Consider the following 57,671-nt stretch of genomic DNA (forward strand, 5'->3'; position numbering starts at 1 on the left):
GCGCGCCGCTCACCGCGGTCATCATCCTGTCCGAAACTACCGCCAGCCGCGGCCTGATGCTGCCGATGTTCGCGACCGCCTTCATCGCCGATGCCGCCAGCCAGTGGGTATGCCGCGAAAAGCTGTACCACGGTCTGTCGAAGACCTTCGCAATGACGGCGACGCCGCGATCCCGCTGAACGCCACGACGTTCGTACCCGTGCTGCGTCACCCCAGCCAGCCACCGGTAAAGCCCGCGCGCTGCAGACCGCGGCGGATATGCGGGTTGCGCCGCATCGTCGACCACACCAGCCCGGTCCGCCAGTTCTCCATCATCACGACGATCGCACCCTGGTCGATGCCGAGGTAATCGCCGTCGACCCAGCCCATGTTCGGATCGATGCTGCCATGCTTCAACGGTCCCGGCGCGGCGGTCAGCGTCGGGTTGAAGGAATCGAGAAAGCCGTATTTGCCGTAGATCTGCGTGCCGTACCGACCATGCATCGTCGCGATCGCGCGGCGTGCCAGTTCCGGCTCGAACGCGATCGACGCTGCCGCCGCGGTCGGTGCGAGCGTGCCATCGTCGCGATCGTCCGGCCCCCGCGCGGAATAGCTGAAGAATTCGCGTTTGCGCCCGCCAAGGTCGACCGTGAAGTCGCCCGGACCGTCGCACGCGGTCAACCCCCAGACATCGGAACCATACCCCGTCCACCCGCCCGGATTGGCGATCGCATACGCGCGTTGCGCGCGCACCGCCCGGCGGCTGTTCTCGAAATAATCGATACCCTTCTTGGCCATATATCGGTCGCGGATGCCGCGAAAATCGATCCAGCAATGGCTGTATTGATGCACGAACAGCGGCGCGAAATGAACGTGCGGCTCACCCCAGCGATCGGTCCACTGCGCATCGAAGCGATCCGTCCACGCGTCCCATGTCTCCGGCGGCAACGCATGCGTCGGCGATCCCAGCGCCAGCACGTACAGCAGCAGCGCTTCGTTATAGATGTTCCAGTCATGCGCGATGAACCCGCTTTCGGGATGCCAGCCCATCGACATGAACGGCGTGCGTGGCACGATCCAGTTCCAGTCGATCGCCGCATAAAGCTGGTTGGCGAGTGCCCGGATCCTGACTTCCCCGGGGTGTTCGGAATCGAACCAGCTCTGCGCGAACAGCACGCCGCCGATCAGCAGCGCGGTGTCGATCGTCGACAGCTCCGCGCGCGCGAACCGGTGCCCCCTGGTCGTGCCGAGGAAATGGTAGAACAGCCCCCTATAGCCGCTGTCATCGCTCTTGCTGTCGCCCTGCGGCGCGGTTGCGAAGAACTCCAGCGTGGCGAGCGTGCGCGTCCGTGCCTCGTCGCGCGTGATCCATCCGTTGACCACGCCGATCGGATAGGCGGTGAGCGCGAACCCGACCGCGGCGATCGATGCGAACGACGGCGTCGGCCAGCGATCCGGCGCCAATCCGGTCGCCGGGTCCGTCGTTTCCCAAAAGAACCGGAAACTGCGCTGGTGAAGGTCGCCGAGCAGCGCGGTCGGCATCGCCGTGCCGGTCGCCGTACCGGTTGTGCTGGCATCGCCCCCGAGCCGGGTGGCGGACGGCATGGCACAGCCGGCCATAAGTCCTGCCAGACCCAACGACGTGTGGCCCAGCATCTGCCTGCGATCGATCATGACGTCCTTCGGTTACAGATAAGCAAGGGTAGAGGCGGGACGCAGCGACGCCGCGTCCCGAAGGCATGGTCTAGAACGAGAAGCCCGCCGACAGCTTGATGGTACGCGGCGCGTTGCCGCCCGTGCTGTACGTCGATCGCTGGCCGTAATTCGGATCGATCGGGCTGTTGTTGAAGTCGGTGTAGTTGCGGTCGTTCATCACGTTCAGGATATCGAGCCGCATGCGGATCTTGGTCTGATCGGTGATGAAGCCGAGCGGGACATATTTGGTGAACGCGAAGTCCAGCTGGCGGCGACCCCAGAGATCGCCCAGGCTATCCGCTTGCCGCCCGACCAGCGTCCGCGAGAACGGATCCGAATTGTCGATGAACGCCTTCAGATAGCTTGGCGACTCGATCTGGAACTTGGACGAGATCGTCACGCCGATCGGCGTATCGACGCTGCCCGCGATTACGAACCGGTGACGCGGCACGCCCGACGACCGCAACGTCGGATAATCCGAGATCTGCGCATAATCGAGCGCATAGGTTTCGCCGAACTGCCGGTTCTCGTCCGCCTGCGTGTAGGTGTAGGTTGCGTCGATGCTCCACGGCGAGGCCGCCGAATAGGTCTTGGTCAGCTTGAAATAGACCGCATCCGAATTGGTCTTCAGGCCATTGGTGCCGAGGATGATCGAGCCATAGCCGTTCGGCGAATAGGTGAACGGGGATTGCGGGACGTCCGACACGCTCGCGGGATCGTTGAAGAAGAAGCTGCCGTCCGGGCGGCGATTGCCCAGCAGGAACGCGAACCCGTCGTTGCTTGCGATATGCGTGAAACCGACCTCCAGTTCGACCGGCGAGAAGCGACCGCGAAGGCCGAGGCTGAACTGGTCCGCATAGGGCAGCTTCAGATCGTTGTTCATCATGACGATGGCACGCCCGCCGCCCGCGGCCGAGCTCGTGAGTTGCTGGCGTCCGGCGTCGGTCAGATAGACTGGGTTCCAGGCGATGCAGGTCTGGCTCGGCACGCAGGGGTTGAGCGAGTCGTTGCCGATGAAGTTGAACGTGCGCACCTGGTACGCGCCCTGGCTGACCTCCTGCTGGAGGAAGTCGAACTGGTTGCGATCGTACGACGGCCATAGCCCCCGAACAGCGAGAAGCGGCCTGCCTCGTCGAAGCGATAGGTGAAACCCAGCCGCGGCTGCCACGCACCCTTGAACGCCTTCCGGTTGTTCCCGGTCGAGATATAGTCGGTGATGTCGTAGTCGGCGCCTCTGAGATTGGTATAGTTGGCGGGCGACACCGCGGCGACGATCTCCGGCGCCGTGGCATAGTCCAGATACGCCGGCGTCCGCTCGTAATCCCAGCGCAGGCCGAGGTTGAGCGTCAGGTGGCTGGTGACGTCCCAATCGTCCTGCGCGTAGAACCCGATCTGGAAATTGTTCGACCGGACGCTTGGACTGCCCGACGCACCCGGCGCACCGAACTCGAGTTTATAGGGCAACGCATCGTTGAACGCGACGCCTGGGATCGCGTTGACGTCATAGGTGTATTGCGGGTTGGTGAGGTTCTGCTCGAGCGTGTTGAGCTTGACCCATTTGGCCTTGGCACCGACCTTGAACGTGTGCCCTTGCAGGCCGGTGAAGGTGAAATCGTCCTGGACGGTCCAGCCCCTCTGACCCTTGGTCTGGAAATTGCCGCCCGCGCCCGCGCGGAGCAGGTCGGTGCGCTGCGTGCCCGTGCCGATCCGCTGCGTCGCCTGGAAGAACTGCGTGATCCCGTCGGTCGAGGGCCTTGGCGAGAAGACCACGTCCTCATAGGACACACGCGCGTCGTTGATCCACTTCTCGCCGGTATGCTGCCAACGGAGCAGGCCGCGCTTGTCGACAACCTTGTTCAGCGTCGATGTGCTCGCGGCGTTGATGCCGGTCGCGTTCTGCAGCCCGGATTCGTTGCGATACTTGCCCGACAGTTCGATCAGGTCGTTGTCGGTCGGCACGATATCGATCTTGCCGAAATACAGGTCTTCCTTGAACCGCTGCGCGAACGTGCCGAAATTAGCCTGATATTGCTGTGGGATCGACGAGATCGGATAGCCGTTCTCCGGCCGTACGTCGTACGGGCTGGAGATGCGCTTGCCTTCGTAGGTGGCGAAGAAGTGTGCCTTGTCCTTGATGATCGGGCCGCCCAGCGCCGCACCGAACTGCTTGTTGCTGGTATCGACCTTGGAGATCACGGTCGGGAAGATTTCGCTCGGCCGACGATCGCGCAGGTTCTGGTTGGTGAAATCGTAGAAGCCCTCGCCGTGGAACTGGTTGGTCCCCGACTTGGTCACCGCGGTGATCGCGACGGAGCTGACCTGGTCGAACTCCGCCTTGTAGTTCGACGACAGCACCTGATACTCACCGATGCCGAGCTGCGGGAACGGGTTGCCGGGCGACGAATCCTGGCCGGTGATGCCGTTCTTGAGAACGTAATCCTTCTGGCTCACGCCATCGATGAAGACGTTGACGGTGCGGCTGTCCTGGCCACCGCCCTGGATCCGCGAAGCGCCGCTGGCATCCTCGATGAACCGCACACCCGGCGCCAGATCGGCGAAGGCGAGGAAGTTGCGGTTGTTCTGCGGCAGTTGCTCGATCAGCCGCGACGAGATGACGCTGCCGACCTGGCCGCCGGCGAGCGAGCGGATGCGATTGCCGGTGACGACGATCTCGTCACCGGTTTCGGCGGTGCCTCCAGCGGGCGCTTCGGCGGTACCGGCGGGCGCCGCCGGTGCGGCAGCGGCGGAGAGATCGAGGTCGAGCCCGGCGACCTGACCAACGCGCAGCGTGAACGCGTCCGAATTGCGCGTCCCGCTGCGTTGCTTGATCTCGAGGCGATAGGTGCCCGCGCGCAACGAGGCGAAATTATAGGCTCCACCGGTCTCAGCAGGCACGGGGCGACGCAACCCGGTCGCGATCTCGACCGCGGTTACTTCGACGACCGGATTGTCGGCGGGCGCGGTGATCGTGCCGCGCAAGGACGCCTGGCCGACCTGCGCCGTCGCCGGTGTCGGCGCCAGCAGGAGCCCGCTCGACAGTGCCGTCAGCGAGACGAGCGCGGCGCGCAACATCATCGTGTTCATGGTAGTTCCCCTGTTCCCGATTGTTCGGGTTTTTCGTAATTGGCTGAAAGAGTCTGATCGTGGCGACCGCGGAGCGCCGGGCCGGTGGATTCGCGCACCATGACGATCGGTACGCGCTGTTCGACGCCGCCATCGTCGTCGCCGGCGATCGCCTTCACCAGCCGCGCCACCGCGCTGGCACCGAAGCTGGCGATATCGATGCTCGCCGACGTCAGCGATGGCGTGATCAACCGGGTCAGCGGGATATCGTCGAAGCCGCAGATCGCGATCCGGTCCGGCACGACGATGCCGGCGCGCTTGAGCGTCATCATTGCACCGATTGCCATCATGTCGTTGGCGGCGAAGATCGCGTCGACGTCTGCGTCCTCTTCGATCAGCATCGCGGCGGCGGCGGCGCCCGAAGGCTCCTTGAAGTCGCCGGCCATCACACGCAGCGGCAACCCGGCGCGCGCGCACGCCTCCTGCGCGCCGCGCAGGCGCTCGTCGGCATCGATGTTGCCCGCAGGCCCGGAGATATGGACCAGCCGCCGCCGGCCGGTGGCGATCAGATGCTCGACCAGCGCCGCCGCGCCCGCGCCATTGTCGATCCGTAATTCGGTGCGCCCCGAATGCCCCGGCGCGCAATTGACCAGCACCGCAGGCATGCCACGCGGCAGGTGCGCCAGCAGGTCGTCCGCCGACACCTGCGGCGCCATCACCACCAGCCCGTCGACCCGACCGCGCATCGCGTGCAGCGCCGCGACGCCGCGCTGCGCATCGCCGTGCATCACCATCATCATGCAATAGAGCCCGCGCTCGGACGCCTCGCGGTCCATGCCGCGCAACAGCTCGGAGAAGAATTCACCGTGCAGGTCGGGCACCACGACGCCGATCATCCCCGACTTCGCCGAACTCAGATGGCGCGCCGCGGCGTGGGGGACATAGCCGAGCTTCGCGGCGACGCTCTCGATGAGCTCGCGCACTTCGGGCCTCACGTTGCTGTGTCCGTTCAGCGCGCGCGACACCGTCGCCACCGACACCGCGGCCTCGCGGGCGATATCACGGACTGTGGCGTGCGGCATGAAGCGTCGATATCCCCTCTGGCATCGGTCCGCAGGTTGCGACCGACATCTGCTCTTGATGTAACCGGTTACATGATCCAGAAGCAGGGATCAAGAACCTTGCGACGATCGTCTTTCCGGTGTCTGCCGGAGCGATCGCGACAGGCACGGACAGGGGTGAGCGGATGATGGCGGCAGTGAATTCTCGAGCGATTTCAACGGCGATGACTCGGCGGGCAATGATGATGGGCGCCGCCGCGATGACGGCGTGGGCGGCCAGCCCTGCGCGCGCGCTCCTTCGGCAGGCAGGTGGTGAAGCGACCGCGCTGCCCGCCTCGGTCGAGGCATTGATCGGCCAGATGACCGTCGCCGAAAAGGCCGGCCAGCTGACGCTGATGGCTGCGGCCTGGGCTGGTGGTGCGGCGACCTCGCTCAACCCGGCGGGCGGGTCCGCAAGCTTCGACGGACAACTCGCGGACGTTCGGGCGGGGCGGCTCGGCGGAGTGTTCAACGGCAACGGCGCGGTCATGGCGCAGCGGATGCAGACGACCGCGATGCGCCAGTCCCGGCTGAAGATCCCGCTGCTGTTCGCCGCCGACGTCATCCACGGCCTGCGCACCGTATTCCCGGTACCGCTCGCCGAAGCCGCAAGCTTCGATCCGGAACTTGCGCGGCGGACTGCGCGGGCGGCGGCCGCCGAGGCGGCCGCATCCGGCATCGACTGGACCTTCGCACCGATGGTCGACATCGCCCATGACGCGCGCTGGGGCCGGGGGGTCGAGGGCGCAGGCGAGGATGTCCTGCTCGGCAAATTGATGGCAGCCGCCCGCGTGCGCGGCTTCCAGGGCGAGCGCGGGCTCGCGGCCCCCGATGCGGTCGCCTCCTGCGCCAAGCATTTCGCCGCCTATGGCGCGGCCGAGGCGGGGCTCGACTATAACGCGGTCGATATCTCCGAGCGCACGTTGCGCGAGACGTATTTCCCGCCCTTCCAGTCGGCCTTCGCGGCGGGCTCGCCAACCGTGATGGCATCGTTCAACGAGATCAACGGCGTCCCCGCCACCGCCAATCCCTGGCTGCTCACCGACGTGCTGCGCCGCGAATGGGGCTTCGGTGGGCTGGTCGTGTCCGATTACACCGGCGACGAGGAACTGATCGCACACGGGTTTGCAGCCGATGCCCGAGAGGCAACCAAGCTCGCCTTCATGGCCGGCGTCGACATGAGCATGCAGAGCGGGTTCTACCTGAAGCATCTGCCCGATCTCGTCGCGTCCGGTGACGTTCCGGTGGCCCGGCTCGACGAGGCCGTTCGCCGCGTCCTCGCGCTGAAGGTGCAGCTGGGACTGTTCGACGACCCGTTCCGCCGGATCGACCCCCGTCGCGAAAAGACCCGAATTCGTACCCGCGCGAGCCTTGCGCTCGCGCGCGAGGCCGGCGCGAAATCGATCGTCCTTCTCAAGAACGACGGCGGCGTCCTGCCGCTGCCGCGCGCCGGCAAGCGGATCGCGCTGATTGGTCCGTTCGCGGCCGGACAGCATGACCTGATCGGTCCCTGGAACGTCTACGGCACCGACGCCGAGGCGGTCGATCTCGCAACCGGCATTCGCGCAACGGTCGCCGATCCGTCGCTGGTGAGCGTTGCGCTAGGCTCGGGCGTGGACGATCCACTGACCGGCGGCATTCCCGCGGCCGTCGCTGCCGCGCAAGCCGCCGACGTCGTTCTGCTCGCGATCGGCGAAAGCCAGCGCATGTCGGGTGAGGCACAGTCGCGCGTCGACATCGTCATCCCGCCCGCGCAGATGGCGCTGGTCGATGCGCTCGCGGCAACTGGCAAGCCGATCGTCGTCCTGCTCCGCACAGGCCGCGCCTTGGCGCTCGGCGGCGCCATGCTCGACGTCCCCGCGATCATGGTCACCTGGTTCCTCGGCTCGCAGGACGGGTTGGCGATCGCCGACGTGGTGTTCGGCAAGACCGGTCCGTCCGCGCGCCTGCCGGTGTCGTTCCCGCATGCGACCGGGCAGGAGCCCTATCATTATGACCACAAGAGCACCGGCCGCGCCAACCCGCCGGGGCCGTTGATGGAGTACAAGGCGCATTACCGCGAGTTCGCCAACGACGCGCTGTTCGCGTTCGGCCATGGTCTCACCTATGGCGCGATAAACTATGCAGCGCTCGACCTCGGCACCGGAAGCTTGGCGAGCGACGGCGTGCTCACCGTCCGCGCGACGATCGCCAACACCGGCACGCGAGCGGCGGAGGAAGTGGTCCAGCTCTACATCCGCGATCTCGCCGCCAGCATCACCCGGCCGGTGCGCGAACTGAAGGCGTTCCGGAAAATCGCGCTTAAACCCGGCGAGCGGCAAATCGTGTCCTTTACGCTCCGCCGCAGCGACCTCACCTTCATCGGCCGCGACCTCAAGCCGACCGTCGAGCCGGGCCGGTTCCAGCTCTGGGTCGCCCCTTCGGCGCAGGCCGAAGGCGTCTCGGGCGAATTCACGCTCGTCTGAGCATCGCCAGCGTATCGCGGCGAAGCGGGATGGCGATCACCGCTGCCAGCATCGCCGCGATCAGCACCACCGGTCCGGCGAGCATCAGCCAACGGATCGCGCGCAGGCTCTCCGGGCGTTGCGTCGCGCCGGCGACGAAACCGTTCGCCTGGTAGATCGCGCCGATTGCGAACCCGGCGCCGGCCAGCGCGATCTTCTGCACCAGCGCGAACGTCCCGAACGCCAGCGCTTCGACGCGCTTGCCGGTCCGCGCCTCGTCCCAGTCTATCGCGTCGGGCAGCAGCGTCCACGCGGCGAGGGCTACTCCCGTGAAGGCCGCCTGCATCGCGAGCAGGAACGCGGCGGTCTCACCGCTGCCGGGGGTCGCGACCAGCGCAAAGCCGGCGGGCAGGAGCAGCGCCAACGCACCCGCGCCGATCCAGGCGGTGCGCGCGCCATGACGACGGCCTAGCGCCGTCCAGACCGGTACGGCGACAAGGCTCGCTAGGGCCATGCCGGCCAGCGACCGTGGTCCACCGGGGGTGTTCAGCAGTACGTAGCGAAAGAAATACAGCACCGATTGCGTGGTCAGCGCGGTCGCCGCGCCACCCAGCGCCACCGCCAGATTGAGAGCGACGAACGCCCGGTTGCGGGCGAGCGTCGCCAGCCCCGCACGGATGGCGGGTCGATCGACAGGCAACGCAGAGGGGCTCGGTTCGGGAACCCGCCATGCCATGATCACGAGCAACGGCACGCCGACGATGGCAAGCAGCCCGCTCGCCGCGCCATAGCTCCCCGTCCGCGCCGACAGCCAGGGCAGGGCCAACGCCACCAACGCCGCGGCGGCCGATCCGAACCCCATCCGCCAGCCGGCCACCAGCGACCGGTCCCGACTGGTCTGCGCGACACGGGTCGTCCACGCCGCGTACGGAACGTTGGTGAACGCGTACAGCGTCCGAAACAGGATCTGCGTAGCCAGCGCCCAGCGTGCCGCGCCCATCGGCACCGCGAACATCGCCACGAACGCCAGGCCGAGCGGCAACGCGCCCCATCCGACCAGCCGACGGTACGAAAGCCGCATCCGCTCCGCCGTCGCCCCGGCGAGGAAATCGGCGGCACCATCCCAGATTGCCCCGATCATGAAGATCAGCCCGGCCGTAGCAGGCGGCAGCGCCAGCGCATCCATGTAGAAGAACAGCAGGTAGAGACTGATCGCCTGCCAATAGAGATTGAATGCAAAGTCGCCGGAGCTGAACAGCGCCAGCCTGCCGACCGGCGTTGCGGCATCGCCGGCACCAGGCTCCAGGCGGGATATCTCGGTCATCGTGAGCGTCTCTTTAGCCGGGCGTTGGACGCGGTAGCCGGCGCGTCTGATGCCTCGGATCGCCCGCGTCAACACATGCCAGGAGCGGCCGATCGTGTCGGATGCCAATGCCGAGATTGTACGGGCAGCGCGCGCAGGGCATGATCGCTGCAGTCTATTCCAGGGAGTGTAACGCTATGAACCGACTGCTCGCCACCTTGACCTGTCTCGCCGCGTTTGGGGCTACGGGTGTCGTCGCGCAATCCGTTGCACCGTCGTCGGACATCGCCGCCGTTCTCAAATCGCCGACGCGGACGCCCGCGAACATTGCGCGCGATCGCTTTCGCCACCCGGCGGAGACATTGGCGTTCTTCGGCGTAAAACCGACGCAGACCATCGTCGAATTCCTGCCGTCGGGCGGGTGGTATACCGAGATCCTCGCGCCGCTCGTACAGGGCCGCGGGGCATATGTCGGCCTGGTCCCGACCGCACAGGCGGACCGCACGCGCAAGGCATTCGCCGACAAGGCCGCGAGCTATGGCACGACGAAGGTTGCGACGATCGACTTCAAGACGGGGGCATCGTCGATCCCGGCCGGCAGCGCTGACGTGGTGCTGACGTTCCGCAACGCCCACAATTTGTTGATGCAGGACGATCCCGCCGTCGCGCGCCGCGTGTTCGCCGCATTCTATGCAGCATTGAAGCCGGGCGGGGTGCTCGGCGTGGTCGACCATCGCTTGCCCGAGGAGATGGACACGGCGCGCGAAAAGACGAGCGGCTACATCAAGCGGTCGACGATCGTCCGGCTCGCGCAGCAGGCGGGCTTTACGCTGGCGGGCGAATCCCGGATCAACGCCAACCCCAAGGATACCCACGATCATCCCGAGGGTGTTTGGACGCTGCCACCGACGTATCGCCTGAAAGACGTCGATCGCGCCAAATACGCGGCGATCGGCGAAAGCGACCGGTTGACGATAAAGTTCGTGAAGGCGCGCTGACCGCCTTGGCTTTCGGACCGGGCGTGGGATCGTGAGCCGCTCGGCATCGTTACCTAGGTTCGTCGCGAACGTCCGTTCGCGAGCGGGTCCGAAGGAACGATGCCGATGCCGATGAAAGCTGCTGATGTCTTCACGACGCTCGACGTCGAATTGCATCCCGATCCGTCGCGTACGGTGATCCGGCCGTTCAGCTTCGGCTATCCGCCGGCGTTTGCGGCGGACCATCCGCCCCGTAGCCAGGTCGTCGTCGATCGCATCCAAGAGCTCGACGATGCGATGCGGGCAAGGATGCTCGACCTGATGCTGACTCCGATGCGCGAGCGTCATCGCAACGCCGAGCAGGTGCTGCTCCGGCGTTTCGAGGAGATGCGGCACGACATCGGTGACGGCGATTTCAGCAACGACGAAAAGCTTCTTATCGGAGCCTATTTCAGCCAGGAATACGCCTTCGAGGCCGCCGCGCTGTTCAATCCCAGCATTGTGTCACTGACAGACGAGGAACCGACGGTGCCCGGCGCCACCCGCTTCGTCATGTCGCTGCGCGGGATCGGTGAGGGACATATCTCGTCGATCACGTTTCGAACCGGTGAATGGGGGCCGGGCGACCGTCTTGTGATCGATCCGCCAAGCTCCCACGGCGTTCCGCCGCGCATCGAGCGGCAGGATGATGGCTGGGTCCGCCTGGTATGCGACGACAGCCAGGACGCGTCGGAAACCGTCATCTTCCCGGTACTGCCGAGCCAGCGGCAGGGCATCGAGGATCTGCGCCTCGTCAATTTCACCGATCATGACGGCGTCAAAAGCGTCATCGGCACGTACACTGCGTTCGATGGCAAGGAGGCGCGCCAGGAGATCCTGCGCGGCATCGACCTGCGCCGGGTCGAGATGCGGACGCTCGCCGGAGCCATGACGGGCTACAAGGGGATGGCGCTGTTCCCGCGCCGTATCGACAACCAATTCGTGATGCTCGGCCGCCAGGACAGCGAGAATATCTGGTTGCTGCGCTCCGACGATCTCTACACATGGGATACCGGAACGCGGATCATGGCGCCGAAATACCCTTGGGAATTCGTCCAGCTGGGCAATTGCGGATCGCCGATCGAGATAGACGAGGGGTGGCTCGTCTTCACGCACGGCGTCGGCATGGTCCGGGGATACTGCATCGGTGCGTGCCTGCTCGACAAGGGCGATCCGTCCAAGGTGCTCGCCCGCACCGCGTCGCCGCTGTTGTTTCCCAGTGCCGAGCATCGCGGCGGCTATGTACCGAACGTGACCTATAGCTGCGGCGCCCTCGTTCGGGATCGTCGCATCCTGTTGCCCTACGCGATCGGCGACGAGTTCTCTGCGTTCGCCGTGGGCAACGTCGACGACCTGCTGGCCGTGATGGAGCCTGAGTAAGTCTGTCGTCCCCTGCTCCAGGGCACCCGTTCATCAGGACAGATCTCCGACGCTTGCGGGGACGCTTATCGCATCCTACCCCCGCATCGTCGCATTCAAAGGAACGCCTGGTGTCCGTCAAACTGATGATCGTCGCTCTACTGTCCACCACGATCGCCGCGGCCTCAGCGACGGCGCAGGCGCTCCCGCCGCCCGTCGCGCAGCCGGGCGATAGCGCGAACGACGCCCGCCTCAAGCAGCTGTTCTACGACAGCGACGAGGCGAGCCTGAAGCGCAACCCGGTCGAGGCGATATTCCGCGGCGATCTGCGCTACGCCGACCGGCTCGGCGACTATCTGACCGACGCATATCTTGCCGCCGAGCGTGCCGCGATCGAGCACGATCTCGCTGCGCTCAAAACGATCGACCGGACCAAGCTGACCGCTACCGACCAGATTGCCTATGACGTGTTCAAGACCCGCAACGAGACCGATCTCGCCGGCTACGCGCCCGCCATCCTTAAGGTCCAGCGCGACCTCCCGATCGACCATTTCCAGGGGTTCCAGACCTTCTATCCGGACTTCGCGTCGGGCAAGGGCGCCGCGCCGTTCAAGACGCTCGCCGATTATGAGAACAATCTCAGGCGCAACGCGCAATATGCCGCGGTGCTGATTCGCGCTATATGGCTGTTTCGGCAGGGCATGAAGGACAGGATCGTCCAGCCCAAGCTGGTCGTGACCAACATGATCCAGGAGTTTGACAACCTCATCGCGGAAGGCGTCGAGGGATCGACCTTCTACGGCCCGGTGAAGACCTTCCCCGCGACGATAACCGCTGCCGATCAGGCGCGCCTGAAGGCGGCCTATGCGGCGCAGATCCGCGACGTCATCACGCCGACGCACCAGCGGATGCGCGACTTCCTCGCCAAGACGTATCTGCCGGTCGCGCGTGATACGGTGGGGCTGTCCGCGCTGCCCGGCGGCGATGCCTATTACACCTATCTGATCCAGCAGCGCACGACGCTGCCGATGACCGCCGAGCAGGTCCACCAGCTCGGTCTGTCGGAAGTCGCACGCATTCTAAAAGGCATGGAGGCGCAGAAACAGGCGGTCGGGTTCAAGGGCGATCTGCCCGCGTTCTTCACCTTTCTGCGGACCGACAAGCAATTCCAGCCGAGTTCGGTCGCCCAGTTGCGCGATGGCTATCGCGCGATCGAAAAGCGCATCTATCAGCGCATCCCCGAGCAATTCTCGGTGACGCCGAAGACTGCGCTCGAAATCCGACCCGTCCCCGCCTTCAAGGAAAAGACCGAGGCGGGCGGCTCGTACGAGGGCGGCACGCCGGACGGGGCACGGCCGGGCGTGTTTTACTACAACAGCTACGACCTGCCCTCGCGCTACATGTGGGAAATGGAGACGCTGTTCCTCCACGAAGGCGTGCCGGGGCATCATTTCCAGATCAGCCTCGCGCAGGAGAACACCGCGCTGCCCGCGTTCATGCGGTTCGGCGGCAACACCGCCTATGTCGAGGGCTGGGCGCTCTATGCCGAGAGCCTGTGGAAGGAGCTGGGGATGGAGAGCGATCCGTACCAGCGGATGGGCGGGCTGAACGACGAGACGCTGCGCGCGATGCGGCTGGTGGTCGACAGCGGTATCCACGCCAAGGGTTGGACGCGCGATCAGGCGATCGCCTACATGCTCGCGAATTCGCCGATGGCGCGGACCGATGCGACCGCGGAAGTCGAACGCTATATCGCGATCCCGGGGCAGGCGCTCGCGTACAAGATCGGCCAGCTGACGATCGCGCGGACCAAGGCGAAGGCACAGGCCGCGCTCGGCGCGAAGTTCGATCCGCGCGATTTCCATGCGCAGGTGCTCGACACCGGCTCGCTGCCGATGCCGGTGCTCGAACGCAAGATCGACGCCTGGATCGCGGCCGGCGGTGGGGCGGCCAAGTGATCGTGCGCCTCGCCGTCGCACTCGCCGCTGCCAGCCTGATCGCCGCACCGGTGGCCGCGCAGGACAAGAAGGAGACCTCGACCGTCGAGAAGAAGGTCGACGACGAGATCAAGTTCCCGCCGCTCCCCGCCGACAAGACGGTGCGGCAGTCGGCGACGATCGGCGGCCGGAGCGTCGCCTATGACGCGACGATCGGCACGATCCCGGTGCGCGACGACAAGGGCAAGGAGATCGGCCAGGTCGTCTATACCGCGTATGTCGCCACCGGAGGCGCCACCAACCGCCCCGTGACCTTCGCCTTCAACGGCGGCCCCGGCGCGTCGTCGGTGTATCTCAACCTCGGCGCGGTCGGGCCGAAACGCGTCCAGTTCGGCGCGCAGGGCAACGCGCCGTCCGACGCGCCGATCACCACCGACAATCCGAACAGCTGGCTCGATTTCACCGATCTCGTCTTCATCGATCCGGTCGGCACCGGCTTCAGCCGCAGCCTGGTCGACGAGGACCAGACCAAGAAGGCGTTCTACGCCAACGATCCCGACATCAAATATCTGTCGAAGGTCGTCTACGACTGGCTGGTGAAGGCGGGTCGGCTCCGCTCGCCAAAATACGTGATGGGCGAAAGCTATGGCGGCTACCGCGCGCCGCGGATCGCGTATGAGCTCCAGTCTCAGATCGGCGTCGGGGTCAACGGGATCGTCATGGTCTCGCCCTATCTCGATCCGGCCTCGGGCGACGGTGCGACCGCACTGTCGCCGCTGCCGTGGATGATCGACCTGCCGTCGATGGCGGCGGCGCATCTCGAGCAACAGCACCAGCTGACCCCTGCGGCGATGATCGACGTCGAGGCGTACACGCGCGGCGCATTCGCCACCGATCTGCTGCGCGGGCGGACCGACCCGCAGGCGGTGTCGCGGCTCGTCACCAACGTCAGCCGGCTAACCGGGCTCGATCCCGCGCTGGTGCAACGGATGGGCGGGCGGGTCGATTCCACCACCTTCCTGCGCGAGATCCACCGCGCGGACGGGACGATCGGTAGCGTCTACGATTCGAACGTGACTGCGTTCGATCCGTTTCCTTGGTCGGCGCAGCGCCAGTCGAACGACCCGATCCTCGACGCGCTGATCGCGCCGACGACCAGCGCGATGGTCGATTTCGTCACCCGCGTCGTCGGGTGGAAGACCGACGCGCGCTATCATGCGCTGTCCTACGCGGTGAACGCGGCCTGGGACCGCGGCAAGCCCGACGACACGCCGGTTACAGACCTGCGGAAAGCGATCGCCAACGATCCCAAGATGGCGGTGATGATCGTGCACGGCTGGGACGACCTGTCCTGTCCGTTCTTCGCATCGCAGCTTATCGTCGACCAGATGCCTAGCTTCGGCGCGGCCGAGCGCGTGAAGCTCACCGTCTATCCGGGCGGGCACATGTTCTACAGCCGCGAGGACAGCGGCGCCGCGTTCAAGCGCGACGCCCGCGCGATCTATGGCGGCGCGAAATGACCCAGCGTCGTTCCAACTCGGCATGAGGATGACCGCATGATTTTACGCAGCGACGAGACGCAGGATGTCGACGTGTCCCGCAGCGGGCCGATGCGGATGCATATGTTCCGGCCCGCGATCGAGGGGCGCTTCCCCGGTATACTCCTGTTCTCGGAGATCTATCAGGTCACCGCGCCGATCCGCCGGCTGGCGGCGATGATCGCCGGCAACGGCTATGTCGTGGCCGTGCCCGAGGTCTATCATGAGTATGAGGCGCCGGGCACGGTCCTAGCCTATGATCCCGCCGGCACGGATCGCGGCAACGCGCTGAAGGTCGCCAAGCCCGTGGCGGCCTTCGACGCGGACGCAGAGGCTGGCTTGGCCGCATTGCTCGCCCACCCGGCATGCAACGGCCGGCTTGGGACGTTCGGCGTGTGTCTCGGCGGCCATCTCGCGTACCGCGCGGCACTCGATCCGCGCGTATCCGCAGCCGCGTGTTTCTATCCGACGGACATCCATTCACACACGCTGGGCGAGGGCAGGTCGGACGACAGCCTGGTCCGCATGGCCGAGCTGAAGGCTGCCACGATGTTCGTATGGGGGCGGCAGGACCCGCACGTTCCCTTTGCCGGCCGGGAAGCAATCCGCGCGCGGCTGGAAGAGGTCGGTGCGGACTATGCATGGCACGAGCTGAATGCCCAGCACGCGTTTCTCAGGGATGAAGGTCCGCGGTACGATCCCGCGCTGTTCTTGCAGGCCGTGACGCTGACGCTGGAATTCTATCGCGGCGCTCTAGCCTGATACTCCAGGAAACGTTCCATCGCCTGAATGACTTAGACCGTGCAATGAAGGCCTAACAACGCGGCGGCGGTTCGCTTCTCGTGCCATGTGTTCGTTGCGACCGAACCATTTGTCGGTCTTTGGTTACGCCGCTTGCCATGAAACCGAGGTTAAGTCTGGACTAGCGCCGCCCGGCCTCTATTCTGTTGGCGGGGAGAGCGGGCATGCGATTTGCTAGACTATGGGCGGCGCTGGCAATCATCGTCGCGCCGGTTGCCGCGTTTGGGGGCGATACGCCGCACGTCACGCTTGCCACACCCAACGTCTCGGATGGCGCGATCACGCGCTTTACCGTGCGGTTCAGCGATGCGATCGTCCCGCTCGGCGACCCGCGTGCCGCCTCGCCGCTGAAGGTCGATTGCGCGGTGCCGGGCGAGGGGCGCTGGGCCGATCAGCAAACGTATATCTGGGAGTTCGCGCAGCCCTTGCCCGGCGGTACCCGCTGCACGCTGGCGACGCGTGACGGGCTCAAGAGCGTGGCTGGCTACAGCGTCGACTCCGAAAGCTTCACGGTCGATGCCGGCGGTCCGATCGCCCGCGCGGTGCTGCCCGGCGACGGCGATATCGAGGAGGACCAGGTGTTCCTGGTCGCGGCGAACATGCCCGCGACGCGGATGTCGATCGCTGCCAACGCCTATTGCGCGGTCGACGGGATCGGCGAGAAGATCGCGGTGGACGTGCTCGCGCCCGAAATGGCCGGCAAGCTGATCGCCGGATTGGGTAACACCTATTTGGTTACCAACTTCCTCGAAAGCGCCGGACTGCCCAAGACGGTCCCCGCCGATGCGGCAGGACGCCAGCGTGCGCTGGCCGGGGTCACCGCGCTGAAGTGCCGCCGCCCGCTGCCGCCTGGCCGCGACATGGCGCTGGTGTGGGGCAGCAACATCGCCAGTGCCGGCGGCAAGCTCGCGGGGGCCGATCAGCGCTTCGACTTTACCGTCCGCAAGCCCTTCACCGCGCGCTTCGAATGCTCGCGCGTCAACACCGCGGCGGGATGCAGTCCGGTCGAGAAGGCGTATCTGCGGTTCTCGGCACCGGTCCCGATGAGTGCGGCGACGCAGGTCCGCCTGACGCTCGCCGACGGCAAGTCGATCGCCCCCGTGTTCAGCGACGAGGAGAAGAACCGCGCGACGATCGAACAGGTCACGTTCGCTGCACCCTTGCCTGTCGCGACGCGCGGGACGGTGGCGATCCCCGCCGACCTCAAGGACGAAAGCGGCCGCATCCTCGCCAACCGCGAACGCTTCCCGCTCGAGGTGAAGTTCGACGAAGCGCCGCCGCTGGTGAAGTTCGCGGCCAATTTCGGGATTCTCGAAGCGAACCAGGGCGGCGTGTTGCCCGTCACCGTTCGCAACGTCGAGCCATCGCTGCAAGGCCAGACCGCGGGCATTGGCGGCCAGCGACTGCGCGTGGGCGGCACCGACGGCGAGGTCGCGGCATGGCTGCGGCGCGTCGAGGACGCGGGCAAGATCGACTACCAGACGATCGAGCGCGAGGGTGCCGAGCCGCTGCAGATCAACCATACCGGCGAGAAGGCGCTGCTGGAGGGGGGCGCAGGCGACCCCTTCAAACTCGACCTTCCCGGCAAGGGCAAGGATTTCGAGGTCGTCGGTCTTCCGCTCGGCAAACCGGGCTTCTACGTGGTCGAACTTGCCAGCCCGACGCTAGGCCGTGCGCTGCTCGGTCGTGACGTGCCGCGCTATGTTGCAAGCGCTGCGCTGGTTACCGATCTTGCGGTGCATTTCGAATGGGGGCGCGATCGCTCGCTCGCCTGGGTCACGCAGCTGTCGACGGGAAAGCCGGTCGCGAACGCGGTCGTGCAGGTCAGCGACAGCTGTACCGGCAAGCCGCTCGCACGCGGAGCGACCGACAAGAGCGGTGGGCTGATGGTCGCGCGCGGCCTGCCCGAACCCGAGACCTATGGTAGCTGCAAGGGCGAGGGGTCACCGCATCCGCTGATGATCTCGGCGCGCAGTGGCGACGATTTCAGCTTCACGCTGACCGACTGGGGCGAGGGCATCCGCCCCTTCGATTTCGACCTGTCCTATGGCTATTCGGCGGCGACCGACATCATCCACACCGTGTTCGATCGCGCCTTGGTCCGCCAGGGTGAGACGATCCACATGAAGCATATCCTGCGCCGCCCGGACGCGCGCGGTTTCTCGTTGGCGCCGGGCTTTACCGGTACCCTCCGGCTGTCGCATCGGGGTTCCGACACGCAGTTCGAGGTGCCCGTGACGATCGGCGCCAATGGCACCGGCGAAACCGTCTGGACCGCGCCCAAGGGCGCGCCAATGGGGGATTACGACCTCGTTTTCGTGGTGGGCGACACAACCACCGAATCCGCGCAGTCGTTCAAGGTGGACGAATATCGCCTGCCGACGATGCGCGCGAGCGTCACCGGGCCGAAGACCGCGCTGGTCAAACCGCGCACCGCGCAGCTCGATCTGTTCGCCGGCTACCTGTCGGGCGGCGGTGCCCCCGGCCTGCCGGTCGACGTCCGCATCGGCTGGTTCGCACAGAGCGCGACGCCTGATGGCTACGATAAATACAGCTTCGGCGGTGACCCGATCACGGAGGGCGTCAAGCCGCTCGACGGCGAGGGCGAGGATGCCAAGACCCCGCTGCCGCCGACCCAGATGCTTCCTGCAACACTCGGGGCGGACGGCACCCGCCGGATGACCGTCGACATGCCGCAGACTTTGCCCGGCACGACCAACATGCAGGTCGAGATGGATTACCGCGATGCGAACGGCGAGACGCTGACCGCATCGAAATCGATTCCGATCTATGCCTCGGGCGTGCAGCTCGGTGTCGCGACCGATGGCTGGATGATGCGCGCGGACGATCTGCGCCTGCGCTTCGTCGCGCTCGATACCGACGGCAAGCCGATCGAGGGGCAAAAGCTGTCTGTCGCATTCTACAGCCGCCAGATCCTGACCGCGCGGCGGCGGCTGATCGGCGGGTTCTACGCGTATGACAACCGGATGCGGACGACCAAGCTGTCCGCGTCGTGCACGGCCACGACCGATGCGCAGGGGCTCGCGCAGTGCAAGGCCGACCCCGGCGTTTCCGGCGAGCTTTATGCGGTCGTCATCACCACCGATGCCGACGGCAATGTCGCGCGCGCGGTGAAGTCGGTGTGGCTCGCTGGGAACGACGACTGGTGGTTTGGCGGCGACAATGGCGACCGGATGGACGTCGTCCCCGAAAAGCTCGCTTATGCGTCGGGCGAGACCGCGCGGTTCCAGGTGCGGATGCCGTTCCGCTCGGCCACAGCCTTGGTCAGCGTCGAGCGCGAGGGGGTGCTGTCGAGCTTCGTGACCGAATTGTCGGGCAAGGACCCGGTGATCGAGGTGCCGATGGACGCGGCCTATGCGCCCGATGTCTATGTGTCGGTGCTGGTCGTGCGCGGTCGTGTCGAGAGCGGGTTCTGGAGCTGGGTGCACCGGATCGCGCGGACGCTCGGCCTGTCGGATACGCCGGAGGACGCAGCCGAACCGACCGCGCTCGTCGATCTCGCCAAGCCTGCGTACCGGCTCGGTATCGCCAAGGTGAAGGTCGGCTGGGAAGGCCACACGCTTGCCGTCGCGGTCAAGGCGGACCGCGAACGGTATGCGCCGCGAGGGACCGCCAACGTTGCGATCCAGGTCCGGAAACCCGATGGCAGCCCCGCGCGCGAGGCCGATGTCGCGTTCGCCGCGGTCGACCAGGCGTTGCTGCAACTCGCGCCGAACGACAGCTGGAACATTCTGGACGCGATGATGGGCGATCGGCCGCTCTCGGTCCTGACCGCGACCGCGCAGATGCAGGTCGTCGGCAAGCGTCATTACGGGCGCAAGGCGTTGGAAGCGGGCGGCGGCGGTGGTGGCGGCGACCTGTCGGGGCTCAACCGCGAGAATTTCCAGCCGGTGCTGCTGTGGAAGGGGCACGTCCCGCTCGATGCGCAGGGGCGCGCAAGGCTGTCCGTGCCGCTGTCCGATGCGCTATCGTCGTTCAAGCTCGTCGCGATCGCCACCGACGGTGCGCAAGCTTTCGGTACGGGCAGCACTGACATCCGAACCGCGCAGGACCTGTCGCTCTATGCAGGCCTGCCGCCGCTCGTTCGCTCGGGCGATTTCTACGGTGCGCGCTTCACGCTGCGTAACGGCTCCGATCGCCCGATGACGGTGACCGCGAATGTCGACGTCGTCCCGCGGATCGCCCAAGGGAAGCCGCTCACGGTTACTATTCCAGCGGGTGGTGCGGCGCCGGTGGCCTGGAATCTGACGGCACCCGCCGGAGTCGACACGCTGCGCTGGACGCTGCGGGCGAGCAGCGCGGACGGTCGCGCGAGCGATCAGGTGACCGTAACGCAGGACGTCATCCCCGCGGTGCCGACCGAGATCTGGGCGGCGACGCTCGCGCAGGTCGGTGAGAGCACCCTGATCCCCATCGCGCCGCCGATGGGGGCGCTGCCGGGCCGTGGCAGCGTCGACATCCGCCTCGCCGATACGCTCGCGCCGTCGCTCGCCGGGGTGCGCGACTACATGATGCGCTATCCTTTTAATTGCTTCGAGCAGCGGCTGTCGCGGATCGTCGTGCTCGGCGACATGGCCGGCTGGGGCGTGCTGGCGGGGGAAATCCCGACCTATCAGGCGCCCGACGGGCTGCTCCGCTATTTCCCCGGCGACAGTCTGCAGGGATCGGAGGCGCTCACCGCCTATGTCCTGTCGATGACGGGTGCGGCGAACCTGTCGCTGCCGCCGGTGCAGCGCGCGCGGATGATCGAGGCGATGAAGGCTGTGCTCGACGGGCGGTTGCGCCACGAGGATTACGGCGACGTGCGCCTGACCAAGGTCGCAGCACTGGCGGCGCTCGCCCGGCAAGGCGAGGCGACCGCGGCGATGCTCGGACAGGTCGGGATGACGCCCGCCGAGATGCCGACCGCGAGCCTTGCCGATTACATCACCGCGTTGACGGCCATCTCCGGTGCGTCGGCGGACGCCAAGGCACAGGCCGAGGCGGTGTTGCGGACGCGGCTGGTGTTCGAGGGCACCCGGCTCGATCTGTCGGACTCGGCCAACGCGTCGTGGTGGCTGATGTCGTCGGCTGACGAGGCCGCGAACAAGGCCACGGCGGCGGTGCTCGGCCGGCCCGGCTGGCAGGACGATGCACCCCGTCTGATGGTTGGTACTGCGCTGCGCCAGTCGCGCGGGCATTGGGATACGACCACCGCCAATGCCTGGGGAGCGATCGCCGCACGGCGTTTCGCGCAGATCTATCCGGCGCAGGCGGTCACCGGCACGACTACGCTCTCCTATGCGGGTCGCAGCATCGCTCGCGGCTGGCCGCTGGCGGAGGCGGCTAGGACGACGTCGTTCCCGCTCGCTGCCGCCGGGCCGCTCCGGTTGGCGCAAGGCGGCGGAGCGGGGCCATGGGCGACCGTGTCGATCTCGGCGGCCGTACCGCTGCGGCAAGCGCTGTCCGCTGGGTATCGCCTGACGCGAAAAGTCGAGGTCGTGCAGGCGCGGACGACGGGGCGGCTGACGACCGGCGACGTGCTGCGCGTCACCCTGTCAGTCGAGGCGAGCGCCGAGCGCAACTGGGTTGCGATCAGCGATCCGGTGCCCGCCGGCGCGACCGTGATTGGCGATCTCGGCGGCCAGTCGCAACTGCTCCAGCAGGGCGGCGGCAGTGAGGACAGTGGTCCGAGCTACGTCGAGCGTGGACGCGATACATGGCGTGCATTCTTCGCGTGGCTGCCCAAGGGCACCACGACGGTATCGTACACGTTACGTCTCAACGGCGCCGGCCGGTTCCAGATGCCGCCGAGCCGGGTCGAGGCGATGTATTCGCCCGCGATACGCGCCGCGGTGCCGAACCAGCCGATGGTCGTCGCGGATCGATGAAGCAGCGCGCGGCGCTGGCCGGACTGCTGGTGCTGATCCTCGCAGCGATCGGGTTCGACTGGGCGACGGCCCCGCCGCCCTTGCCGGGCTATGCGCAGGTCCGTGCGGCGTGGAAGCCATCGGAGGCGTGGCTGTACGACCGCCACCGCGTGCTGATCGATAGCGCGCGCGTCAACTTCGCGGCGCGGCGGCTGGCGTGGGTGCCTTTGGGTGACATCGCCCCCGTCGTTCCCGCGAGCGTCGTGGCAGCGGAGGATGCCCGGTTTCGCAGCCATGGCGGCATCGACTGGTTGGCGATCCTGGGCTCGATCCGCGCGCGGACGAACGGCGCGCGGGGCAGGGGCGCCAGCACGCTTTCGATGCAAGTCGCGGCGTTCCTGTCACCGACGCTGGCGACGCCCGGCGCGCGAGGCTGGCGCGACAAGCTCCGCCAGATGCGCGCGGCACGAGCGCTGGAGATGACCTGGAGCAAGGACCAGATCCTCGAGGCGTATCTCAACCTCGCCCCGTTCCGCGGCGAGGCGCAGGGGATCGGCGCAGCGGCGTTGTCGCTGTTCGGCAAGACCCCGGCGGCGATGGCGCGCGACGACGCGCTACTGCTGACCGCACTGCTTCCCGACCCCCAGGCGCCCGCCCCGCGCATCGCGGCGCGAGCCTGCCGACTGGGCGGCGCTGCGGGGGATTGCGGGCGGTTGGCCAGCGAAGCGGCCTCCATGCTCGGCCCGGTGCGAACCCTGGCGCTCGACCCAGGCCTCGCGCCGCATCTCGCCGATCGCTTGCTGACCAAACCCGGCCTGCGGATCACCACCACGCTCGATGCCGCGCTCCAGCGGCGGGTCGCGGCCGCGCTGCGGCGCCAGTTGCTCGGTCTCGGCGGATCGCGCGCGCGAGACGGGGCCGCCGTGGTGATCGACAATGCGAGCGGCGACGTCCTGGCCTATGTCGGCGGGATCGGCGGCGCGTCCACCGCCCCCGCGGTCGACGCCGCCAACGCCTATCGCCAGGCCGGATCGACGCTCAAACCGTTCCTTTACGCGCAGGCGATCGAGCGCGGATACCTGACGCCGGCGTCGGTGCTCGACGATTCGCCCGTGCAGCTCGATACCGCGTCGGGACTCTACGTGCCGCAGAATTACGATCGCGGGTTCAAGGGCCGCGTGTCGGTGCGCAGTGCGTTGGCGGGGTCGCTCAACGTCCCTGCGGTGCGAACGCTGTTACTGGTCGGGGTCGAGCCGTTTCGCGACCGTCTCTGGGATACGGGGTATCGGGGCCTCGTCGAGGACGGCGATTATTACGGCTTCAGCCTCGCACTCGGATCGGCCGAGGTGACGCTGCTCGAACAAGCGAACGCGTACCGGTCGCTCGCGAACGGGGGGCGCTGGTCCCCGCTGCGTATCACTGCCGATGCCCCTCGCATTGCCGCCCGCCCGGTCACGACGCACGCCGCCGCCTGGATCGTCGCCGACATGATGGCCGACCCCAATGCCCGTGCCGCGACCTTCGGTCTGGATTCGGCGCTGCGCCTGCCATTCTGGACCGCGGTGAAGACCGGCACGTCGAAGGGCATGCGCGACAATTGGTGCGTCGGTTTCTCGGATCGCTACACCGTCGCCGTCTGGGTCGGTAACGTCGAGGGCGATCCCATGCGCGCGGTCTCGGGTACCAGCGGTGCGGCTCCGGTCTGGCGCGACGTGATGCTGGCGCTCGGACGCGACGACGAGCGTGGCCCGCCAATGCCCCCCGGCGTCGAACGCCGCCGCATCGCCTTTGCCGACGCGATCGAGCAGCCCCGCACCGAATATTTTCTGCGCGGCACCGGGCAGTCGTTGATCGCCGCAGCCCCCGCCACCGCACGCCGCGCCCGCATCATCAACCCCGCCTCGGGCAGCGTCTACGCGATCGACCCCGACATCCCCGCCGACCGCCAGCGCCTCGCGATCGAGACCACCGGCGACGTCCGCGCCCATCATGTCTTCCTCGACAACCGGGACCTCGGCCCCGCCGCACAGCAACTGCTGTTCTTCGCCCCGCCTGGCCGCCACCGCCTTCGCCTCGTCGACCAAGCCAGTCGCATCACGGATCAGGTGATCGTCACGATCCGCTGATCGTGCGTAGCGGGTGAGCGGCAGGACGAGCGCCGACGCAACCGCAAGCTCGATGTTCAGCGCCTTGGAGAATGCACCCCGTCGACCGGGTGCCGATCCACGTGATTTGGCGCAGCCCACACGACCTGTCGTGCCCGCCACGGACGAACCGGTTAAAACGAACCGTCTCGACGCCCGCGCGTGGGCGTACTCGACCTATTTGACCGGCGAAACGGTGCCCCGTACAGCCGGATCCAACGACATACATACGTATGCGATAGTCTGAGGAGAGAGATGCCATGTCGAACGAGCGAATTCCGGCCGTCGGCCTATCCGCGCAGGGGATCGAAACCCGCGCCAGTCTGCATTGGAACCTGGTTACCGCACAGCTCGTCGAGGCGGCGCTGGAGCGTGGCGAGGGAACGTTGTCTGCCGATGGTCCGCTGGTCGTCGAGACGGGCGCGCATACCGGCCGATCAGCGCAGGACAAGTTCATCGTCCGGGACGCGGAGACTGAGGCGACGGTCTGGTGGGGCAAGAGCAACAAGGGGATGGAGCCTGCGCATTTCGCCGCGCTGAAGGAGGATTTCTTTGCGGTGCTGGCGCAGAAGGATGAACTGTTCGTACAGGATCTGTACGGCGGATCGCAGGCCGATCACCGCGTCGATGTCCGCGTCGTCACCGAACTCGCGTGGCACAATCTGTTCATCCGGACGATGCTTGTGCGGCCCGAACAGGCGGCGCTGAAGAACTTCGTCGCGGACTATACGATCGTCGACTTGCCAAGCTTCCGCGCTGATCCCGCGCGCCACGGTTGCCGCAGCGAGACGGTGATCGCGGTCAACTTCACCGACAAGCTCATCCTGATCGGCGGCACGAAATATGCCGGCGAGATGAAGAAATCGGTGTTCGGCCTGCTCAACTATCTGCTGCCGCCGACCGGCGTGATGCCAATGCACTGCTCGGCCAACATGGGCGCGAACGGCGATACAGCGGTGTTCTTCGGGCTGTCGGGGACGGGCAAGACGACGCTGTCGGCCGATGCGAGCCGAACGCTGATCGGCGACGACGAGCATGGCTGGTCGGACACTGCGGTCTTCAATTTCGAGGGCGGCTGCTATGCCAAGATGATCCGCCTGTCCGCCGATGCCGAGCCGGAGATCTTCGCGACGACCAAGCGGTTCGGGACAGTGCTCGAGAACGTCGTCATGGACCCGGCAACTCGGCTGCTCGATCTCGACGACCATACGCTGGCCGAGAACAGTCGCGGCGCGTATCCGATCGACTTCATCCCCAATGGCTCGGCCGAGAATATGGGGCCGGTACCGCGCAACATCGTCATGCTGACCGCGGATGCGTATGGCGTGCTGCCGCCGATCGCCAAGCTGACGCCCGATCAGGCGATGTATCACTTTCTGTCGGGCTACACCGCGCGCGTTGCGGGGACCGAGATCGGTGTGACCGAGCCAGACGCGACCTTCTCGACCTGTTTCGGCGCGCCGTTCATGCCGCGCCACCCGTCGGTCTATGGCAATCTGCTGAAGGAACGGATCGCCAAGGGCGGGGTGGATTGCTGGCTGGTCAACACCGGCTGGACCGGCGGCAAATACGGCGTCGGCAACCGTATGCCGATCAAGGCGACGCGGGCTTTGCTGAACGCTGCGCTCGACGGCAGCCTGAACGATGCCGAGTTCCGGACCGATCCGAATTTCGGGTTCCAGGTGCCGATCAGCGTGCCGGGTGTCGACAGCGCAATCCTCGACCCGCGGACGACTTGGGCGGATACGGACGCGTATGACACGACGGCTGCCAAGCTCGTCGACCTGTTCGTAGAGAATTTCGCGCAGTTCGCCGAGCACGTCGATGAAGGCGTCCGGCAGGCTGCGCCGAAGGTACGCGAGCCGGCGTAGGCCGTGGGGGGGCCCTCTTGAGCTCGGGTTGCATTGCCACGACGCCAGCCTCCCACCTTCCGTCATCCTGGGCTCGACCCAGGATCCAGAGTTACAAGGGACACTGTTCCGTTGCTCTGGATCCTGACTTTAGTCAGGATGACGGGGGTAGGGGCTCGACCACGACCGCACCGTCGACCACGGCGGTGATTCGAACGCGAGCCCCGACCGACGCATCGTCGCCGCGCGCCGGCCAACTCCCGTCGCCGACCAGCACGCGGCCGTGTCCGCCGATTAGGGCCGTTTCTACCACCACCACTTGCCCTACCAGCCGCGCCGAGCGATCGTTCAACATCGGATCGCCCCCCTCGACCGGGTAGTCGCGATACCAGCGCTTGCCGATGAGCACGGTCACCGCGCTCCACACGGCGAACGCCGCCAGTTGCGCGGCCACGGGCAGGTCCGGCAGTACGAACACCGCTACCCCGGTCACCGCGGCGGCGATCGCGAGGAACACCAGGAAGACTCCCGGGACTGCCAGCTCCGCGATCCCCAGCACCAGCGCGGCGATCAACCACGCGCCAGCCGCTCCGCCGACTCCGCCGAGTGCGTCCATCAGCTTTTCGGAACCTCGGTCGACTTGGACAGCTCGAACGGCCCACGGGATGCAGGCTTAGGCGCCGGCGGCGATGCGACCGCATCGCGCAACGCATCCTTCGCCAGCTCGCCGATGCCGCCTAGCGTCCCCATCAGCTGAGTCGCCTCGACCGGAAACAGGATCGTCTTCGCGTTGGGCGAGGTCGCGAACTTGCCGATCGCCTCGACATATTTCTGCGCGATGAAGTAATTGATCGCCTGCGCGCCACCCTCCTCGATCGCCTGCGACACCGCGCGCGTCGCCGACGCTTCGGCAACGGCAGCCCGCTCGCGCGCCTCGGCGTCACGGAACGCCGATTCCTTGCGCCCCTCCGACTCGAGAATGCGCGCCTGCTTCTGCCCCTCGGCGCGCAGGATCTCCGACGCGCGCGAGCCCTCGGCATCAAGGATGTTCGCGCGCTTCTCGCGCTCCGCCTTCATCTGCCGGCCCATCGCGTTGACGATATCGGCGGGCGGACGGATGTCCTTGATCTCGACTCGCGTGATCTTCACCCCCCACGGCGTCGTCGCATGATCGACCACGTTGAGCAGCCGCGCATTGATCTCGTCGCGCTTCGACAGCGTCTCATCGAGGTCCATCGATCCCATCACCGTGCGTAAATTGGTCGTCGTGAGCTGCAGCAGCGCCTGGTACAGGTCCGACACCTCGTACGCCGCTTTGGCCGAGTCGAGCACCTGGAAGAACACGACCCCGTCGGTCGAGATCATCGCATTGTCCTTGGTGATGATCTCCTGGCCGGGGATGTCGATCACTTGCTCCATCATGTTCACCTTCCGCCCCACGCGGTAGAAGAACGCCGGGTAGAAGTTGAAGCCGGGACGGGCGACCGTCGTGAAGCGGCCGAAATGCTCGATCGTGTATTGATAGCCCTGGTGGACGATCTTGATGCTCGTGAAGAGGTACAGCAGCACCAGCGCCAGCAAGAGCGCGGCAGCGATTAAGCCCATCGAACAATCCCCCATCCGTGTATCGTAACGCTATAACACGTCGGCGCAGGAGAGGCCTAGCCGTACGCGCCGGCTTTGGTTACATGGCGCGCCACCTCACACCCAGGAACGGCAGCTCTCATGGATATCCGCCTCGGCCTCACTTTCGACGACGTCCTCCTGTATCCGGGGGAATCGGACGTGCTGCCAAGCCAGGCCGATACCCGCACGCAGGTGACGCGCGGCATCGCGCTCAACATCCCGATCCTCTCGTCGGCGATGGACACCGTCACCGAAGCGGACATGGCGATCGTCATGGCGCAGCTCGGCGGCATCGGCGTGCTCCACCGCAACCTGACGGTCGAGGAACAGGTCGTCGCGGTGCGCCAGGTCAAGCGGTTCGAATCCGGGATGGTAGTCAACCCGATCACGATCAAGCCGACCGCGACTCTCGGCGAGGCGCAGGCGCTCATGTCGGGCCACCGGATCAGCGGCATCCCCGTGGTGGAAGCGGACGGTAAGCTCGTCGGCATCCTCACCAACCGCGACGTGCGCTTTGCGGGCAACCCACAGCAGCCGGTTAGCGAGCTGATGACGCACGAGAACCTCGCCACCGTCTCGACCGAAGTCGGCAAGGAAGAAGCACGCCGCCTGCTCCACGCGCGTCGCATCGAGAAGCTGCTGGTGGTCGACGCACAGTATCGCTGCGTCGGGCTGATCACCGTCAAGGACATCGAGAAGGCGGTGATGTTCCCCGATGCGACCAAGGACGAGGCGGGCCGCCTCCGCGTGGCGGCGGCGACGACGGTCGGCGACAAGGGCTTCGACCGGACCGAACAGTTGGTCGATGCCGGCTGCGACCTGATCGTGATCGACACCGCGCACGGCCACAACCGCGACGTCGGCCGCGCGGTCGAGCGCGTGAAGAAGTTGTCGAACTCGGTCCAGGTCGTCGCGGGCAACGTCGCGACCGGCGAGGCGACGCGCGCGCTCATCGGCGCGGGCGCGGACGGGATCAAGGTCGGCATCGGGCCGGGCTCGATCTGCACGACACGCGTCGTCGCAGGCGTCGGCGTGCCGCAGCTGACCGCGGTGATGGATTGCGCCGAGGTGGGCCACAAAGCTGGCGTGCCGGTGATCGCCGATGGCGGCATCCGCACGTCGGGCGACATGGCCAAGGCGCTGGCCGCCGGCGCGTCGACCGTCATGATCGGCTCGCTGCTTGCCGGGACCGACGAGGCACCGGGCGAGACCTTCCTGTACCAGGGGCGTGCGTACAAGTCGTATCGCGGCATGGGCTCGGTCGGCGCGATGGGCCGCGGGTCTGCGGATCGCTATTTCCAGGGCGATATCAAGGATCAGCTGAAGCTCGTGCCCGAGGGCATTGAGGGTCAGGTCGCGTATAAGGGCCCGGCGAAGGACGTGATCCATCAGCTCGTCGGCGGGATCAAGGCGGCGATGGGGTATACCGGCTCGGCGACGATTTCGGATCTTCAGGCACGCGCGGAGTTCGTGCAGATCACCGGCGCGGGGCTCATGGAGAGCCATGTCCACGACGTCACGATCACGCGGGAAGCGCCGAACTACCCGACTCGGTAAGGGGGGGCGGTCGGTGATGGCCGAGCGGATTGCGTATCGGCCACCCAACCACTGCCGTCATTCCCGCGAAGGCGGGAATCCATACTGGCTGGGCTCGCGATAGAGCTGCAAACCCCAGAGGGTATGGATCCCCGCCTGCGCGGGGATGACGATGGAAGGTGTGAGGTTCCGAGATTTTCAGGCTCTAAACCTCTTAGGACCAGCGAGTCCCCGCTAGCCCTTCCGTCATCCCGGCGAACGCCGGGACCCATGGACACGGCGTACCCGGCGATAGCGTGCAATCATAACCCGGACCGCAACCATGGGTCCCGGCATCCGCCGGGATGACGAGTAGGGTGAGGGACGGCATTCCCCCGAAATTATTCCCCGCCCGCCGCCTATAGACGCTAGGGGAGGGGATGATGACGAACACCCCGTACCAAGCCTCCTCCGACCAGTCCCCAACCGCGGGAGGCCGCAAGTGACGCCTCCCGCACGCACCCAGGCCGCGATCGAACTCCTCGACCAGATCATCGCCGCCGCGCGCGAGTCCGGCGCCGCCGCCGACACGCTGATCGCGCGCTATTTCCAGACCCGCCGCTACGCCGGCTCGAAGGATCGCCGCGCGGTCCGCGAGCTCGTCTATGCCGCGATCCGCAAGGCCGGCGACCGCCCCGAAACCGGGCGCGCCGCGATGCTGCTCGTCGCCGACGCCGACCCCGACCTTTCCGCCACCTTCGACGGATCGACGCACGCCCCCGCAGCGATCGGCAAGGACGAACCCCGCGCCCGCGCCGGTGTCGCGCCGCAGTGGCTCAGCAAGGCGCTGCGCGCGTCAGGCCTGGACGGCGCCGCGCTGACCGATCTCGCCGGCCGCGCCACGCTCGACCTGCGCGTCAACACGCTGACCTCGGACCGCGAAACCATACTCGCCGCACTGCCCGAGGCCGAAGCCACGCCGCATGCCCCCGACGGCATCCGCCTGCCCACCGGCACCAATGTCGAGGCACTGCCGCTCTTCAACGAAGGCGCGCTCGAGGTGCAGGACGAGGGCAGCCAGATCGTCGGCCTCGCGATGCAGGCCAAGCCCGGCGAGCGGATCGTCGATCTGTGCGCGGGCGCCGGCGGCAAGACGCTCGCACTCGCCGCGACGATGGCGAATCAGGGCGTGATCCTCGCCTGCGACACCGATCGCAACCGTCTCTCGCGCCTCGCTCCCCGCGCGACCCGCGCAGGCGCGACGATCGTCGAGAGCCGCCTGCTCAACCCGACGCGCGAGATCGAGGCACTGAGCGAATGGGCCGGCCGCGCCGACGGCGTGCTGGTCGATGCACCCTGTTCGGGCACCGGCACATGGCGCCGCAATCCCGAAGCACGCTGGCGGCTCACGCCCGACCGCGTCTCGCGGCTGCAATCGACTCAGCAACAGGTGCTCTCGGTCGCCGCTACACTCGTCAAGCCCGGTGGCGCCTTGGTCTACATCGTCTGCTCGCTGCTCGACGCGGAGGGCACCGACCAGGTGACGTGGTTCCTGAACGCCCATCCCGGCTGGACCACCGAGCCCGTTTCGCTCCCCGCCGGCGCTAAGCACGGTCACGGCGTCCGTCTCGAACCCGGCCGCGACGGCACCGACGGCTTTTTTGTCGCGCGCCTTCGGGCTGCGTGCTAGCCAGCCGATCAATGACCCGCCTGGAGACGATCATGCGTTTTTCGTCCGTTGCCCTTGCCGCCACGCTGACCATCGTGTGCGTGTCGACCTCGCTCAGCGGGCAGCGTCCCGACGCGCAGATCGACGCGCGCTCGATGCAGCTTCTGGCACAGGGCCGTTCGCTCGTGTCGGCGGGCAATTTCGACGGCGCCACCGACGTGCTGGAGACCTCGGTCGCAGTCGATCCGCGCAACCGCGCCGCGTTCCTGCTGCTCGCGCGCGTCGCCGAGACGCGCGACCTGCCGGGCAAGGCGATCCGTCTGTACCGCGAAGCGCTGCTGCTCGAACCGAACGACGTCGCAGCTTTGAAGGGGCAGGGCGAGGCGCTCGTCGCCAAGGGCGCCGTGGTCCGCGCGAAGGACAATCTCGTGAAGATCCGGACGCTCTGCAAGGGTGCCTGTCCGGAGGCGACTCAGCTTGCTGCGGTCATCGCCAAGGGGCCGCCGATCGCGACCGCGCAGGTCGAGAAGACGCCGACCGCCGCCAAGGACTGAGGGGCCGGGAGCCCACCCCCATTCAACCACCCCGGCGGAGGCCGGGGTCCAAATGGGGGAACGGAGCTAATCGTGGTCGGCGCCAGATTACTGCGACCTTGCCGATTGGCCCCCGGCCTCCGCCGGAGTTGAACGCTATAGCACCGTAAACTAGAGCTCTGGTCAGGAGGTGGTTGGCGAACCAACCGCCTTGGCCAACGCGATAAAATCCGCGACCGACAGCGTCTCCGCCCGCCGCGTGGCGTCAACCCCGATCCGCTCGAGCGCATCCAGCGCTCCCGGCACGCCCTTCAGGCTCTGCCGCAGCATCTTGCGGCGCTGGCCAAATGCCGCGCCCGTCAGCCGTTCCAGCACCGCAAAGTTCACCGCCTCGGGCGCCTCGATCGGCGTCAGGTGCACCACCGCCGACATCACCTTAGGCGGCGGCGTAAACGCAGACCTATGCACCGGCATCGCGATCCGCGCAGTCGAGCGCCACTGCGCCAGCACCGCCAACCGCCCGTAATGATCGTCGTTGGTCTTTGCGACGATCCGTTCGGCGACTTCCTTCTGGAACATCAGCGTGCACGACTGCCACCATGGCAGCCAGGACGTCGACAACCATCCGACCAGAAGCGCGGTGCCGATATTGTACGGCAGGTTCGAAACGATGTGCGGCTTACCCTCGAACAGCGCCGGCGCATCGACCTGCATCGCGTCGTCCTCGATCACGCGCAGCTTGCCCGGATACGCCTCGCCAAGCTCGGCCAGCGCCGGGATACACCGCCGGTCACGCTCGATCGCCGTCACCCGCGCACCCGCCGCCAACAGCGCACGTGTCAGGCCACCAGGACCAGGCCCTACTTCGAGCACTTCGGCATCCTGGAGATCGCCGGGCACCGCCGCGATCCGTTTAAGCAACTGCCCGTCGAACAGGAAGTTCTGCCCGAGAGCCTTGCTCGCGTTCAGTCCATAGCGCGCGATCACCTCGCGCAGCGGCGGGAGTTCGGTCACGATTGGGCAGCGGTCTGAGCGCGCCGGTCCGCCGCTTCGCCCGCCATCGCGATCGCCGCGATCATCGCGCCCGGCTCTGCGAGATTCTTGCCAGCGATCGCGAACGCGGTGCCATGATCGGGCGACGTGCGCACGATCGGCAGGCCCAGCGTCATGTTCACGCCCTCGTCGAAATGGATCGTTTTCAAAGGTACCAATGCCTGATCGTGATAACAGCACATCACGACATCATACGTGGCGCGCGCCCGCGGATGGAACATCGTATCGGCAGCAAACGGCCCGGACGCATCGATGCTTTCCTCGCGAAGAATGGCGATTGCCGGCGCGATGATCTCGATCTCCTCACGCCCAAGCGCACCCTGTTCGCCGGCATGCGGATTGAACCCGGCAAAAGCGAGCCGCGGGTTCTGGATCCCGAAATTCTTCAACAACCCGCGCGCCGTCGCGCGCGCCTTGGCGACGATCAGGTCGACCGTCAGCAGCGCGGAAACGTCCTTCAACGGCACGTGCGTCGTGATCGGCACGACCTTCAGCGACGGTCCGGCGAGCATCATCACCGCATTGTCGCCCGCCACGCCGTAGCGTTCGGCAACGAACTCGGTCTGCCCCGGATGGCTGAACCCGATCGCATAGAGCTGTGACTTGGACACCGGCCCCGTCACGAGCGCGCGCGCGGCGCCAGTGCGAACGAGACCGACGGCAAGCTCGAGCGAATGCAGCGCACAGCGGGCACCGTCCGCATCGGGCTCACCCGGTACGATCGCGCCGGCGTCACCAACGGTCAGCACCGGCAACGCATCGCCAAACACTGCCGCCGCCGCGCCTAGATCGGCGATCCGCGCGATCGGCCCGCTCCACACCCGCTCGATCGCCCGCGCATCGCCCACCGCGACGAATGGCGGCAGGCGATGCGCCTCGCGCGCATCCCATGCCTTCGCAATGATCTCGGGCCCGATCCCGGCAGGATCGCCCATCGACACCGCGAGCGGCGGGATGCGCGTCATGCTGCGATCACCGATATTCGACCACGGCATCGCGCCGCAGATCGCGCAGCTTCTGCTGGGCGCGCAGATTGACGCGCTGCTGCTCGAGCTGCCCCTGGATCTGCTCGGAGTTGGGCACCGAACCGCCAGCCGCCTCGTCGCGTCCGCACAGCACCAGCGCGCGCACACCCTGTTCCGCGGACCCGAATGGCGGGCTCGACTCGCCGACCTGCAGCTTCAGCATCACTTCCTGGAGCTGCGGCGGGAGGTCGCGGATCCGGACCGTATCGTTATCGACCACGTCCGCGCCAATCCCTGCCGCGACCTTCTCGACCGTACCGCAGCCACGCAACTCCTGCGTGGCCTTGGCGAATGCCTGCGCGCGCGCGCTGGCCTGCGCCTGATTGGTATTCGGCGGGAAACGCAACGTCAGCTGCTTCAGGCTGAGTTTCGCATCGCGCGGATCGGCGGTCAGCACCTGGCGCTTGTCGGTCAGATACAGGATCGAATAGCCACCCGATACTTCGATCGGTCCGGCAACCTGGCCCACCTGCATCGTGGTCGCTGCCTCGGACAATGGCCCCGGCAGCGTCGCCGCACGGATCCAGCCAAGGTCGCCGCCGACCGCACGGGTCGAGGCCTCGGAGAACTGGCGCGCATAATATTCGAACGGCTGCGCGCCCTTCTGGATTTCCTGCAGGATCTGCTTGGCGTTCGCATAGACCTGCTGGCTGTTCGCCGGGGTCGCCGCGAGATAGATTTCCTTGAGGTTGAACTCGTCGGTGCCCTTGGCGGCCTGGAGACGGTCGATGATCGACTTCACTTCCTCGTCGCCGACGTTGACGAACGGCTCGACGCGGCGACGCAGATAGCGCTGCCAGGCGAGCTCGCCTTCGATCTGACGCTTGAGCGACCGCTCCGACGACCCGGAGTCGCGCAGGAATGCACGCATCGCGACCGGCGTCCGGTTGAAGCGCTTCGACACCGCGTCATAGCTCTGATTCAACTCCGCCGGCGTGATCGTGATGTCCGCCGCCTTGGCTTCCTGGATCTGGAGTGTCTCGTCGATCAGCTGGCGCAGTACCTGGAGCTTGAGCCGCTCACGGTCCTCAGCCGACAGCTTCGCCTCGTTCGCCATCGCCACGAGCGAGACGCGCTGATCGACGTCCGTGCCGGTGATGACCGTATCGTTGACGATCGCGGTCGGCTTGCGGACGTTGGGATCGACCTTGCCGAAGATCTGCAGATTGGTCGGGATGTCGAGGCCGGTATTGTCCGGCACGCTGCGGTCCTGAACCGTCTGGCCCGGCGCCGATGGTGCGGGGGCGGGCGCGGACTGCACCGGCGCAGGTCGCGGTGCGGGTCTGCGTTGGGCACCCTTGGGTGGCACGGCCTGCGCGATCGCGCTTGCCGCCAGCGCGGCCAGAACAACCGAACCGATCACACGGCCGCCACGCGCCGCCAGTCGAACATCATGCTTCAAGTGTCGGTATCCCATCATCGCATGTCGTAATCCGCACCGTCATTGCCATGACGACGCATATCCGGCGCGGTTTGCCTCAAAGTAGCTGAACGCGGGCTTAGCGGCCGAGGTTGGTGAAGGCCAGCGTCAACAGGAAGCTGTTGCCCTTCCGCGCGTCGCCCGTGTCGTTGTACGTCCGCCGCCAGGTCCCGCCGAGCCGTAGACAATCGTCCTCATACTGGACGCCCAGCCGGTGGCGGATCGGCGTGAAGCCGTCGCTGCGCGACAGCGGATCTTCCGATGCGTTGGTCAGATCGACCACGCCCGAGCCAAACGCCGACCAGAACCGCGCGAACTGCACGCGGCCGGCGACGCGGACCTCCTCGCGGTCGCGCAGATCCTCGATCGAGGCATCGATGTTGCGGTTCAGCTTCAGATACCCGACCAGCACATAGGTCGCGCGCGAGCCGATCGTCGCGTCGACCTCGTTCCGCCGGATCGCGAAGCCATCCTTGTCGAGACGGTAGCGGTGGACGATCGAGACGAAGTCGCGGAACCGAAGCTCGCTGCGCCCGACGATATCAGAGAACCGGTCGCTGAGGCCCGTGCCGTCGGGCAGGATCGTCGGCCGCAGATCGAGACGGTAGCTCTGGCCAACATTGGTCGTGAAGGTGATGCCCGGCAGGTCGAGCGCCCATTCGCCACCATAGGTGACGCGCGACGAATCCTCGAACCGGTCATAGCCCGCGAACCGGTTCAGCGAGAACAGGTTGGTGTCATCGAGATCGACGGCGCGCGAGTCCTCGTTCGGCAGTGAGAGGTTGGCGACCTTGGGTGCGGCGACGAACTGCACCTGCGGCGTAAAGCGTTGCGTACCCCCCAGGAACGTGCCGATGAACGGCCATTTCACGTCCACCGCCGCCGCACCGATGGCGCGCTGGCGGAAGCCGCCGAACCCGCGATAGGTGGGGTTGATCGTCGAATCGATTTCGTTGCTATTGTACAGGTCGCCCCGCGCGAAGGCGGTGAACGTCACCTCCTGGCCCCAGTTGGTCAGGCGACGCAGGTCCCATTGGAGGCTTGCGAACGCCCGCTGCGTGTCCTGGCCGTCGGTACGGGTCAGCGCGAGCGTGTTCAGCTGCAACTGGAACCGACCGCCGACAAGGCCGTCGTCGAACCGCTTGCGGTAATCGATCTCGGGCAGCGCGATCGGCTGCTCCCCCTGCCGGTCGTTGACGCGCAAGGTCTGGGCATACCAGCCGCTCAGCGAGAAATAGCTGCTGTCGTCGATCCGCTCCAGGCTCGCCGTCGTGCGCAACCGGTCGTCGCGCGAGATATCGTAGCGACGCAGGAACGTCCGGTCGGTCGTCAGGCGCAGCGAACCGCTCGCGGTCCAGTTCGGGGTCAACTGGTATCGCGCCATGCCGTCGATATAGCCGCGAAACGCCATGCTGGTATCGGTCGGGGTGGCGGTCGTGAGATCGTCGCTGCGTCGGCTCTCGGTCGCATAGGCGCGAATCTTGAACGCACCCTTGGAATTGAGCGCGGAATAATCGACCTGCGCCATCGGCAGCACGCTGCTGTAGATATGCGGCGTGATGACCAGCCCCTGGTTCGGGGCAAGTTTCCAGTAATAGGGAACGCTGACTTCGACGCCGTTCACGCGACTATAGCCACCGTTCGGCGAGAGCAGGCCGCTGTCGCTGCCGCCACCGACCGGGTTCGAGAATTCGGGGAGCGGCAGGCTCGGCAGGCCGAACAGGTGAAGCCGGGCGCCCTTGTAGAAGATGCGCTTTCGCTCGGGGCGATAGGTGACGCGGACCGCAGTGATCTTCCACGTCGGTTCCTTCGGGCAACCGGCGGTGTTGGTGACGCTGCATGGCGTGTAGGCGGCGGTCTTGAGGTTGACCGTGCCATCGGCATCGCGCGTGCCCTGCTGCGCGGCAAGGCGGCCGCCCTGTTCGAGCACGACGAGCATGTTGTCGACCACGCCGTCCTTCAGCGAATCGGTCAGGTTGATCTCGTCGCCGTACGCGATGTCGCCTTCGGGGTTGGTGACCGCGATGTTGCCGGTCGCGACGACCTTGCCGGTCTTGCGGTCCCACACGACCTTGTCGGCGCGCAGGCGGCTGCCTTGGCGGAACATGCGGACTTCACCGGTCGCTGTGACGATGTCGGTGTTGGTGTTATATTCGAGCGTCGTCGAGCTGAACTGCACCTGGTCGTCGGCGGGCGTCGTTGTCGACGCATTGGCGACCGGTGGGTCCTGCACCGGCGGCGCGACCGGGCGGTTCTGGAAATCCTGGGCATGCACGGGTGAGGTCGCCAGTCCGCACGCCAGCGCGAGCGAAACGGCACAACCCGTCAAAAGGTCGATACGCAACACGATCCGAACCAACCCCTTTGGCACTGGGCAGCCGTTTGCCGCCATATCGCCCGCCTATCGCATCACCGGGGCTTCGCTGCAATCGCATCCCGCAATCGCATCCCAGCGTGTCGCTGCAATCATCGGGCGTTGACGGGCCGCACCTTGCTTTGCCGGACGCGCGTCATCAACTTATGGCGTACGCACATCCGTTCAAAAGCTTCCCGAGGTTTCTCCATGCAGATCGTCTTCGCCCCGACCGTTCCCGCCAACGCGTCCATCCTCGCCGTCCCCGTCGCGAAGGACGGCGTGGCGAAGATCAAGTGGAGCGCGATCGGCGGCGATGTCGAAGCGGTGGCGACGAGCGCAGCGACTGCCGCGCGCTTCGCGGGCGAGGCGGGATCGGTCGTCGAGCTGTTCGTGCCGGTCGACGGCGCGGTTCGCCAGGTTCTGCTCGTCGGGGTCGGCGCTGGTGAGACCGGCGACTGGGAGAAGGCCGGCGGTGCGATCACCGCACGCCTGCTGACCTCGGGCGCGACGTCGGTCGCCGCCGATCTCTCGGCCGGCGCCACGCCGACCGCGAAGACCGCTGCGCACTTCGCCGCCGCCGCAGTCCAGCGCGCATGGCGCTACGACACATACCGCACCAAGCTCGCCGAGACGTCGAAGCCGACGCTGACGGAGATCACCATCGCCGGCGCGCCGGACGGCACCGATGCGGCCTGGCACGAGGTGGCCGCGGTCACCGGCGGTCTCGACCTGACGCGCTGGCTGGTTACGTCGCCGCCGAACGTCGTCTACCCCGAGAGCTTCGTCGAGAAGGTGACGAAGGAGGTCGAAGGGCTCGGGCTCGAGATCACCGTGCTCGACGAGGCGCAGATGACCGAACTCGGCATGGGCTCGCTGCTCGGCGTCAGCCAGGGTTCGCGGCGTGAGGCGCGCATTCTCGCGCTCAAGTGGAACGGGGCAGGGGACGATGCGCCGACGCTCGCATTCGTCGGCAAGGGCGTGACGTTCGATTCGGGCGGCATCTCGATCAAGCCCGGCGCGGGCATGGAAGACATGAAGTGGGACATGGGCGGTGCCGGCGCGGTCGCGGGCGCGATGAAGGCGATCGCCTCGCGGAAGGCCAAGGCCAACGTCGTCGGCGTGATGGGTCTGGTCGAGAACATGCCCGACGGTGCCGCGTTGCGTCCGAGCGACGTCATCACGTCGATGTCCGGCCAGACGATCGAGGTGCTCAACACCGACGCCGAGGGGCGGCTCGTGCTGTGCGATTGCGTCACCTGGGTGCAGCAGGCGTACAAGCCGACGACGATCGTCGATCTCGCCACCCTGACCGGCGCGATGATCGTCGCGCTCGGCACCGAGAATGGCGGCATTTTCGCCAATGACGATGCGCTGGCCGACCAGCTGATCGCGGCGGGCAAGGCCACCGGCGACACGCTCTGGCGTTTCCCGCTGTCGCCCGCCTACGACAAGCTGATCGACTCGCCGATCGCCGACATGAAGAACGTCGGCCCACGCGGCGCCGGTTCGATCACCGCGGCGCAGTTCATCAAGCGCTTCGTCGACGAGGGCGTGAAGTGGGCGCATCTCGACATCGCCGGCATGGTCTGGTCCGAAAAGCCGGGGACGAACCACGACAAGGGCGCGACCGGCTACGGTGTGCGCCTGCTCGACCAGTTCGTCGCTGACAATTTCGAGGGCTGAGCCTGCAAATAATCCTCCCCCGCCAGGGGGAGGTGGCGCGGCTCAGCCGTGACGGAGGGGGAGGATACGAAACGTCTGGTTCGTGTCCTCCCCCTCCGTCAGCCTTTGGCTGCCACCTCCCCCTGGCGGGGGAGGAATGATAGGGGGCATCCATGCAGGTCGATTTCTACCACCTCACCAGCCCTCTCGACCGCGTCCTCCCGCGGATCGCCGAGCGCATCGTGGCAACCGGCGGTCGCCTGCTGATCGTGGCCGAACCGCAGGAGCAGCGCGTCGCCCTCGATCGTCTGCTCTGGTCCTACGCGCCCGAGAGCTTCCTCCCCCACGCCCAGGCGGGCAGCGCCGACGACGCGGCCCAACCCGTTCTCATTGCAGACGACATAACCGAAGCCGCGCCCGCCAATGCGGCCCGTAACGTCGCAGTGGTTGACGGGCGTTGGCGCGATCATGTCCTGACCTTCGACCGCGCCTTCCATATCTTCGACGATGAAGCGATCCGCGAAGCGCGGCTGGCGTGGAAGGCGCTCGCCGATCGCGACGGGGTAGAACGCCGCTACTGGAAGCAGAACGACTCAGGCCGTTGGGAACAGGCAGCGTAGGCGGAACGTCCCGCGCAGGTTGCTTTAGGACCGATCCGCGCCTAAGCGCCGCGCATCCTATTACCGTCAACACAGGAGCCCGTGACCATCATGGCCGCGAACCGTACCTTTTCGATCATCAAGCCCGACGCAACCCGCCGCAACCTGACCGGTGCGGTCACCAAGATGCTCGAGGAAGCCGGCTTGCGCGTCGTCGCTTCGAAGCGCATCCAGATGACCCGCGAGCAGGCCGAAGGCTTCTACGCGGTCCACAAGGAGCGTCCGTTCTTCGGCGAACTCGTGTCGTTCATGATCTCGGGCCCGGTCGTGGTCCAGGTTCTTGAAGGCGAGAACGCGATGCAGCGTAACCGCGACATCATGGGCGCCACCAACCCCGCCAACGCAGACGCCGGCACGATCCGCAAGGAACTCGCCGAGTCGATCGAAGCGAATTCGGTACATGGGTCGGATTCGGACGAGAATGCCGAGATCGAGATCGCGTACTTCTTCAAGCCCGAAGAGATCGTCGGCTAATGACCTGGCGGATGCGGCGGGCTGGGCCGGGCGATGCGCCCGCGCTGTCACTCGTCGCATTCGCCACGTTTCTCGAGACCTACGCGACCGTGCTGACCGGGGCCGACATCGTCGCCCACTGCACGACGAAGAACAGCATCGCCACGTTCGACGCGTGGCTCGATGATCCCGCGACGATCGTCACGATCGCGGAGTATGAGCCCGGCCATGCGCCGATCGGCTACACGGTGCTCACCGCGCCGGACTTTCCGATTCCGATCGGCCCAGGCGATATCGAACTCCGTCGCATCTATCTGATGAATGAGGCGCAGGGCACCGGCCTTGGCGCCGCGCTGATGACGCAAGCACTTGAGGATGCCGCTGACGCTGGCCGCAATCGCGTCCTGCTGGGCGTGTGGGAGGGTAACATGCGCGCGCGGGCCTTCTACGACCGCCACGGGTACGCAGTAATCGGCGCGCGGCAGTTCACGGTCGGGACGACGCTCCACGAAGACCCGGTCTACGCGCGGTCCGTTTGAGCGGGTCAGACAAGCAGTGAATTGAAACTGCTACCACCCCGGCGAAGGCCGGGGCCCAGTTGGCAAGGCTGTCGTAACAGCGCGACGTACTCCGTTAGCGGCGTTTCCCAACTGGGCCCCGGCCTCCGCCGGGGTGATGCAACTGGGAGAATACGACGGCTCAAACCGCCGGCTTCTCCCGCGCCCAGATCGCATCGAGCTTCGCCTGGTCGCCACCACGCTGGCGAACGCGCAAACCCTCCAGCTTCAGCGCACGGCCGCGCAGCATCCGGCCCTCGGTCTTCCAGATCACGTCGTAGATCCCGCTCGCCGACCGAGTCGTGTCACCATCGAAATACCGCACGCTGACCAGCACCGGCAACCGCCCCGCACGGTCATCCGAACCGCCATCCGTCAGCTTCAGCAACGGTGCCGAAAACCACGACCCCTCGATGACCGGCTCCGCCGGCGGCCGCTGTGCCGAGACGCCGAGCGCGCGGGGGAAGGTGATCGTCACATCCTGAAGATCGTGCCGCGCATCCTTGAGCAACAGCGTGTCGCCGCCATCCTGCACGATCGCCGACAGGTCGATCCGAGAGCGTTCGCGCACAGCGCTCGACTGCGCCGCGATCTTGTCGGCCTCGTCGGCTCGGTGTTCGGACCAGTTCGTCCACAGCGTCAGCGCGGCGATCAGCACGCCCGCGACCGCGACGACCTCGGCCAGCGTCACCCAGCGGCGGCGGGTAGCAGCGGCTTCGCGGCGTTCGTTCGGACTCTCGGTGCTCATCGTCCGCCGGCTTCCAGCAGGCGGGCAGGGGCGGCGAGTTCCCAACTGCGGGCGATCCGGTCCTCGACCAGCGCCCAGTCGGGATCGCCGGCGAGCGTCATGCCGACCCACCCGCTCGAGGCGAGATAGGCGGGGCTCGAATAGACGGCGGGGTTCGCCTCGATCAGCATCGCCTGTTCGTCGCTGCCACCGGTCTTCACGCACACCAACGTCAACCCATCGCCGTGATAATCGGCGCGAAACTGCGCGAACTGCTTGCCCGCAACGAAGAAGGTCGGCTGGCCGTGCGACACGGTCTCCTCGGTCTCGGGCAGGGCGAGCGCGGCTGCACGCACGCGGTCGAGGGGGGACATATCGGTCATCGCGTCACGAACTCCGCCAAAGTCTTCGGGTACAAGGCATGTTCGGCTGCCAGCACGCGCTCTGCAAGCACGTCAGCGTCGTCGCCGGCAAGGATCGGGACCTCGGTCTGCCCGAGCACGACGCCACCATCCAGTTCCTCGGTCACGACGTGTACCGAACATCCCCCGACGGCATCGCCCGCCGCGATAGCCCGGCCATGCGTATCGAGCCCCTTATACTCGGGCAGCAGCGACGGATGGATATTGACGATCCGGTCCCGCCACGCCGCAACGAAGCCGTCGGACAACAACCGCATATAGCCCGCCAGCGCGATCACCTCCACGCCCCCTTCTCGCAGCGCCGCATCGATCGCCGCCTCATAGGCAGGCTTGCCCAGACCCTTGGGCGAGAGCGCGAACGTCGCCAGCCCCTGCGACCGCGCCCATCCGAGCCCGGCCGCATCCGGCTTATCCGAGGCGACTAGCGCGATCGCGTAGGGACAGTCGGCCGCGCGCGACGCTTCGACCAGCGCCATCATGTTCGATCCGCGCCCCGAGATGAGCACGCCAACGCGCGTTTTCTCAGCCATGCGTCGCAGTCCAGTCGGCGCGCGCGCTCCACGTGCCGGCCGAGCCACGCACGGTGCAGCCGTGTGCGCCGGTCTCGATCTGCCCAATCGTGAACACCGTCTCGTCGGCGGCTTCGAGCGCGGCGGTCACCGCCTCGGCCTCGTCGGCGCTGACGATCACGACCATGCCGATCCCGCAGTTGAACGTGCGCGCCATTTCCTCCGGCTCGATCGCGCCCTGCGCCTGCAGGAACGCCATCAGTCGTGACTGCTCCCACGCATCCGCATCGACCACCGCATGCACGCCCTCGGGCAGCACGCGCGGGATGTTCTCGAGCAGGCCGCCACCGGTGATGTGCGCGAGGCCCCTGATTCGCCGATCGCGCAGCAATGGCAGCAGGCTGGCGACATAAATGCGAGTCGGCGCCATCAGGTGATCGATCAACAACCGGTCCTGGTCGAACAACGCCGGGCGATCGAGCTTCCATTTCCGGTCGGTCGCCAGCCGGCGAACCAGCGAGAAGCCGTTCGAATGCACCCCCGACGAGGCGAGCCCGAGCATGACGTCGCCCGCCGCGATCTCGCGCCCGGTCAGGACGTTGGTCCGCTCGACCGCGCCGACGCAGAAGCCCGCCAGATCATAGTCGCCGTCCGCATACATGCCCGGCATCTCGGCGGTCTCGCCACCGATCAGCGCGCAACCGGCGGTCTTGCAGCCCTCGGCGATCGAGGCGACGACGCGCTCGGCGACCGCCGCATCGAGCTTGCCGCTCGCATAATAATCGAGGAAAAACAGGGGCTCGGCACCCTGCACGATGAGATCGTTGACGCACATCGCGACCAGGTCGACGCCGACGCCCTCATGCCGGTCCCATTCGATCGCGAGCTTCAGCTTGGTGCCGACACCGTCGTTCGCCGCGACCAGCAACGGATCGACGAACCCCGCCGCCTTCAGGTCGAACATGCCGCCGAACCCGCCGAGATCGGCGTCCGCGCCCGGCCGCCGCGTCGCACGCGCGAGCGGCGCGATCGCGCGCACCAGTGCGTTGCCCGCGGCGATCGAAACGCCCGCTTGAGCGTAGGTGTAGGAGCCTGCATTCGGGGCGGCGGAGTCTGGCGTATCGGTCATGATCGGTGCTGCTAGCCACATCGCGCTTGGATTTCCACGTCTGCTTCGCCAAAAGGCCCGCGTGACGCGTATCAATGCCCTTACCACCGCCCTTGCCGGCGCCGCCCTGCTGCTTGGCGGTGGAGCCGTGCTCGCACAGATCGAGGGCGGCAGCCGAGGCGCAGCCCCGGTCGACAGCGGCAGCGCCTACGAAGTGAGCGGCGTCACCGTCGATGTAGCCGGCAAGACCGCCGACGCCGCGCGCTATGCCGGATGGCGGCTCGCCCAGCGAAAAGCGTGGGTGCAATTGTCGAACCGCTTGGGCGGCGGCGGTGGCCTCGTCTCCGATGGCACGCTCGATTCGCTCGTGTCCGGGATCGTCGTCGAGAACGAGCAGATCGGCCCACAGCGCTATATCGCGAAACTCGGCGTGTTGTTCGATCGCACCCGCGCCGGATCGATCCTCGGCATCTCGACCTACGCCGATCGTTCGCAACCGATGCTGGTCATCCCGATCCAGTGGTCGGGCGGCGTCGGCCAGGCGTTCGAGCAAAGCACGCAGTGGCAGCAGGCCTGGGCGCGCTATCGCACGGGCAACAGCAGCATCGATTATGTCCGGCCGTCGGGCTCCGGTCCCGACGCGCTCCTGCTCAACGTCGGCCAGACGCAGCGCCCCGGGCGCGGCTGGTGGCGGACGATCCTCGACCAATATGGCGCGAGCGACGTGCTGATGCCCGTCGTGAAGCTCTATCGCCAATGGCCGGGCGGTCCCGTGATCGGCGTGTTCGAAGCGCGTCACGGCCCCGACAACGAACTGATCGGCCGCTTCACGCTGCGCGTCGGGACGCCAGACGGCATCGCGCAACTGCTCGACACCGGCGTCAAGCGGATCGACGACCTGTATCAGCAGGCGCGGCGCAACGGGTCGCTGCGCGTCGACTACAGCCTGTCGCCACCGCCGGCCCCCGAAGCAGCGGCGATAGACGACCTGCCGACGGACGAGACCGCGGACGCCAATACCGCGGTGCTGACCGGCGGTGAGGGGATTTCGGTCATCGTCCAGTTCGACACGCCGGCCGCGACCGCGGTATCCTCGACCGAGGCCGCGCTGCGCGCGATACCCGGAGTCCGCTCGGCGGCGACGACCAGCCTCGCGCTCGGCGGCGTCTCGCTGATGCGCGTCGCCTATGACGGCGATCCGGCCGCGCTGAAATCCGCGCTCGAGGCGCGCGGCTATCAGGTCTTCGGCTCCGGCCAGACGATCCGGATTCGCCGGGTTTCCCAACTTCTTCCGCCGGATCTTCCCGCGGATACCGTGACGACAGGGTGAGCGCGACCAAGATGACTCAAATCGCGCTGCCACTCGGTTGGCCGGCGGACCCTCGCGACGACGCCTTCCTGGTTACCCCCTCCAATTCGCGGGCCGTCCACACGCTGGAGCATACCGCGACGTGGCCTGTCATGACCGCCATCCTCACCGGCCCGCGCAAATCGGGCCGCAGCCTGCTCGCACGCATCTTCGCGGCGAAGAGCGGCGGCACGATCATCGACGATGCCGAGCGCGTACCCGAGACGCAGTTGTTCCACGCCTGGAACCGCGCGCAGGAGGAGCATCGGCCGCTCCTGATCGTCGCCGATGCGGCGCCGCCCGAATGGAAGGTGAAGCTCCCGGACCTCCGCTCGCGTCTTGCCGCCAGCCCGATCGCGGCGATCGGTGCGCCCGACGACGAACTCATGCGGCTGCTGCTCGCGCATCTGTTCGAACGGCGGAGCCTCGATGCGCGACCCGATCTGATCGACTGGCTCGCCACCCGAATTGAGCGTAGTCATATTACCGTAACGCGAACCGTCGATGCGCTCGATCAGGAGGCGATGGAACGCCGCAAGCGCTTGTCCATTCCTCTTGCACGAACGACCCTCACCGAGGCCGGGCTGATCCTGCGGCCACAGCTTGCCCTGGATCTGCCGCTCTTTACGTCACCATAAGACCCCAAGAGGACCGATGAACCGTCCAGCGCATATCGTCCGCCAAGCGGAAGACGACGACGATCCCATCGGCGCAGAGCCGAACGACCGGTTCTTCAACCGCGAGCTCTCCTGGCTGGCGTTCAACCGTCGCGTGCTGGAGGAAGCGTGCAACCCAGCGCACCCGCTGCTCGAGCGGCTTCGCTTCCTGTCGATCTCAGGCTCGAACCTCGACGAGTTCTTCATGGTCCGCGTTGCCGGGCTGAAGGGCCAGCAGACGCAGGACGTCGATCGCCGCTCTGCGGACGGGCTCACCGCAGGCCAGCAGCTGACCGCGATCGTCCGGGAGGCCGATGCGCTGATGGCGAGCCAGCAGGCGGTATGGGGCGACCTGCGCGTGCTGCTCGACGAGGCCGGGCTGTTCGTGCTGCGCCGCGAGGCGATCGAAGGCGAGGCCGACGAGTGGCTCGAAACGCACTTCCGCGATCAGATCTTCCCGATCCTGACGCCGCAGGCACTCGACCCGGCACATCCGTTCCCGTTCATCCCGAACCGCGGCCTGTCGGTCATCTTCGATCTCGTCCGAATTTCGGATAACGAGCCGGTGCGCGAGCTGGTGATGCTGCCGCACACGATGACGCGGTTCGTCCGCCTGCCTGGCGAGCCGGCGCGCTACATCGCGATCGAGACGCTGCTCAAGCGCTTCGCCCCAGTCCTGTTCCCGGGCTACGAGGTGCTCGCTGCGGCGAGCTTCCGCGTCCTGCGCGACAGCGACATGGAGATCGAGGAGGAGGCGGAAGACCTCGTCCGCTACTTCGCCAATGCGATCAAGCGCAGGCGCCGCGGCCGCGTGATCCGTCTGGAACTCGAGACCGGAATCCCCGACGTGCTCGCGGCCGTTCTCAAGGACGAACTCGGCGGCGCTGATGCGATCATCACCGAAAGCGGCAACCTGCTCGGCATCGTCGATCTCGACGGTCTGGTCGACGAGGATCGTCCCGACCTCAAGTTTCCGCCCTTCACGCCGCGCTTTCCCGAGCGGATCCGCGAATTCGGCGGCGATTGCTTTGCCGCGATCAAGGCCAAGGACATCGTCGTCCACCATCCGTACGAGACGTTCGAGGTGGTGCTCGCCTTCCTGAAACAGGCGGCGAACGACCCCGATGTCGTCGCGATCAAGCAGACGCTCTACCGCGCCGGCAAGCAGCCTGCGGTCATCAACGCGCTGATCACCGCGGCCGAAGCCGGCAAGTCGGTGACTGCGGTCGTCGAGCTGAAGGCACGGTTCGACGAGGAGCAGAACATGGTCTGGGCCTCAGCGCTGGAACGCGCGGGCGTGCAGGTGGTGTACGGTTTCATCGACTGGAAGACGCACGCCAAGGTGTCGCTGGTCGTCCGCCGCGAAGGGTCTGCGTTCCGCACCTACTGCCATTTCGGCACGGGCAATTATCACCCGGTCACCGCCAAGATCTATACCGACCTCAGCTTCTTCACCGCCGACGCGGCGGTGGGGCGTGATGCGGCGCAGATGTTCAACTACATCACCGGTTATGTCGAACCGACCGACATGGCGCGAGTCAGCCTCTCGCCGCGCGACCTGCGCCAGAATCTCATGAACCTGATCGACGTCGAGATCGCCAATGCGCGCGCAGGGAAGCCGGCCGGCGTGTGGGCGAAGATGAACTCGCTGGTCGACCCCGCGGTGATCGAGAAGCTGTACGAGGCGAGCGGGGCTGGGGTCGAGATCGACCTGATCATCCGCGGCATCTGCTGCCTCCGCCCAGGCGTACCGGGCTTGTCCGAGACGATCCGCGTCAAGTCGGTGATCGGACGCTTCCTCGAGCACAGCCGGATCTGGGCGTTCGGCAATGGCAAGGCGCTGCCCAATGACGGCGCCAAGCTGTTCATCTCGTCGGCCGACTGGATGCCGCGCAACTTCGATCGTCGCGTCGAATACATGTTGCCGATCCTCAACCCGACCGTCCACGACCAGATCCTCGATCAGGTGATGGTCGCGAACCTGATCGACAACGAGCAGAGCTGGGAACTGCAACCCGATGGCGAGTATAATCGCGTCGATCCCGGCGACCGCCCCTTCAACCTGCATCGGTATTTCATGACCAATCCGTCGCTTTCCGGCCGTGGTGCCTCGCTCGCGACCAGCAATGCCGTGCCGACCTTGTCGCTCCGTCGAAAACGATGAGCGTCGCACACCGCCTGTTCGGCAACGCGCCGCCCAAGGCCGAGACCGATGATCACCCGCGCACGGGGATCATCGACATCGGCTCGAACTCGATCCGCCTGGTTGTGTATCAGGGGCCGCCGCGACTGCCCGCGATCCGGTTCAATGAGAAGGTTCTGGCCGGGTTAGGGCGCGGGCTTGCCGCTACCGGCTCGATCGAGAAATCCGCGTTGAAGACGGCACGGGTCGCCTTGGCGCGGTTCGCTGCCGTCGCCCGCGAGATGGAATGCTCGACACTCCGCACGGTCGCGACGGCGGCGGTACGCGATGCGAAGAACGGCGGCGAACTTATTGCGACCGCAGAACAACTCGGTCTCAAGGTCGAGACGTTGTCTGGCGAGCAGGAGGCCAGCGCGGCGGGGTACGGCGTGCTCTCGGCGATCCCCGATGCGGACGGCATCGTCGGCGATCTCGGCGGCGGCAGTTTAGAACTCGTTCGCGTTCGCCACGGCAAGATCGAGGATCGCGTCTCGTTTCCGCTCGGCGTGCTGCGCATCGGTCCGATCCGCGCTAAACGTGGCAAGGTCCTTGAACGGCTCGTCGCCCGCCTGATCCGCCAAGCGGGCTGGACGGCGCGCGGGCAGGGGCTTCCGTTGTATCTCGTCGGCGGATCGTGGCGGGCGCTGGCGCGTCTCGACATGGAACTGTCGGACTATCCGCTGCCGATCATCCATCAATATACGATGACCGCCGCGACGATCACGCGTCTCAGCCGCACGATCCCGCAGCTTTCAAAGCCGCGGCTGAAGGCCACTCCCGGACTGTCATCAGGCCGTTCGGCAACGCTTGCCGACGCCGCGGCCCTGCTGGGCGTGCTCATGCGGCAACTCGGCAGCCGGACGACGATCGTCTCCGCCTACGGCCTGCGTGAGGGGCTGCTCTACGAAGACCTGAAGCGCGCGGACCGCACGCTCGATCCGCTGATCGTCGCCGCGCGCGAGGAAGGTCGGCTGCTCGGGCGTTTTCCCGAGCATGGTGATCTCCTCGATCGCTGGATCGCACCGCTGTTCGTCGGCGAACCCGCCGCGATGGCGCGGATACGGCACACCGCCTGCCTGCTCGCCGATGTCGGCTGGCGCGCCAATCCGGAGTTCCGCGCCGAACGCGGGGTCGAGGTCGCGCTGCACGGCAACTGGGTCGCGATCGACGCGCCCGGCCGGGGCATGCTCGCACAGGCGCTCTATGCAAGCCTTGGCGGCGATCTCGCGGCGGCCGACCCAGTCGGCCGGCTGGCGTCACCCGCGGCGATAAAAAGCGCTACGGTGTGGGGACTTGCGATGCGACTCGGTCAGCGGATGAGCGGTGGGCTCGCCGGCCCGCTCCAACGGTCGCGGCTGACCGATGACGGCCTCACGCTGACGCTGACCCTGCTTCCCGAGGACAAGGGGTTGTACGGCGAGGCGGTCGAACGTCGCCATAACGCGCTAGCCACCGCGCTCGGCCGCAAGGCGCTGCTGACGATCGCGTAACCGTCGCTCCCTCGAATCCTCCCCCGCCAGGGGGAGGTGGCAGGCTTCAGCCTGACGGAGGGGGCGGAAAGGGAAACGCCCGTTCCGTGTCCCCTTCGTCGCCTTCGGCGCCACCCCCCCTGGCGGAGGAGGGTCTAAAGGCTCGGCCTCAGGCGCAGGTGAAGCGTTCGATCCGCCCCTTCGCATCGACATAGACGTTCAGCCGATCGACGCGGAAATCCTTCGTCGTCGCGGTGTTCGGCGCAATCCAGCGCAGCGTCCGTGCACCCGACCGCGTCTGCATCACGTCCGCCCGCGCATCGCTCGCGCGCTTGCCGACCAGATCGCCCAGCGAATCCGCATTGCACGCGGATTCGGTCGGGGCTGCGACGGGGGCCGCAGCGGGAGTCTCGCCACGCATCTCGACCGGCGTGCACGCCGCGGACGCCAGCAGGGCGGCAACCAGAACGATCTTCATGCGGCATCCTCCGTACGCGTCATCTTGAGCTTTCCGCCGATCACCGCAAACGCCAGTCGACCTTCCACCAGATCGAGCGCGTCGCGGCCAAACTGATCGAACCGCCAACCCTCGAGCATCGGCAACCCAGTCCGCACGCCAGCGGCAAGCGCCTCGAGCTCGTCGGTCCGCGCGAGCAATTTCGACGCGACATCAATATCTCGCGAGCGGATCTTCAGCAGCAGCTTGAGGAGATCCGCGACCAGCGAGCCCTCCTTGCCGAGCCCAGGCTTGCGATCGTCGCGCGGCGGGAGTTCGTCCTCGCCGAGCGGTTGCGCGCCCTCGATCGCCGCCATCAGCCGGCCGCCGATGTCGTTCCCGGCCCAGCTCGCCGACAGACCGCGCACTCGCGCCAAATCCGCCTGCTTCTTGGGCGGATGGCCCGCCATGTCGCCGAGCGTCTCGTCCTTGACGATCCGGCCGCGCGGCAGGTCCTTCGCCTGCGCCTCGAGTTCGCGCCACCGCGCGAGAGCCTTGAGTCGTCCGAGCACCTCGGGCTTGCGCCCTGAAATCCGGACTCGCTTCCACGCCAGATCGGGATCGTTTGCGTAATTGGCGGTATCGCCAAGCCGCTCCATCTCTTGATCGAGCCATACGCCGCGCCCCGTCTTGCGCAGTCGCTCGAGCATCTTGGGGAAGATCTTCGACAGATGCGTCACGTCGCCGATCGCGTACTCGATCTGCCGCGCATCGAGCGGCCGGCGCGCCCAGTCGGTGAAGCGCGCGCCCTTGTCGACGGCGATGCCGAGCCAACTGTCGACCAGGTTCGAATAGCCGATCTGTTCGCCCTGGCCGAGCGCCATCGCCGCGACCTGCGTGTCGAACAGCGGGAAGGGCGTCTTGCCCGTGAGGTTGTAGACGATCTCGATATCCTGACCGCCGGCATGGACGACCTTCAGCACGTCGTGATTCTCGACGAGCAGGTCGAGCAGCGGCTTCAGGTCGATGCCCGGCGCCATCGGGTCGATCGCCGCAGCTTCCTTGTCGTCGGCGATCTGGATCAGGCAGAGCTCCGGGTAATAGGTGCTCTCGCGCATGAATTCGGTGTCGACGCACACATAGTCGGCGTCGGCCATGCGCGCGCACAGATTGGCGAGCGTGGCACTGTCGGAGATAAGCGGGTGGATATGCATGACGTTTCCATAGCGAGGGTAGTCCGGGTTGACAAAGGCGGGTGAGGAAGGGAAGCGCCAGACACCTGTTTATCGTCCGAGAAGACCCATCATGCACGCCTATCGCACCCATAACTGCGCCGCCCTCCGTCCCGAACAGGTCGGCGAGGAGGTCCGCGTATCGGGCTGGGTCCACAAGAAGCGCGATCACGGCGACCTGGTCTTCATCGATCTGCGCGATCATTACGGCATCACGCAGATCGTCACCGACGTGTCGGGCCCCGTCTTCAAGGTCATCGAGGGCCTGAAGAGCGAGAGCGTCGTCACGATAACCGGCAAGGTGACCGCACGCGCACCCGAGGCGGTGAACCCGAACCTGCCGACCGGCGGCATCGAGGTCCGCGCGACCGCCGCGACCGTCCAGTCGATGGCGGGCGAACTGCCGATGCCCGTCGCGGGCGAGGCCGAGTACCCCGAGGATATCCGCCTGCGCTATCGCTATCTCGACCTGCGTCGCGAGCGGCTCCACGCCAACATCATGCTCCGCAGCCAGGTCATTACCTCGCTGCGCAACCGCATGAACGGGCAGGGATTCACCGAATTCCAGACGCCGATCCTGACCGCGTCGAGCCCCGAGGGCGCGCGCGATTATCTCGTCCCCAGCCGGGTCCATCCGGGCAAGTTCTACGCGCTCCCGCAGGCGCCGCAGATGTTCAAGCAGCTGCTGATGGTGGCCGGCTTCGACCGCTATTTCCAGATCGCACCCTGCTTCCGCGACGAGGACGCACGCGCCGACCGTTCGCCGGGCGAGTTCTACCAGCTCGATTTCGAGATGAGCTTCGTCACGCAGGACGACGTGTTCAACGCGATCGAGCCCGTCCTGCACGGCGTGTTCGAGGAGTTCGCCGACTGGCAGGGCAAGGGTAGGCAGGTCTCCGCGCTACCGTTCAAGCGCATCCCCTACCGCGAATCGATGCTGAAATATGGCAGCGACAAGCCCGATCTGCGCAACCCGATCCTGATCCACGACGTCGGCCATCACTTCGTCGATTCGGGCTTCGGCCTGTTCGCCGGGATCGTCGCCGGCGGTGACGTGGTCCGCGCGATCCCCGCGCCGAACACCGCCGAGAAGAGCCGCAAGTTCTTCACCGACATGAACGACTGGGCGCGCGCCGAAGGTCATGCCGGGCTCGGCTACATCACGCAGAAGAATGGCGAGTTGGGTGGTCCGATCGCCAAGAACCACGGCGAGGAAGCGACCCGGAAACTGATCGCCGAGATGGGTCTTGGCCCCAACGACGGCATCTTCTTCGCCGCCGGCAAGGAACTCGCCGCCGCCAAGCTCGCCGGTGCCGCCCGCGCGCGGATCGGTGCCGACCTCGGCATGATCGACGAGAACCGCTTCGAATTCTGCTGGATCGTCGACTTCCCGATGTTTGAATATGACGAGGACGCCAAGAAGGTCGACTTCAGCCACAACCCGTTCTCGATGCCGCAGGGCGAGATGGACGCGCTGGAAAACAAGGATCCGCTCGATATCCTCGCCTATCAGTACGACATCGTCTGCAACGGCGTCGAACTGTCGTCGGGCGCGATCCGGAACCACCGTCCCGAGATCATGTACAAGGCGTTCGAGATCGCGGGCTACACGCAGGCCGATGTCGACACGAACTTTGCTGGCATGATCAACGCGTTCAAGGTCGGCGCGCCGCCGCACGGCGGGTCGGCGCCGGGGATCGACCGGATGGTCATGCTGCTCGCGGGCGAGCCGAACATCCGCGAGGTCGTGCTATTCCCGATGAACCAGAAGGCCGAGGACCTGATGATGGGCGCGCCGAGCCCGGTCAGCGCCAAGCAGTTGAAGGAACTCAACATCCGCCTGACCGTCGATGGCCCGAAGGATCCGGCCAAGGTGGTCGCACCCAACGCCGGGTAATGGCCTAAACCCTCTCCCCGGCGGGGAGAGGGAAAGCGCGCAAAGCGAGCGAGGGTGAGGGCACGTTCAGTCATGGACCGCGTGCCCTCATTCTCCCACCTGCAAGCGCGGCCGAGCCCCTCCCTCTCCCCCGAGGAGAGAGGGTTTAGAGTTGGGTACCGCACCGCTTTCGACTGGGTCTCGATCGGCGCGGTCCCGGCCTCATCATGACCGTAGCGGAAATCCTGCTCTCGATCGGCTATTATTGGTTCGTCTTGCGTCGTCGCGGCCCTTGGAACGTTCATACCCCACGAGCGACGGAGAGAAATGCATGACGATCCATCTGGCCGATTACGAAAGCGGCGACGCCTACGACGGCAAGTACAAGCGCGACCTTGCAAAACTGCAGGAGCGCCTGGAGCACATCCAGGTCGCGCACATCGTCGGGGGCACGCGCGCGATCGTCATGTTCGAGGGCTGGGACGCTGCGGGCAAGGGCGGCATCATCCAGCGCCTGTCCGCTGAGTGGGATCCCCGCAACTACAAGGTTTGGCCGATCGCCGCGCCGACCGCGGACGAGAAGGCGCACCATTTCCTCTGGCGCTTCTGGAACCGCCTGCCGGCCAACGGCAATATCGCGGTATTCGATCGCAGCTGGTACGGCCGGGTCCTGGTCGAGCGCGTCGAAGGGTTCGCCAGCGAAACCCAATGGCGCCACGCCTATGAAGAGATCAACGCGTTCGAGGCGCAGCAGGTCGAGAGCGGCACGACGCTGATCAAGCTGTTCGTCCATACCACGCAGAAGGAGCAGGACCGTCGCCTCGAGGCGCGGCTCGACGATCCGTGGAAGCACTGGAAGACCGGGCTCGACGATTACCACAATCGGTCGAAGCGCGGCGACTATCTGGAGGCGATGGTGGAGATGTTCGCGCGCACCGATACCGCGACCGCACCGTGGACCGTGATCGACGGCAACGACAAAAAGGCGGCCCGGATCGCAGCGCTGACGCTGATCGCGGACCGCCTCGAAGCGAGCGTATCGATGGTCCCGCCAGCGCTAGACCCTAAGGTCAAGCGTGTGGCGGAAAAGGCGTTGGGCCTTCGCTGACCCGTTAGGCTTTTGCGGCGTTGGCCTCTGTTGCCTCAGCCTGGATGAACTCGTCATCCGAGTTGAGCAGCAGCATCTGGCCCTTGTCGATGCCGAAATACGCACCGCGAAGCGCCAGCGTGCCGGCGGACTCGGCCCGTCTGACGAACGGGAAGGTGCGCAGGTTGGCGATCGAGGTGCGGACGGACTCGAGTTCCATCTCGCGACCGGCCTCGTCGCTGTCACCATATTTGGCGATGACCTTCTCGCGCGCGCCGTCGAGCAGGCTGACCCAGTCGGACACGAAGCCGCCGGCACCATGGTCCGCGTCGGCAAATGCCTGGGTCAGCGCGGCCTTGCAGCCACCGCACTTCTCGTGGCCCATCACGACGATCTCTTCGACCTTCAGCTGGGTTACGGCGAACTCGATCGCCGCCGACACGCCGTGATGGCCGCCACCGGTCTCGTAGGGCGGCACCAGATTGGCGACGTTGCGGACGACGAACACTTCGCCGGGCAGCGTGTCGAAGATCTGCGCGGGTTCGACGCGGCTGTCCGAACAGGCGATGATCATCACCTTCGGGCTCTGACCTTCCTGCAGCTCCTTCCAGCGCTCGCGCTGCTGCTCCCAGGGGCCATCCTTGAAGCGGTGATAGCCTTCGATCATTTCCGGAAAGTGAGTGGGCACGGTTAGCCTTTCATGGACGGTTGCATTGCAACATGACAAACTTGTCATGTTCCAACTGGTTCCCGGGGAAGTTTTTATCCTCGGCGAACGGTGATTCCAAGCCGACGACGCGATCGGCTGCCATTGTCTCAAGAGCAGGGCGGGGCTATCTGGCGTCCATGAACGACATGACCCCGATGGCTGCGCCGGTTCGTGCGCGCAAGCCCGACTGGATCCGCGTCAAGGCGCCGACCTCCGCTGGCTTCGCAAAAACCCGCGAGCTGATGCGATCGAAAAGCCTCACCACGGTATGCGAAGAGGCGGCATGCCCGAACATCGGCGAATGCTGGTCGAAGAAGCATGCCACGGTGATGATCCTCGGCGATACCTGCACACGGGCGTGCGCGTTCTGCAACGTCAAGACGGGCATGCCGCGCGCGGTCGACCGGATGGAGCCGCAGAACGTCGCCGATGCGGCTGCGCAGATGGGGCTCAATCACATCGTCATTACGTCAGTCGATCGTGACGACCTTCCCGATGGCGGTGCGTCGCAGTTCGTGAAGGTCATCCAGGCGATCCGCGCGTCGAACCCGACCACGACGATCGAGATTCTGACGCCCGACTTCCGCAACAAGGCGCAGGCCGCGATCGAGTCGATCGTCGAGGCGCGTCCGGACGTCTACAACCACAACCTAGAGACGGTGCCGCGGCTCTATCCGACGATCCGCCCGGGCGCGCGCTATTACGCGTCGCTGCGGCTGCTGGAGAGTGTGAAGCGCCACGACCCGTCGATCTTCACCAAGTCGGGTGTGATGCTCGGGCTGGGCGAGGAGCGTCTGGAGATCCATCAGGTGATGGACGACATGCGCTGTGCCGACATCGATTTCCTGACGATGGGTCAGTATCTCCAGCCGACGCCGCGTCATGCGAAGGTCGCCGAGTTCGTGCCGCCCAAGGCGTTCGACGCCTATGCCTCGATCGCGCGCGCCAAGGGCTTCCTGCTGGTCGCGTCGTCGCCGTTGACGCGGTCGAGCTATCACGCCGGCGACGATTTCGAGCAGTTGCGTGCCAATCGTGATGCCAAGCTGGGCGTCGTGCGCATCTGATGCCCAAGCATTCGGAAACGCGTCACTTGCCGTACACGCCTGAGCAGATGTTCGACCTGGTGGCCGATGTCGGTCGCTACGCCGAATTCCTGCCTTGGGTCAGCGCGATGCGGGTGCGATCGAACAGCGAGACCGAGACGCTCGCGGACATGATCGTCGGCTTCAAGGGCCTGCGCGAGACGTTCACCTCGCGCGTCGAGAAGGTCCGGCCGAGCGAACTCACCGTCGATTATGTCGACGGTCCGCTCAAATATCTGCGCAACGAATGGCATTTCCGGCCCGAGCCGCAGGGCTGCGCGGTCGATTTCACCGTCGACTTTGCGTTCAAAAACCGGATGTTCGAGATGATCGCCGGGCAGGTCTTCGGTGCCGCACTGCGCAAGATGATCGGCGCGTTCGAGACGCGGGCGGCCGAGCTCTACGGCGCCGACGCGTCCGGCAGCAAAAGTTCGAGCGCCCACAACGCGGCCTGAAGTCGGATCCCGCCGCGCCCCAGATCGCCGAAGTCTTTCCGGTCGGCATGGACGTCGGACGGGTCGCTGCCCTTTTCCGCACGGCCGAACACGACCGTACCGACCGGCTTCTTCAGCGAGCCGCCACCCGGACCGGCGACGCCAGTGATCGCGACCGCAATGTCCGCGCCCGATTGCTTGAGTGCGGCTTGGGCCATGCTCCAGGCGACTGCGATCGACACCGCGCCGAACGTTTCCAGCACGTCCGAACTGATCTTGAGCACGCCGAGCTTGGCCGCGTTCGAATAGGTGACGAAGCCGACCTCGAACACGTCCGACGACCCGGGGATCTCGGTCAGCGCCGCAGCGACGAGGCCACCGGTGCAGCTCTCGGCGACCGCGACGCGGCGTCCGATGGCGCGATTTTCCTCGATCACCCGACGCGCCGCGTCGACGAGTTCGGCGGGAAGGATCGTATCCATCAGCGAGTCTCCACCGAGCACAGGGGCAACGACGCGACCGAGATAGCACCCCCACGCGTCTTTTGCGATTTGAGGTAGCGCAGCGTCTCGACGACGATCCCCGCGGTGTTGCGGGGCGGCAACGGTTCGAGCAGCGCGACGAGCCGGTCGATCGTCGCGCAATCGCGCAGCGCGATCCGCCCGACGATCTGCGGCACGAGCAACGTCGTCAGCAACGGGCGCGCGAAATCGGAGTCGAGCAGTGCATCGACCGCAGGATCGCTGAGCTTGACGATCGCCGCGCGGGCCGCCGGCCATGCCCGCTCGGCTTCTGTCTCGTACCGCCCGATGAGCGCGCTCGACTGCCGCCGAATCAGGCTGGCCGCCGGGAGCTGCGCCGCACAGACCCGCCCGGTCTCGCGGAGAATGTCGGGCATCGCGACCAAGGTCAGCGATTCGGCCTCCGCACCGGTGAGGCAACGCGGTTGCGCCACCGCCGGGCTTGCGAGCAAGGCGATCGTCGCAAGCGCGGCAACGATCTTCAAAACGGTGATCCCGGGACGCGGACGGTTGCGACGGCCTGTGCCGCGATGCCTTCACCGCGGCCCGTGAAGCCGAGACGTTCGGTCGTCGTCGCCTTGACGCTCACCCGATCGATCGAGAGCCCGAGCAGGTCCGCGATCCGCGCGGTCATCGCAGCGCGGTGCGGGCCGATCTTCGGCGCCTCGCACATTAATGTCAGGTCGACGAAATCGATCCGGCCATGTTTGTCGGCGATGAGCTTCGCGGCGTGCTGGAGGAACTGCGCGGAGTCGGCGCCCTTCCACTGCGGGTCGCTCGGCGGGAAATGCGTGCCGATATCCCCCGCCGCGATCGTACCCAGCAGCGCGTCGGTCAGCGCATGAAGCGCGACGTCCGCATCGCTATGCCCAGAAAGGCCCTTGTCGTGCGGGATCAGCACGCCGCCGAGCCACAACTCCTCCCCAGCTTCGAGCCGGTGAACGTCGAAGCCCATCGCGGTGCGGGTCTCGTATGCGACACGCGCTTCCGCGGCGGCGAAATCTTCGGGGTGGGTGACTTTCTCGAGCATCGCCGAGCCCTGCACCAACGCGACGCCGACGCCAAGCCGTCGCACCATCTGCGCGTCGTCGGTCGCCTCTTCGTCCGCCGGCCAGATGGCATGCGCAGCCCGCAGCGCCTCCACGGCGAACGCCTGCGGAGTCTGCACCCGGTTGAGGTCGCCACGCGGCACGATATTGCCGAGCAGGACACTGCCGCGGGCGAGCGTATCGGTCACTGGCAGCAC

The 57,671-nt window shown here is 66.5% G+C and carries 46 protein-coding genes (2 of these 46 only partly in view); 25 read left to right on the top strand and 21 right to left on the bottom strand.

Annotated elements, in window-relative coordinates; genetic code table 11:
- Window positions 1-179 carry the final stretch of a chloride channel protein gene (locus tag HMP09_RS03285; protein ID WP_176499171.1) on the top strand. 1,156 nt of this gene lie to the left of the window's left edge, so only the last 179 of its 1,335 coding nucleotides appear in the window; its start codon lies beyond the left edge, outside the window; its stop codon occupies window positions 177-179.
- A 28-nt stretch (window positions 180-207) separates the two neighbouring features.
- Here HMP09_RS03285 and HMP09_RS03290 read toward each other — a convergent pair whose 3' ends face one another.
- From HMP09_RS03290 to HMP09_RS03305, 4 genes are all read right to left on the bottom strand, one after another.
- Window positions 208-1,653: a glucoamylase family protein gene (locus tag HMP09_RS03290; RefSeq protein WP_176499172.1), complete on the bottom strand. Its 1,446-nt coding sequence runs from the start codon at window positions 1,651-1,653 to the stop codon at window positions 208-210.
- A gap of 70 nt (window positions 1,654-1,723) precedes the next feature.
- Window positions 1,724-2,707 carry a hypothetical protein gene (locus tag HMP09_RS03295; protein WP_176499173.1) on the bottom strand — a complete coding sequence of 328 codons (984 nt, stop codon included), beginning with the start codon at window positions 2,705-2,707 and terminating at the stop codon, window positions 1,724-1,726.
- A complete protein-coding gene (locus tag HMP09_RS03300; RefSeq protein ID WP_176499174.1) occupies window positions 2,620-4,758 on the bottom strand; it encodes a TonB-dependent receptor in 2,139 nt (712 codons plus the stop codon). The genes HMP09_RS03295 and HMP09_RS03300 overlap by 88 nt, the downstream gene beginning before the upstream one ends.
- Window positions 4,755-5,819 (bottom strand): LacI family DNA-binding transcriptional regulator, encoded by a 1,065-nt coding sequence (locus HMP09_RS03305; RefSeq protein WP_176499175.1) that lies wholly within the window; start codon window positions 5,817-5,819, stop codon window positions 4,755-4,757. Before HMP09_RS03305 ends, HMP09_RS03300 begins: the two co-directional genes overlap by 4 nt.
- Window positions 5,820-6,022: 203 nt before the next feature.
- Here HMP09_RS03305 and bglX point away from each other — a divergent pair, with 203 nt between their 5' ends.
- A complete protein-coding gene (bglX, locus tag HMP09_RS03310) occupies window positions 6,023-8,302 on the top strand; it encodes a beta-glucosidase BglX (RefSeq protein WP_232090620.1) in 2,280 nt (759 codons plus the stop codon).
- Here bglX and HMP09_RS03315 read toward each other — a convergent pair.
- The gene (locus HMP09_RS03315) at window positions 8,289-9,605 is read right to left on the bottom strand and encodes an MFS transporter (RefSeq protein ID WP_176499176.1); all 1,317 of its coding nucleotides are present in this window, start codon (window positions 9,603-9,605) and stop codon (window positions 8,289-8,291) included. The two genes, bglX and HMP09_RS03315, sit on opposite strands and share 14 nt — an antisense overlap.
- Window positions 9,606-9,781: 176 nt before the next feature.
- Here HMP09_RS03315 and HMP09_RS03320 point away from each other — a divergent pair, with 176 nt between their 5' ends.
- The 8 genes from HMP09_RS03320 (at window position 9,782) to HMP09_RS03355 (ending at window position 26,120) form a co-directional block, all read left to right on the top strand.
- Window positions 9,782-10,582, top strand: coding sequence for a class I SAM-dependent methyltransferase (locus HMP09_RS03320; RefSeq protein WP_176499177.1), 801 nt, complete (start codon window positions 9,782-9,784; stop codon window positions 10,580-10,582).
- Window positions 10,583-10,693: 111 nt separating this feature from the next.
- Window positions 10,694-11,980, top strand: a complete 1,287-nt coding sequence (locus HMP09_RS03325) for a glycoside hydrolase family 130 protein (protein WP_176501545.1) — start codon at window positions 10,694-10,696, stop codon at window positions 11,978-11,980.
- Window positions 11,981-12,105: 125 nt separating this feature from the next.
- Window positions 12,106-13,917: a DUF885 domain-containing protein gene (locus HMP09_RS03330; RefSeq protein ID WP_176501546.1), complete on the top strand. Its 1,812-nt coding sequence runs from the start codon at window positions 12,106-12,108 to the stop codon at window positions 13,915-13,917.
- Window positions 13,918-13,919: 2 nt separating this feature from the next.
- Window positions 13,920-15,416, top strand: a complete 1,497-nt coding sequence (locus tag HMP09_RS03335) for a S10 family peptidase (RefSeq protein ID WP_443026458.1) — start codon at window positions 13,920-13,922, stop codon at window positions 15,414-15,416.
- Window positions 15,417-15,452: 36 nt separating this feature from the next.
- Complete coding sequence (locus HMP09_RS03340; protein ID WP_176499179.1) at window positions 15,453-16,196, top strand: dienelactone hydrolase family protein; 744 nt, start codon at window positions 15,453-15,455, stop codon at window positions 16,194-16,196.
- A gap of 203 nt (window positions 16,197-16,399) precedes the next feature.
- Window positions 16,400-22,126: an alpha-2-macroglobulin family protein gene (locus HMP09_RS03345; protein WP_176499180.1), complete on the top strand. Its 5,727-nt coding sequence runs from the start codon at window positions 16,400-16,402 to the stop codon at window positions 22,124-22,126.
- A complete protein-coding gene (gene pbpC / locus HMP09_RS03350; RefSeq protein WP_176499181.1) occupies window positions 22,123-24,231 on the top strand; it encodes a penicillin-binding protein 1C in 2,109 nt (702 codons plus the stop codon). Before HMP09_RS03345 ends, pbpC begins: the two co-directional genes overlap by 4 nt.
- A gap of 278 nt (window positions 24,232-24,509) precedes the next feature.
- Complete coding sequence (locus HMP09_RS03355; RefSeq protein ID WP_176499182.1) at window positions 24,510-26,120, top strand: phosphoenolpyruvate carboxykinase; 1,611 nt, start codon at window positions 24,510-24,512, stop codon at window positions 26,118-26,120.
- Window positions 26,121-26,253: 133 nt separating this feature from the next.
- On the opposite strand, the gene HMP09_RS03360 is transcribed toward HMP09_RS03355, so the two are convergent.
- Together HMP09_RS03360 and HMP09_RS03365 are read right to left on the bottom strand one after the other, a co-directional pair.
- Window positions 26,254-26,715 (bottom strand): NfeD family protein, encoded by a 462-nt coding sequence (locus HMP09_RS03360; protein ID WP_176499183.1) that lies wholly within the window; start codon window positions 26,713-26,715, stop codon window positions 26,254-26,256.
- Window positions 26,715-27,704, bottom strand: coding sequence for an SPFH domain-containing protein (locus HMP09_RS03365; RefSeq protein WP_176499184.1), 990 nt, complete (start codon window positions 27,702-27,704; stop codon window positions 26,715-26,717). Before HMP09_RS03365 ends, HMP09_RS03360 begins: the two co-directional genes overlap by 1 nt.
- A 120-nt stretch (window positions 27,705-27,824) precedes the next feature.
- On the opposite strand from HMP09_RS03365, the gene guaB reads away from it, so the two are divergent.
- The 3 genes from guaB (at window position 27,825) to HMP09_RS03380 (ending at window position 31,463) form a co-directional block, all read left to right on the top strand.
- Entirely contained in the window at window positions 27,825-29,282 is a 1,458-nt protein-coding gene (gene guaB, locus HMP09_RS03370; RefSeq protein WP_176499185.1) for an IMP dehydrogenase, read from the top strand.
- A gap of 460 nt (window positions 29,283-29,742) precedes the next feature.
- Window positions 29,743-30,930 (top strand): RsmB/NOP family class I SAM-dependent RNA methyltransferase, encoded by a 1,188-nt coding sequence (locus tag HMP09_RS03375; protein ID WP_176499186.1) that lies wholly within the window; start codon window positions 29,743-29,745, stop codon window positions 30,928-30,930.
- A gap of 32 nt (window positions 30,931-30,962) precedes the next feature.
- Window positions 30,963-31,463: a tetratricopeptide repeat protein gene (locus tag HMP09_RS03380; protein WP_176499187.1), complete on the top strand. Its 501-nt coding sequence runs from the start codon at window positions 30,963-30,965 to the stop codon at window positions 31,461-31,463.
- Window positions 31,464-31,625: 162 nt separating this feature from the next.
- Here HMP09_RS03380 and rsmA read toward each other — a convergent pair whose 3' ends face one another.
- The 4 genes from rsmA to HMP09_RS03400 form a co-directional block, all read right to left on the bottom strand.
- Window positions 31,626-32,456 (bottom strand): 16S rRNA (adenine(1518)-N(6)/adenine(1519)-N(6))-dimethyltransferase RsmA, encoded by an 831-nt coding sequence (rsmA, locus tag HMP09_RS03385; RefSeq protein WP_176499188.1) that lies wholly within the window; start codon window positions 32,454-32,456, stop codon window positions 31,626-31,628.
- Window positions 32,453-33,490 carry a 4-hydroxythreonine-4-phosphate dehydrogenase PdxA gene (pdxA, locus tag HMP09_RS03390; protein ID WP_176499189.1) on the bottom strand — a complete coding sequence of 346 codons (1,038 nt, stop codon included), beginning with the start codon at window positions 33,488-33,490 and terminating at the stop codon, window positions 32,453-32,455. The genes rsmA and pdxA overlap by 4 nt, the downstream gene beginning before the upstream one ends.
- Complete coding sequence (locus tag HMP09_RS03395; protein WP_443026436.1) at window positions 33,468-34,940, bottom strand: peptidylprolyl isomerase; 1,473 nt, start codon at window positions 34,938-34,940, stop codon at window positions 33,468-33,470. The genes pdxA and HMP09_RS03395 overlap by 23 nt, the downstream gene beginning before the upstream one ends.
- A 79-nt stretch (window positions 34,941-35,019) precedes the next feature.
- Complete coding sequence (locus tag HMP09_RS03400) at window positions 35,020-37,287, bottom strand: LPS-assembly protein LptD (protein WP_443026437.1); 2,268 nt, start codon at window positions 37,285-37,287, stop codon at window positions 35,020-35,022.
- Window positions 37,288-37,503: 216 nt separating this feature from the next.
- Here HMP09_RS03400 and HMP09_RS03405 point away from each other — a divergent pair, with 216 nt between their 5' ends.
- From HMP09_RS03405 to HMP09_RS03420, 4 genes are all read left to right on the top strand, one after another.
- Window positions 37,504-38,979 (top strand): leucyl aminopeptidase, encoded by a 1,476-nt coding sequence (locus HMP09_RS03405; RefSeq protein ID WP_176499191.1) that lies wholly within the window; start codon window positions 37,504-37,506, stop codon window positions 38,977-38,979.
- Window positions 38,980-39,131: 152 nt separating this feature from the next.
- Window positions 39,132-39,578, top strand: coding sequence for a DNA polymerase III subunit chi (locus HMP09_RS03410; RefSeq protein WP_176499192.1), 447 nt, complete (start codon window positions 39,132-39,134; stop codon window positions 39,576-39,578).
- Window positions 39,579-39,668: 90 nt separating this feature from the next.
- Window positions 39,669-40,091: a nucleoside-diphosphate kinase gene (gene ndk / locus HMP09_RS03415; protein ID WP_056058698.1), complete on the top strand. Its 423-nt coding sequence runs from the start codon at window positions 39,669-39,671 to the stop codon at window positions 40,089-40,091.
- Window positions 40,091-40,609 carry a GNAT family N-acetyltransferase gene (locus HMP09_RS03420; RefSeq protein ID WP_176499193.1) on the top strand — a complete coding sequence of 173 codons (519 nt, stop codon included), beginning with the start codon at window positions 40,091-40,093 and terminating at the stop codon, window positions 40,607-40,609. The genes ndk and HMP09_RS03420 overlap by 1 nt, the downstream gene beginning before the upstream one ends.
- A gap of 160 nt (window positions 40,610-40,769) precedes the next feature.
- On the opposite strand, the gene HMP09_RS03425 is transcribed toward HMP09_RS03420, so the two are convergent.
- The 4 genes from HMP09_RS03425 to purM are packed head-to-tail and all read right to left on the bottom strand — an operon-like array spanning window position 40,770 to window position 43,414.
- On the bottom strand, window positions 40,770-41,375 hold the full coding sequence (locus HMP09_RS03425; RefSeq protein ID WP_176499194.1) for a hypothetical protein: 606 nt from the start codon (window positions 41,373-41,375) through the stop codon (window positions 40,770-40,772).
- Window positions 41,372-41,737, bottom strand: a complete 366-nt coding sequence (locus HMP09_RS03430; protein ID WP_232090622.1) for an MmcQ/YjbR family DNA-binding protein — start codon at window positions 41,735-41,737, stop codon at window positions 41,372-41,374. Before HMP09_RS03430 ends, HMP09_RS03425 begins: the two co-directional genes overlap by 4 nt.
- Window positions 41,734-42,306, bottom strand: coding sequence for a phosphoribosylglycinamide formyltransferase (gene purN / locus HMP09_RS03435; RefSeq protein WP_176499195.1), 573 nt, complete (start codon window positions 42,304-42,306; stop codon window positions 41,734-41,736). Before purN ends, HMP09_RS03430 begins: the two co-directional genes overlap by 4 nt.
- Window positions 42,299-43,414 (bottom strand): phosphoribosylformylglycinamidine cyclo-ligase, encoded by a 1,116-nt coding sequence (gene purM, locus HMP09_RS03440; protein ID WP_176499196.1) that lies wholly within the window; start codon window positions 43,412-43,414, stop codon window positions 42,299-42,301. Before purM ends, purN begins: the two co-directional genes overlap by 8 nt.
- Here purM and HMP09_RS03445 point away from each other — a divergent pair.
- The 4 genes from HMP09_RS03445 to HMP09_RS03460 are packed head-to-tail and all read left to right on the top strand — an operon-like array spanning window position 43,413 to window position 49,069.
- Window positions 43,413-44,723: a heavy-metal-associated domain-containing protein gene (locus tag HMP09_RS03445; RefSeq protein ID WP_443026438.1), complete on the top strand. Its 1,311-nt coding sequence runs from the start codon at window positions 43,413-43,415 to the stop codon at window positions 44,721-44,723. The genes purM and HMP09_RS03445 overlap by 2 nt on opposite strands.
- Before the next feature lie 11 nt (window positions 44,724-44,734).
- Window positions 44,735-45,379: an HdaA/DnaA family protein gene (locus HMP09_RS03450; protein ID WP_176499198.1), complete on the top strand. Its 645-nt coding sequence runs from the start codon at window positions 44,735-44,737 to the stop codon at window positions 45,377-45,379.
- A 16-nt stretch (window positions 45,380-45,395) separates the two neighbouring features.
- The gene (locus HMP09_RS03455) at window positions 45,396-47,561 is read left to right on the top strand and encodes an RNA degradosome polyphosphate kinase (RefSeq protein ID WP_176499199.1); all 2,166 of its coding nucleotides are present in this window, start codon (window positions 45,396-45,398) and stop codon (window positions 47,559-47,561) included.
- The gene (locus HMP09_RS03460) at window positions 47,558-49,069 is read left to right on the top strand and encodes a Ppx/GppA family phosphatase (RefSeq protein ID WP_176499200.1); all 1,512 of its coding nucleotides are present in this window, start codon (window positions 47,558-47,560) and stop codon (window positions 49,067-49,069) included. The genes HMP09_RS03455 and HMP09_RS03460 overlap by 4 nt, the downstream gene beginning before the upstream one ends.
- 148 nt (window positions 49,070-49,217) lie before the next feature.
- Here the strand turns inward: HMP09_RS03460 and HMP09_RS03465 are convergent, their stop codons facing one another.
- Both HMP09_RS03465 and rnd read right to left on the bottom strand, forming a co-directional pair.
- Window positions 49,218-49,526 (bottom strand): I78 family peptidase inhibitor, encoded by a 309-nt coding sequence (locus HMP09_RS03465; RefSeq protein ID WP_176499201.1) that lies wholly within the window; start codon window positions 49,524-49,526, stop codon window positions 49,218-49,220.
- On the bottom strand, window positions 49,523-50,698 hold the full coding sequence (gene rnd, locus HMP09_RS03470; RefSeq protein ID WP_176499202.1) for a ribonuclease D: 1,176 nt from the start codon (window positions 50,696-50,698) through the stop codon (window positions 49,523-49,525). Before rnd ends, HMP09_RS03465 begins: the two co-directional genes overlap by 4 nt.
- 91 nt (window positions 50,699-50,789) lie before the next feature.
- On the opposite strand from rnd, the gene aspS reads away from it, so the two are divergent.
- Window positions 50,790-52,613 carry an aspartate--tRNA ligase gene (gene aspS / locus HMP09_RS03475; protein ID WP_176499203.1) on the top strand — a complete coding sequence of 608 codons (1,824 nt, stop codon included), beginning with the start codon at window positions 50,790-50,792 and terminating at the stop codon, window positions 52,611-52,613.
- 310 nt (window positions 52,614-52,923) lie between these two features.
- Window positions 52,924-53,700 (top strand): polyphosphate kinase 2 family protein, encoded by a 777-nt coding sequence (locus tag HMP09_RS03480; protein ID WP_176499204.1) that lies wholly within the window; start codon window positions 52,924-52,926, stop codon window positions 53,698-53,700.
- A 4-nt stretch (window positions 53,701-53,704) separates the two neighbouring features.
- Here the strand turns inward: HMP09_RS03480 and HMP09_RS03485 are convergent, their stop codons facing one another.
- Window positions 53,705-54,346 carry a carbonic anhydrase gene (locus HMP09_RS03485; protein ID WP_232090837.1) on the bottom strand — a complete coding sequence of 214 codons (642 nt, stop codon included), beginning with the start codon at window positions 54,344-54,346 and terminating at the stop codon, window positions 53,705-53,707.
- Window positions 54,347-54,525: 179 nt separating this feature from the next.
- On the opposite strand from HMP09_RS03485, the gene lipA reads away from it, so the two are divergent.
- Complete coding sequence (gene lipA, locus HMP09_RS03490) at window positions 54,526-55,452, top strand: lipoyl synthase (RefSeq protein WP_056415016.1); 927 nt, start codon at window positions 54,526-54,528, stop codon at window positions 55,450-55,452.
- Entirely contained in the window at window positions 55,452-55,925 is a 474-nt protein-coding gene (locus HMP09_RS03495) for a type II toxin-antitoxin system RatA family toxin (protein ID WP_055876000.1), read from the top strand. Before lipA ends, HMP09_RS03495 begins: the two co-directional genes overlap by 1 nt.
- On the opposite strand, the gene HMP09_RS03500 is transcribed toward HMP09_RS03495, so the two are convergent.
- The 3 genes in view from HMP09_RS03500 to HMP09_RS03510 are tightly spaced (each overlapping or abutting the next) and all read right to left on the bottom strand, a layout consistent with a single transcriptional unit that may run on beyond the window.
- Complete coding sequence (locus HMP09_RS03500; protein WP_176499206.1) at window positions 55,871-56,386, bottom strand: CinA family protein; 516 nt, start codon at window positions 56,384-56,386, stop codon at window positions 55,871-55,873. The two genes, HMP09_RS03495 and HMP09_RS03500, sit on opposite strands and share 55 nt — an antisense overlap.
- Window positions 56,386-56,910 carry a hypothetical protein gene (locus HMP09_RS03505; protein ID WP_232090624.1) on the bottom strand — a complete coding sequence of 175 codons (525 nt, stop codon included), beginning with the start codon at window positions 56,908-56,910 and terminating at the stop codon, window positions 56,386-56,388. The genes HMP09_RS03500 and HMP09_RS03505 overlap by 1 nt, the downstream gene beginning before the upstream one ends.
- Window positions 56,907-57,671: the 3' portion of a bifunctional 2-C-methyl-D-erythritol 4-phosphate cytidylyltransferase/2-C-methyl-D-erythritol 2,4-cyclodiphosphate synthase gene (locus HMP09_RS03510; protein WP_176499207.1), read on the bottom strand. The gene runs 387 nt beyond the window's last position; 765 of the gene's 1,152 nt are visible here — the last part of the coding sequence; the start codon falls outside the window, past its right edge; the stop codon is at window positions 56,907-56,909. Before HMP09_RS03510 ends, HMP09_RS03505 begins: the two co-directional genes overlap by 4 nt.

It is taken from the genome of Sphingomonas sp. HMP9 (genome assembly GCF_013374115.1).
GTDB lineage: Bacteria > Pseudomonadota > Alphaproteobacteria > Sphingomonadales > Sphingomonadaceae > Sphingomonas.

What these genes read in the sequence shown, in the direction of transcription:
- HMP09_RS03290 (WP_176499172.1), bottom strand. Translation starts at nt 1,653, where the DNA reads ATGATCGATCGCAGGCAGATGCTGGGCCACACGTCGTTGGGTCTGGCA.
- HMP09_RS03300 (WP_176499174.1), bottom strand. Translation starts at nt 4,758, where the DNA reads ATGAACACGATGATGTTGCGCGCCGCGCTCGTCTCGCTGACGGCACTG.
- HMP09_RS03305 (WP_176499175.1), bottom strand. Translation starts at nt 5,819, where the DNA reads ATGCCGCACGCCACAGTCCGTGATATCGCCCGCGAGGCCGCGGTGTCG.
- bglX (WP_232090620.1), top strand. Translation starts at nt 6,023, where the DNA reads ATGACTCGGCGGGCAATGATGATGGGCGCCGCCGCGATGACGGCGTGG.
- HMP09_RS03315 (WP_176499176.1), bottom strand. Translation starts at nt 9,605, where the DNA reads ATGACCGAGATATCCCGCCTGGAGCCTGGTGCCGGCGATGCCGCAACG.
- HMP09_RS03320 (WP_176499177.1), top strand. Translation starts at nt 9,782, where the DNA reads ATGAACCGACTGCTCGCCACCTTGACCTGTCTCGCCGCGTTTGGGGCT.
- HMP09_RS03325 (WP_176501545.1), top strand. Translation starts at nt 10,694, where the DNA reads ATGAAAGCTGCTGATGTCTTCACGACGCTCGACGTCGAATTGCATCCC.
- HMP09_RS03330 (WP_176501546.1), top strand. Translation starts at nt 12,106, where the DNA reads ATGATCGTCGCTCTACTGTCCACCACGATCGCCGCGGCCTCAGCGACG.
- HMP09_RS03340 (WP_176499179.1), top strand. Translation starts at nt 15,453, where the DNA reads ATGATTTTACGCAGCGACGAGACGCAGGATGTCGACGTGTCCCGCAGC.
- HMP09_RS03345 (WP_176499180.1), top strand. Translation starts at nt 16,400, where the DNA reads ATGCGATTTGCTAGACTATGGGCGGCGCTGGCAATCATCGTCGCGCCG.
- pbpC (WP_176499181.1), top strand. Translation starts at nt 22,123, where the DNA reads ATGAAGCAGCGCGCGGCGCTGGCCGGACTGCTGGTGCTGATCCTCGCA.
- HMP09_RS03355 (WP_176499182.1), top strand. Translation starts at nt 24,510, where the DNA reads ATGTCGAACGAGCGAATTCCGGCCGTCGGCCTATCCGCGCAGGGGATC.
- HMP09_RS03360 (WP_176499183.1), bottom strand. Translation starts at nt 26,715, where the DNA reads ATGGACGCACTCGGCGGAGTCGGCGGAGCGGCTGGCGCGTGGTTGATC.
- HMP09_RS03365 (WP_176499184.1), bottom strand. Translation starts at nt 27,704, where the DNA reads ATGGGCTTAATCGCTGCCGCGCTCTTGCTGGCGCTGGTGCTGCTGTAC.
- guaB (WP_176499185.1), top strand. Translation starts at nt 27,825, where the DNA reads ATGGATATCCGCCTCGGCCTCACTTTCGACGACGTCCTCCTGTATCCG.
- HMP09_RS03380 (WP_176499187.1), top strand. Translation starts at nt 30,963, where the DNA reads ATGCGTTTTTCGTCCGTTGCCCTTGCCGCCACGCTGACCATCGTGTGC.
- pdxA (WP_176499189.1), bottom strand. Translation starts at nt 33,490, where the DNA reads ATGCCGTGGTCGAATATCGGTGATCGCAGCATGACGCGCATCCCGCCG.
- HMP09_RS03395 (WP_443026436.1), bottom strand. Translation starts at nt 34,940, where the DNA reads ATGATGGGATACCGACACTTGAAGCATGATGTTCGACTGGCGGCGCGT.
- HMP09_RS03405 (WP_176499191.1), top strand. Translation starts at nt 37,504, where the DNA reads ATGCAGATCGTCTTCGCCCCGACCGTTCCCGCCAACGCGTCCATCCTC.
- HMP09_RS03410 (WP_176499192.1), top strand. Translation starts at nt 39,132, where the DNA reads ATGCAGGTCGATTTCTACCACCTCACCAGCCCTCTCGACCGCGTCCTC.
- ndk (WP_056058698.1), top strand. Translation starts at nt 39,669, where the DNA reads ATGGCCGCGAACCGTACCTTTTCGATCATCAAGCCCGACGCAACCCGC.
- HMP09_RS03420 (WP_176499193.1), top strand. Translation starts at nt 40,091, where the DNA reads ATGACCTGGCGGATGCGGCGGGCTGGGCCGGGCGATGCGCCCGCGCTG.
- HMP09_RS03425 (WP_176499194.1), bottom strand. Translation starts at nt 41,375, where the DNA reads ATGAGCACCGAGAGTCCGAACGAACGCCGCGAAGCCGCTGCTACCCGC.
- HMP09_RS03430 (WP_232090622.1), bottom strand. Translation starts at nt 41,737, where the DNA reads ATGACCGATATGTCCCCCCTCGACCGCGTGCGTGCAGCCGCGCTCGCC.
- purN (WP_176499195.1), bottom strand. Translation starts at nt 42,306, where the DNA reads ATGGCTGAGAAAACGCGCGTTGGCGTGCTCATCTCGGGGCGCGGATCG.
- HMP09_RS03445 (WP_443026438.1), top strand. Translation starts at nt 43,413, where the DNA reads ATGATCGGTGCTGCTAGCCACATCGCGCTTGGATTTCCACGTCTGCTT.
- purM (WP_176499196.1), bottom strand. Translation starts at nt 43,414, where the DNA reads ATGACCGATACGCCAGACTCCGCCGCCCCGAATGCAGGCTCCTACACC.
- HMP09_RS03450 (WP_176499198.1), top strand. Translation starts at nt 44,735, where the DNA reads ATGACTCAAATCGCGCTGCCACTCGGTTGGCCGGCGGACCCTCGCGAC.
- HMP09_RS03455 (WP_176499199.1), top strand. Translation starts at nt 45,396, where the DNA reads ATGAACCGTCCAGCGCATATCGTCCGCCAAGCGGAAGACGACGACGAT.
- HMP09_RS03460 (WP_176499200.1), top strand. Translation starts at nt 47,558, where the DNA reads ATGAGCGTCGCACACCGCCTGTTCGGCAACGCGCCGCCCAAGGCCGAG.
- HMP09_RS03465 (WP_176499201.1), bottom strand. Translation starts at nt 49,526, where the DNA reads ATGAAGATCGTTCTGGTTGCCGCCCTGCTGGCGTCCGCGGCGTGCACG.
- rnd (WP_176499202.1), bottom strand. Translation starts at nt 50,698, where the DNA reads ATGCATATCCACCCGCTTATCTCCGACAGTGCCACGCTCGCCAATCTG.
- aspS (WP_176499203.1), top strand. Translation starts at nt 50,790, where the DNA reads ATGCACGCCTATCGCACCCATAACTGCGCCGCCCTCCGTCCCGAACAG.
- HMP09_RS03480 (WP_176499204.1), top strand. Translation starts at nt 52,924, where the DNA reads ATGACGATCCATCTGGCCGATTACGAAAGCGGCGACGCCTACGACGGC.
- HMP09_RS03485 (WP_232090837.1), bottom strand. Translation starts at nt 54,346, where the DNA reads ATGATCGAAGGCTATCACCGCTTCAAGGATGGCCCCTGGGAGCAGCAG.
- lipA (WP_056415016.1), top strand. Translation starts at nt 54,526, where the DNA reads ATGAACGACATGACCCCGATGGCTGCGCCGGTTCGTGCGCGCAAGCCC.
- HMP09_RS03495 (WP_055876000.1), top strand. Translation starts at nt 55,452, where the DNA reads ATGCCCAAGCATTCGGAAACGCGTCACTTGCCGTACACGCCTGAGCAG.
- HMP09_RS03500 (WP_176499206.1), bottom strand. Translation starts at nt 56,386, where the DNA reads ATGGATACGATCCTTCCCGCCGAACTCGTCGACGCGGCGCGTCGGGTG.